The organism is Photobacterium gaetbulicola, from assembly GCF_003025515.1.
GTDB classification, from domain to species: Bacteria; Pseudomonadota; Gammaproteobacteria; order Enterobacterales; family Vibrionaceae; genus Photobacterium; species Photobacterium gaetbulicola.
This window is the reverse complement of record NZ_PYME01000038.1, coordinates 1-52,257: the sequence shown is the minus strand read 5'-3', so window position 1 is coordinate 52,257 and position 52,257 is coordinate 1. Positions and strand designations below refer to the sequence as shown.

Genomic DNA, 52,257 nt, shown 5'->3' with positions numbered 1-52,257 from the left:
AGAATTTTGCTTGGCGACCATAGCGCTGTGGACCCACCTGATCCCATGCCGAACTCAGTAGTGAAACGCAGTAGCGCCGATGGTAGTGTGGGGCCTCCCCATGTGAGAGTAGGACATCGCCAGGCTTGAATTTTTATTTATGTCACTGACATGAACAGTAACAGATTTACTTAGCGACCATAGCACAGCGGTCCCACCTGATCCCATGCCGAACTCAGAAGTGAAACGTTGTAGCGCCGATGGTAGTGTGGGGCCTCCCCATGTGAGAGTAGGACATTGCTAAGTGCCAAATTGCAAAATGCTGAATAGATACGCTGCGGAGCGGTAGTTCAGTTGGTTAGAATACCGGCCTGTCACGCCGGGGGTCGCGGGTTCGAGTCCCGTCCGCTCCGCCACTTATTTGAGAGTCGTCTCATTAAACACGAACAACAGGGGTATAGCTCCAATTGGCAGAGCAGCGGATTCCAAATCCGCGTGTTGGGAGTTCGAATCTCTCTACCCCTGCCACCTTCAAGGCTCTAGCAGAAATGTTGGAGCCTTTTTCATTTGTAGCTCCAATTGGCAGAGCAGCGGATTCCCCTAATACCAAAATAGCGCGTGTTGGGGCGAAGCTTTCGAATCTCCGGGATGCTGGCCCAGTCCCCTCTGCCACCTTCAAGGCTCTAGCAGAAATGCTGGGGCTTTTTTGCGTCTGTCGCTTATTTAAAAAAACACCCTCAGTTGAGGGCGTATTGTCTATCAGAAAGTCTTGCAGCGCACCGCATCAGGGCGGCAGAACATTTCATCGTGATCGCTGATGCACTGATTGACCACCTTGGTGATCGCCTTGCCGCGGCTGGATGAGCGCCCCTTGTATTGGCTGCCAAAGACACTCATTTGGCATTGGTACATTTGATCATGGCGTTCGTAATCGTGTTTTCGCTCCAGCTCCCTTTCCAGGCTATCCACTCTTTGGGTCAGCAAACGGATTTGGTATTCCAGCTCTCTGATACGCTGGTCATTACTGTTGCTTGCCGCATGGGCCTGCGTGGTTACGATAAGGCTGAGTGCCAGAAGGGGAAGTATTTTTTTGAGCATAGGTTTGCTGTCTTTAAGTAATTGAGCGATGTTTTATTTTGTGGGGATAATAGCAAAATATCACTCTATTTCAAATGTGCAACGATCTGAAATGAGGTGACCCTAAGTAGGGTTTGACTCGAAATTGACAAAAATTGCTGCGAAAAAGATGTGTTAGATGGTATCTTGTGGCTTTTTCAGGTTGAGCAAAATTGGAGTCATCATGCCGCATCTGCGTTTCCGAGCTGTTGAATTTGATCATGTGAAGGCGCTGTCGACCAAGCTGGTTGATGATTTGGAGCCGCTAATGGTTTGTCCCCGAGAGGATTTTACCCTCGAGCATATTTCAACGACTTTTATTTTTGATGGTGAAGTATCTGACGCCTACCCGTTTGTGGAGGTGCTGTGGTTTGACCGTGGTCAGGATGTGCAAGACAAAGTGGCGCAGATTATCACTGAGGCAATTCGCGCTGAACTTGAAGAGCCAGAGCAGGATGTTGCGGTGATATTCACTGCGCTGACACCGTCAGCATATTATGACAATGGCAGTCATTACTAGTACTCAAAGCGGCCAGTCGGCCGCTTTCCTTATTGCTGTACCAGGCAGTTAACAGAGTCTGTAAATTCATAGCGGTTGGTACATAGCTGCTTAGTAAGAGTCGTCGGTTAGGTAAGTTTGATGTCGCGTTATACCAAGGTTGTAGCAGGATTGGGGGTTGTCGCAGGAGCGTTGGGGATCAGCACAGGTGCACTGAACTGGTCGTTTGATGTGTCTGAAGTGCCTGAGGTCAGTGCCAATGTGTTGGCACCGCAGTTCTCGTTCAACTGTATTAAAAGCGATGTAGCCTTGCCGTTGGATCAGGACGGATCGTTTTCGGTATCGGTGTGGAATATCTACAAGCAGCAGAAAGAAAACTGGCGCTCCGAGCTTGAGAAAATTACTCATGACAGCGGGCTTGTTCTTCTGCAGGAAGCCAGCCTGACCGCCGAGCTGAAAGATTATTTGGATGATACTCGGTGGAAGGTAAGAATGGCCAATGCTTTCAAGTTCTTGAATACGCCTGCTGGGGTTATGAACTTGTCCTCGGTCAATGCCAAGACAACCTGTGCCTACCTGGCGATGGAACCCTGGTTGCGCTTGCCTAAATCTGCCCTGCTCTCCGAGTTCAACCTGTCAAATGGCCAGACGCTGGCAGTGGTTAACCTGCACGGGGTGAACTTTGCGTTGGGACTGGAAGAGTACAAAGAGCAGTTCCACACGTTGAAACGTGTGCTGGACAAGCATATCGGCCCGGTGATCTTGGCCGGTGATTTCAATACATGGCGCCAAGCGAGGTTGGATGTCGTGGATGAGTTTGCCCGCAGCTTGGGTTTGGAAGATGCGGTTTTGCGCCGTGACCAACGGGTGAAAATTTTCGGCAAGCCGCTCGATCACCTGTATTACCGAGGGCTAGAGTTGATAAGTGCGGAGGCACCGACTACCGATGCCTCCGATCATAATCCGATCATTGCCAACTTTATGCTGCAATAATCATTATCGGCCAGACGATCAAGGTCAGCAGCCACGGTAAGGCGGCGACAATGATACATTTGGCTCTGTCATAGTCTGTCCATGCCGCGACGGCGGCATAGCTCAGGGCGATATACCATGGCGCCAGCAGCGGTGCAGTGGTGGCAAATGCCGACCACGGGTGGTTCAGTGGCAGCTTCAGGAAGCCATTGAGGCTGTTGAGATCAGCAGCATTAGGCAAGAAGTTGCTGGTGTTGAAGACCGCATTGAGGTAGCTGGCGAAGTCACCGATGATAGCCGGTAGCATGATAAAACACGCGGCTGCCAGCCATTTGCCGAAACTGTGCTTGTAGCTGTTGCTCTTGGTGGCCAGGTTAAGCCAGAGCGCCAATACGAAAATCGCGGCTGTTCGGCCAAAGAAATCACTGAATACCTCACCGGCTAACAAGACCTCCTTGGTTAGCCAAGCTTCCTGCACTTGCTGTTCAACATTGGGCAGTTGCATCATCAGTGTCTGCTGTAACCAGTCCATATCGACGTGGTTGAAGTAACCGCCCCAAAAGAAGAACGGACCGATAATGATCAGCAGGTAGGGCACGAACGCCCACTTTGGGCGTTCGTGGACGGCTGCAAAACAGTCAATGGGGGAGCGGAAAGTATCGAGAACCGCAACAAACGGGTTTTTGGAAGGCGTCATACACTTACCTTGGTAACATCAACATAAAGTTTTAATTGCTGTCCTGGCTTGAGGTACTTTTGACCGCTGATCTGGTTCCATTTCACCACATCGGAGACTTTGACCTGGTAGCGCTGGGCAATAGTGCTTAGGTTGTCGCCAGAACGAACCTTGTAGTAAACCGTGCGGATCACGCCGCCCGTTTCACTGCTTTTCCATAGTGTCAGCTTTTGGCCAACACGAAGAGGGGCATTCTTGCTGATCCCGTTCCACCGAGTGATTTGGTCGATGGTGACTTTCTGCTGGCGGGCTATAGTCCAAAGGCTATCGCCGGACTGGACAGTATAGGAGGTGCGGTAGCCACTGCCGTGACTTTGCTGAGTGTTGTTGGCCATTCGAGCCGCAACCGTCTCACCGTCTTGCATTGCCACAGGGATCAGAATATGGCGACCGACGCGGATATTGGTGCCGCTCATATTGTTGGCACGTTGGATCTGCTTGGTCGTGGTCTTATGCTGGCGGGCTAGTACACTCAGGGTATCGCCTGGCTTGACCTCATAGCGGATCACTTTCATGCCACGGCGGCCATTTTCATCAAAGGCGGCATTGAATTTGTCGACCTTGTTGATCGGCAGCAGCAGATGGCTCGGGCCATCCGGTGCCGTTGCCCAGCGGTTGTAACCAGGGTTCAGGCGCTGAATTTCGTCGAGCGAAACATTGGCAAATTTGGCTGCCATTGCTAAATCCATCTGGGTTTTAGGCTTGACCAGTTTTACCGCAGGTTTGTTGTCGATCGCTGGGATACTGATACCGTACTTGTCGCGGTTCTGGATCACGTCCGAGACGGCAAGTAGCTTAGGGACATAGTCACTGGTTTCGCGCGGTAGATCGAGAGACCAGAAATCAGTTGGTTTGCCGGCGGCTTTGTTATTGCGGATCGCTCGGAACACCCGGCCTTCTCCGGTGTTGTAGGCGGCAAGGGCATGCAGCCAGTTACCGTCAAACTTGCGGTTGAGATATTCGAGTAGATCCAGTGCGGCACGGGTGGATTCCACCACATCCCGGCGGCCGTCATACCACCAGTTTTGCTCAAGGCCGAAGCTGCGGCCGGTTGGGGCGGTGATCTGCCAAAGCCCTGCCGCGCGGCCATGAGAATAGGCGAACTGGTCGAAAGAGCTTTCGACAATCGGCAGCAGCGCGAGCTCAAGGGGCAAATCGCGTTTTTCGATTTCCTCGGTGATCATATAGAGGAAAGGTTCGGCTCGCTGGGCAACGGTGTTGAGGTGGCTTGGGTGACGGAGATACCAGTCACGGTAGTGAATGACGCGCTGGTCATTGGGAATGTCCGCTCTCAGCTGCATGCTGATGCGTTGCCACACATCTTGTTGCTCCTGTGGGGTTGGAATTTTTTTAGGAACAACAACCTGCGGCTCAGGTGTTGGTGTTTTTGTTGTTGCCGTCGGAGCAACTTGGGCCGCAGGATCGTTATTGGTTGTGTTTGTTTTTTCTTCTACTGTATTTGTCGTATTTGTAATTTGGCAACCAGCCAGAAGTAGCGCACTCGCCAAAAAAAATCGGGTTTTCATGTGTCCAGCCTATAGCCAAAATAGTGGATGATAATACTTGTCCAACCACCTTGGTTACAAGTGACCTAGGTCAAAATTCGTCTTTCCAACGGCGCAGGGCTGCGAAAGTCTCGACGTCACTTTCGTTAACTGCTTTATTTGCAACCGATTTTTTTATGCTAGGCTGGTCACAGCGTAGGAATGGATTGATTAATTTTTCTTGTTTCAGAGTGCTTGGAATCGTGCTGATCCCCTGTGCCCTCATCCGGCTGACTTCTTCGCGGTAGCGCTGCAGGTGTGGGTTGTCTTGCTCGGCGACTAGGGCAAAGGCGAGATTACTGCTGGTGTATTCGTGGGCGCAGTACACCTCGGTTTCATCGGGGAGGGCACTGAGCTTTTGCAGCGAGGCATACATCTGTGCGGCGGTGCCTTCGAACAAACGGCCACAGCCAGCAGAAAACAGGGTGTCGCCGCAAAATAGCTTGCCGTCGCCGACGTAAGCGATATGGCCGGCAGTATGGCCCGGCACGCCTAGGACCATGAAGCGCTCACCGAAAATTTCGACCTGATCGCCATCATCGACCGATTGCGACACGCCCGGGATAGGCTCGGCAGAAGGAGCGACGATATGGATGTTGGGGTAGCGGCGCTTTAGCTCGCTGATCCCGCCTATATGGTCATGGTGGTGGTGGGTGATCAGGATGGCATCAAGCTCCAGCGCCTCTCTTTCCAAGAACTCAAGTACTGGAGTGGCATCACCGGGATCAACCACCACACAGTGGTTATCCGGACTGTGAATCAGCCAGATGTAATTGTCATTGAATGCAGGTATGCTTTTAATGGTCAGCATCGTTGTTTCTCCGGCTTTTTTTTGCTATTGAGCATCGACTTAGTATGGAATTGCTATGAAGCCAGCCCGCATATTAAAACATATCGAACCACCACACACCTGGTCACAAGTGGTCAATGGTGAATGGGCAGCAGAGCTACTGCAGGCCCAGCTTGATGAGTGGTGGCCCAAACTTTTCGGCTACCATATGCTAAAGCTGGGTGGGCTAAGCTGCGAATTGGCCAGTGGCCATTGTAACATCCAGCATCAGATTTGCATTGATAAGTTCAACCCTCTGCATAATGTGGTTGCTGACCCTTTCGCTTTGCCGTTTGTCGAGAAAGCCTTTGACGCCTGTGTCGTCGCCCATCAGCTGGATTACTGCAGCGATCCACACCGGCTGCTCAGGGAGGTTGACCGGGTGATTGTCGATGATGGCTATATCCTGATCAGCGGGAATAACCCGGTGAGTGCTTTGGGACTACGGGGAATTCTGCCTTGGAATCACAAGCGCTTTCCGTGGAAAGGCCGGATGTTCATGCCGATGCGGGTAAAAGACTGGCTAGGGGTGCTGAACTACGAGGTCGTGTTCCACGAGAACTTTGCGATCCTGCCCGCCACCCGTCATCAGGCCTGCTCTGCCTGGGTGGAAGGTATGGTATCGGATAGCTTATCGTCGGTCGGCAGTATGTATTTGATCGTGGCGAGAAAACGCACCGTGCCCCTGAAGCCGATCAAACCGACGTGGAAGCTAAGGCGACAGCTGGCTCCGCTGGGGATGAACTGCCGCACCAAGGCTTCCCGTAAGCAGAAATGCTAGCTTTAGCTCGCCTGGTAGCCGGTATCATCTTGGGTAGGTGATTCTGCTGCGCTACGAGCCAACTCATCACAGCGTTCATTTTCCGGGTGGCCGGCATGGCCTTTTACCCAGTGCCAGTTGACTTGGTGGCGTTGGGTTTCGTTATCGAGGCGCTGCCATAAATCTGCATTTTTGACCGGTTTCTTGTCGGCGGTTTTCCAGCCGCGCTTTTTCCAGTTGTGGATCCACTGGGTGATGCCTTGGCGGACATATTGGCTATCAGTTGTCAGCTCGACCTGGCACGGCTCTTTCAAACTGGCCAGGCCAACAATCGCGGCCAACAATTCCATGCGATTGTTGGTGGTCATGAAAAAGCCTTCGCTGAGCTCTTTTTCATGCTGTTTATAGCGCAATACGGTACCATAGCCCCCAGGTCCCGGGTTGCCGAGACAAGAACCGTCCGTGAAAATTTCTACCTGCTTCGTCATATTTGGTAGTATTCGTCTTAGTTAAAAACTTTAGTCTGACACAATCGCTACTATGAACGCCACTAATGAACGCATAATCGTATTCGATACTGAAACAACCGGTATGAATATGACCGGCCCTCACTATGAAGGACACTGCATTGTCGAGATCGGCGCGGTGGAAATTATCAACCGCAAGCTGACGGGCAACACCTTCCATGTGTATATCAAGCCGGACCGTGAAATCGATGCCGAGGCGATTGACGTCCACGGTATTACCGATGAGTTTCTGGTTGACAAGCCGACTTACGGCGACGTCCACCAGGAGTTTATGGATTTTATCCGCGGTGCAGAGCTGGTCGCTCACAACGCGCCCTTCGATATCGGCTTTATGGATTACGAGTTTCGCAAGCTCGATCCGTCGATAGGCAAGACGACAGATTTCTGCAAGGTGACCGATACCCTTGAGATGGCCAAGCGGCTGTTCCCGGGGAAAAGGAACAACCTTGACGTGCTCTGTTCCCGTTACGGGATTGATAACTCGCACCGTACCCTCCACGGGGCATTGCTCGATGCCGAGATCCTGGCCGATGTCTATCTGATGATGACCGGTGGCCAGACGTCTCTGGCCCTTAGCAGCGGCAGCGAAGAGAGTGATACCGGTGCAGAAAATGCGATCCGCCGTCTGGCATCAGGGCGAAAAGCGCTAAAGGTTATCCGGGCTTCTGCCGATGAAATACAAGCGCATGAAGCGCGCTTGGACATTATCGACAAGAAGGGTGACGTGATGTGGCGTCAATAAGGGTATGATGAAGCGATTAGGGTTGCTGCTGTTGTTATGGCCGCTGCTGTTGTTATGGCCACAATTATTGTGGGCCGATGACAGCACGGTAATGTCTTGGTTGGATAATCGCTTCCGGGTTGACCCGACGGTGCAGCAGGTCTCTTTTATGGTCAAGCGTGATCAGAAAAGTAACGCTGTGGTGTTAGTTCGCCCTGACGGCCAGAAATATTATGCCTGGCGTCATCCCGATAACGTTTCTTGGTACGAAGCCCCGGGGATGGACATTATTTCCATTGAGAACCCGATGGCAGGGCCATGGCAAGCGGTGGGCAAGGTCAGCCCGAAAAACCAAATTGTGGTCTTGTCTGATCTCAAGTTGGAGGTTGACAAGTTACCGGCCCGCCTTTACCAATCTGAAACCATCAAGTTTTCTGCCCGCCTGACCCAAAACGGCAAACCGCTTCAGCTTCGCGACTTCCTTGACCGTATCAATCTAACGGTGGTCTTCTACGAGTATATCGAAAATCTCGACGGGCTTCCCAAAGAGGCATTACCGATGCCGATCCCGATGGGCACCTTTGCCGATGACGGCCTGGGTTTCGATGAGGTGGCCGGTGATGGGGTCTTTACGGTCGCCCTGCCGGTGGAGCTTCAACCGGGTAAGTATACGGTCAAGGTCAGTTCCGGCAATGGTATTTTTCTCCGTACAGTCGAGCAGGAGGTACTGGTCTACCCGCCGCCGATTTCGGCAAGCTTTATTCAAGGCCGGGGACAGTCTGAGGCCCATCAGGTGGTGGTCGCTGGGGAGGAGGGCGCCTTGAAGGCGGGCTCCTTGGCCGCTCATATTGAGCAGGTGAGCTTCGAAGGGGAGACGACGATCAGTCAGCAAGCTGCCTTGCCGGATGAAGAAATGCTGACGGTGTGGCTGCCTAACGGTAAGCTGGCCGGACGTTACACCTGGTCGGGCTGGCTCTATGCTACCGACCGTTTCAGCAACCGTGAGCTGATTTTCCAGCTTCCCGACAGCCACTTTGCCATTCAGGCCGAGCTCCAGCTCGATCGCAACCTGGCTGCATTTCGCGAGCAGCAGGAAGCCAAGGAGCGGCAGGCAGAGTTAGAACGGTTGGCTGCCGAGCGGCAAGCTGCCCGTACCAAGGCCATGAAAATTATCGCGCTGGCCAATGTGTTGGTGATTGTGCTGGTGGTTGTCGGTGTCGTACTGTGGCGCAAGCGCAAAGTGAAAAAAACGATAGAAAGCGCCGAACTCAGTGTACCGGAAAGTTGATATGAGAACGTTCGTTACGAGATAGCAAAAAGGGAAGCCGAGGCTTCCCTTTGTCATCGTTGGGGTTGGTCGCTTAGGCCGCTATTTCCTTTGGTGTCGGTTGGTAGGGCTTGGCTGCCAGCTCTTGCGGGTCAAAGTCATCGACATTGATGGTACGCAGTCGGCCCTCTTCGGCACGGCGTAGCAGCTCGGCTTCTTCAGGGTTAATCACATTGAGCTCTAGCCCTTTTTCCGCCACTTTATCAAGTTGCATGAACGGCATCTTCTTGCCTGCGGCTTTGCAGATACGGTCGTAGATTGGCTCGGCGGCAAGGATATCAAGTAGTGTTTCTTCAATCATTCCCACGGCATTGTTGGCGGTTGCTTCAAGGTACTGGTTGCGGCCGATGCGGCTGCGGGTTTCGCTCGGGGTCTGGATGATCCGTGCAACTTTGTGATCTAGCCTATCCGACGGGCGTACTCGGCTCAGTCCCAGAGGGAATACCAAGGTACGGAGCAGTGCGGCAATTGGGCGGTTCGGGAAGTTGCGCAGGAACTCGTCCAGAGCTTCCTGAGTCTGGTAGAGGGCATCTTGTAATCCCCAGTGAACCAAAGGCAGATCTTCCGCCTTGGCGCCTTCGTCGGTAAAGCGCTTCAATGTGGCCGAGGCCAGGTATAGTTGGCTTAACACATCACCCAGGCGGGCCGACAGGCGTTCTTTGCGCTTGAGTGAGCCGCCCAGCACTGCCATCGAAATATCTGCCAGTAGGGCCAGGTTGGCGCTGTAGCGGTTGAGTTGCTGGTAGTAGCGCGTGGTTTGATCTTTCCTCGGTGCGGATGAAGCTCGGCCGTCGGTCAGGCCGAACCAGAACGAGCGAACCATATTGCTGATCACAAAGCCAACATGGCCGAACAGGGATTGGTCAAAGTCGCGCAGCGCTTTGTCGGCGTCTTCGTCGTAAGCGGCATTGATTTCGTTGAGCACATAGGGATGGCAGCGGATTGCTCCCTGGCCAAAGATGATCATCGAGCGAGTCAGGATATTGGCTCCCTCAACGGTGACCGCAATCGGTGCTCCCTGGTAACCACGGGCCAGGAAGTTGCTAGGCCCCATGCAGATCCCTTTACCACCAACAATGTCCATCGCATCAATGACACTGCGCTGGCCTCGGTGGGTGCAGTGATATTTTACAATCGCTGAGATCACCGATGGTTTTTCGCCAAGGTCGATACCAGTCACCGTCAGGTTACTGGCCGCATCCATGACATAGGCATTACCCGTGAGTCGGGCCAACGGCTCCTCGATCCCTTCCATCTTGCCGATAGGCAGTTTGAACTGGCGACGGATTCGGGCGTAGGCGCCGGTCGCCATGGCTGCGGACTTCAACCCTCCGGTTGAGTTGGATGGCAGTGTGATGCCGCGGCCGACCGACAGGCATTCCACCAGCATACGCCAGCCTTGGCCGGCCATCTCCTGGCCACCAATGATGAACTCGATAGGAACGAAGACTTTTTCCCCCTGGGTTGGACCGTTCTGGAACGGGACATTGAGCGGGAAGTGGCGGCGGCCGATTTCCACGCCGTCAACCTCGGTTGGGATCAGGGCACAGGTAATGCCCAGCTCTTCCTCGTCGCCGAGCAGGTGGTCGGGGTCAAACAGTTTAAAGGCCAAGCCGAGTACGGTTGCGACCGGTGCCAAGGTGATATAGCGCTTGTTCCAGGTCAGTTCCATCCCGAGGACTTCTTCTCCCTGCCAGATGCCTTTCTTGACGATACCGAAGTCCGGGATAGAGCCTGCGTCGGAGCCCGCTTCTGGGCTGGTCAGGGCAAAACAGGGAATTTCCTTGCCTTCGGCAAGGCGGGGGAGGTAATGATCTTTTTGTTCTTTGGTGCCGTAGTGCTGCAACAGCTCGCCCGGACCGAGTGAATTTGGGACGCCAACCGTAGAGGAAAGTACGCCAGAAACCCCGGTCAGCTTCTGCAGCACCAGTGACTGGGCGTAAGCCGAAAACTCAAGGCCGCCGTATTCTTTCTTAATGATCATCGCGAAGAACTTGTGGTCTTTCAGGTACTGCCAAACTTCAGGTGGCAGATCGGCCAGCTCGTGGGTGACCTGGAAATCATTGACCATGCGACAAACTTCATTGACCGGACCATCGAGAAAGGCTTTTTCCTCAGGGCTCAGTCGCGGGGCCGGGATATCGTGCAGCTTGTTCCAGTCTGGGGCTCCACGGAACAAGTCGGCTTCCCACCATACCGTACCGGCGTCGATGGCTTCTTTCTCGGTCCGTGACATTTCAGGCATCACTTTCTTGAAGGCGCCGAGCGCGCGGCGGCTCAGCAGCGAGCGGCGTAGGGAAGTGATGTTGAGCGGGATAGCAATGACAAGGAAAGCCAACCAGCTGAACTGGCCGGTAATATCAAGTAAGGTGCCCACGGCCAGTGCAGCGGCAATAGCCAGGGTGAAGGTGCGAAGGTTTGCCCGGTGGTAAGCCAGCACACCGGTTATACCAATCAGCCCGAGTAGGTACACAAGTGTAACCATGTTCAATCTCCTTATAGGGGCGTTGCTTTTTATAATTTAGGTACATTTTATGCAAGGTAAGAGGTCTAACCACTTGTGATAAGTGTAATGTTGTTTTTAAGGAAATGTAAAATAATTTTCCGTTCTGAAAGGGGGCAGTTACGTAAAGATGTCTTGTCACTGCTTGTAAAATAAGGGATTGATCGAGATCAGCGTGAAGGAAAAAACTACTTGCGTTAATTCCTCATACAATTAAGATCCCGTGACATAGTTCACGTATTATCAGGACTACGGCATCGAAGCCGCATTTTCATGATTTTTCAGGGAGTGAACGAGGCTGCGCAAAGTGGCCTTTCCAGATTGTTGCCTTTCCCGGACTCCGACTGACAGTTGCCCGCCGGATCCCATTCTCGGGATGACAGCTACCTTTTCTTTCTTTTCACCAAACGGTAACAAGCGTGTTTGGCTTTTGTCGTTGCTGTTTGGCTTGCAAGGGGTTTACCGTGTTGCTATTTGATGCGTTTAAACAGGCCTGGCGTGAAGGCTTTTCACTTTCGTCGCTGCGGTCCGATATTGTTTCCGGTGTTACCGTCGGTGTAGTCGCGATCCCTCTGGGGATGGCCTTGGCGATTGCTGTCGGGGTGCCGCCCCAGCATGGGTTGTACACGGTGATTGTGGCCGGTTTGCTGGCGGCGCTGCTGGGGGGCTCACGCTTTAATATTACCGGGCCGACAGCCGCGTTTGTGGTGATCCTGTTACCTATCACCCAGCAATATGGGCTGTCCGGCTTGATGCTGGCAACCATGATGTCCGGGGTGATCTTGCTGCTGATGGGGATATTACGTTTAGGCCAGTTGGTGGCCTATGTCCCGTATCCGGTGACAACCGGCTTTACTGCAGGTATCGGTTTGACGATCGCCTTCTTACAACTCAAAGATCTGCTGGGGCTGAGTGTTGCTAGCAACCCGATCCACTTTCCAGAAAAAGTGGTGGCCTATGCCAGCGCGATGCCGACCCTGAATATGGCCGATGCCCTGATCGGGGTCGTGACTATCGCGGCTTTTATTCTCTGGGCCAAGCTGAAAACCAAGGTCCCGGCCCATGTCGTGGCGCTATTGGCCGGTACTTTGTTGGCGCTGCTGGTCAATCACGGCAGCGGCGGGCATGTAGGCCTGCTGGGTGAGAAGTTCCACTACCAGATCGGTGACTTGGTTGGCCAGGGGATCCCGCAGGTGTTGCCGCAGCTCGTCATGCCGTGGCAGGACGGCCATTTCTCATGGGCACTGGTGGTAGAGCTGTTGCCAGCGGCGTTTACTATCGCCATGCTGGGTTGTATTGAGTCCCTGCTGTGTGCCGTTGTGGCCGATGGCATGACGGGCACTAAGCATAACCCCAATGCCGAGCTGGTCGGCCAGGGCTTGGCAAATATGGTGGTACCGTTCTTTGGCGGGATCCCGGCGACGGCTGCTATTGCCCGTACCGCAACCAATATCCGGGCCGGTGCCTTCTCCCCGTTGTCGGCGATTGTCCATTCCCTGTTTGTATTGGCTGCAATGATTGCCTTGGCACCGATGCTGTCCTATGTGCCGATGAGTGCACTGGCGGGCTTGCTGATCATGGTGGCCTGGAACATGTCCGAGGCACCACACTTTGTCCATACCCTGAAAGTCGCCCCGAGAAGGGATGTCGCGGTACTGCTGACCTGCTTTACCCTGACCGTCGTCTTCGACATGGTGGTGGCGGTCGTGGTGGGCTTACTACTGGCTGGGGTCTTGTTTATCCAGCGTATCGCCTCGCTGACCACGGTCGACAAAGTGGCCGGAGGGCACCCGCACCAGAATTTCGGTGATGATGTGGTGGTCTATGACATCAACGGCCCGCTGTTTTTTGCCGCCAGTGAAAAAGCCCTGTCGGTGATTGACTACACCGCGCCCGAGACTCAGGCGGTGGTGTTGGATTTCAGTGATGTCACCACCATTGATATAACCGCTATTCATGCGCTGGAAAACGCCATTGACCGGATCCGTGACTACCCGGTTTACCTGCTTGGCGTGGCTGCGCATATCGAGAAGAAGCTGGCAGCTGCCGGTCTTTTAACCGTGGATAATGTTGCTTGCTGTGGCTCTGCCGAGTCATTACGTGAACATTTGGCGATAAAGACTCACAATGTTCAATCTAAGGAGTCGACACTTCCAAGCGTTTCTTTGTACACTGCTAGTTGATAATAATTTTTGATAAGACAGAGAAGGTCCTATGTATCAAGACACCATCCGCGCCGAGTTGACGGAAGCGGCAGAAGTCCTCAACCGTTTTTTAAGCGATGACAAGAATATTGCTGATATCGAAGCAGCTGCCAAAATTCTGGCCGAGTCGTTTAAGCAAGGTGGCAAGGTGTTGTCTTGTGGTAACGGTGGATCGCACTGTGATGCGATGCATTTTGCCGAAGAGCTAACAGGGCGTTACCGCGAAAACCGCCCGGGTTACCCTGGGATTGCGATTTCCGATCCGAGCCATTTGTCTTGTGTCAGCAATGACTTCGGCTACGAGTCGGTATTCTCCCGCTATCTAGAAGCGGTCGGCGCAAAAGGTGATGTCCTGTTCGGCCTATCGACATCGGGTAATTCCGGTAATATCCTGAAGGCTATTGAGGCAGCCAAGGCCAAGGGGATGAAAGTGATCGCCCTGACAGGTAAAGACGGCGGCAAGATGGCGGGCCTGGCCGATGTTGAAATTCGCGTGCCGCACTTCGGCTATGCTGATCGTATCCAGGAAGTCCATATCAAGATCATTCACATCTTGATTATGCTTATCGAAAAAGAGATGGCGGAATAATCCAGTCTCGATGACTGGTGCAACAGAGGAAGGGCATAAAGGACTATGTGTGAATTACTTGGCATGAGTGCTAATGTGCCGACAGATATATGCTTTAGTTTCACCGGCTTGATGCAGCGTGGCGGTAATACCGGCCCGCACCGCGACGGCTGGGGCATAACCTTTTACGAGGGCAAAGGGTTTAGGACCTTCAAGGATCCGAACCCGAGCTGCAAATCACGTATTGCAGAGTTGGTGCAGGAATACCCGATAAAGAGCTGTGCGGTGGTCAGCCACATCCGGCAGGCAAACCGGGGGGGGGTGAGTCTGGAAAATACCCACCCGTTTACCCGGGAGCTCTGGTGTCAATACTGGACCTTTGCCCACAATGGCCAATTGACCGGTTATGAACAGCTCGATACCGGCCGGTTCAAGGCGGTGGGCGATACCGACAGCGAAATCGCTTTCTGCTGGCTGCTCAAACAGCTGGATGACAAGTTCCCGGATACGCCGGATGATTGGGAGGCGGTATATTGCCTGCTGGCGGAAAGTTGTGACACGCTTCGTGAGCTGGGGGTCTACAACATGCTGCTGAGCAACGGTGAGTATGTACTAACCTACTGTACTAATAATCTCCATTGGATCACCCGTCGGGCACCGTTTGGCAAGGCGTCTTTGATCGATGAGGATGTGACGATTGATTTTCATGAAGAGACGACACCTAACGATGTGGTGACGGTTATCGCCACCCAGCCGCTGACCAATGACGAGAGTTGGCACAAGATGGCGGTCGGGGAGTTTAATGTGTTCCATTTTGGCGAGCAGGTTTTCAATCGAACCTTGTAATATCCCGCAGGATAAATAAAAAACGCGACCATCGGTCGCGTTTTTTTATGCCGGCTAGAAGCCCGGCAGGCTTATTCGTCGGCCGCATAGCCCGATAGCGGTAACAGGGTGCCATCGAGTACTGCCTTGCCTTCAGCCATCGCCACCCGGCCCTGCAGGCACCAGTTGGCAACCATTGGGTAGATGCGGTGTTCTTGCTCCTGCACGCGCGCCATGACTTCGTCGGCGGTGTCACCGGCAAAGATAGGCACCTTGGCCTGGAGGATCACCGGACCGCCATCGAGCTCCTCGGTGACGAAATGGACACTGGTACCGTGCTCGTCATCGCCGGCGTCGATAGCCCGCTGGTGGGTATTGAGGCCGGTGTATTTCGGTAGCAAGGAGGGGTGGACATTGAGCATCCGGCCCTGGTAGTGGCGGACAAAGTCACCACTGAGGATGCGCATGAAGCCGGCCAGGATCACCAGATCCGGCTGGTAGCTGTCGATGCGCTCGGCCATGGCCTGGTCAAATGCGTCACGGTCGGCATAGTCGGCTGCCGACAGGTGGAGGGCATCAATGCCAGCTTGGCGGGCACGCTCTAGTCCGTAAGCGTCGGCCTTGTTGGACAATACCGCACTGATACGGCCGTCCTTGATGATGCCTGACTCGCAGGCATCAATCATCGCTTGAAGGTTAGAGCCGTTGCCCGAGAGCAGAACAACGATATTCTTCATTGCTTACAGGATCTCCACCTGCTCTTCGCCTTCGTTGGCATTAGCAATGTGGCCCAACAGCCAAGCTTGCTCGCCTTCGGCATTGAGAATGCTGATCGCTTGTTCTGCCTGGGCTTTTGGCAGGGCAATCACTAGACCAACACCACAGTTGAAGGTACGGTACATCTCGTACGTGTCCACGTTACCGGCTTCTTGCAGCCAGTTGAACACGGCTGGCCACTGCCAGCTGCTACCGTCAACCACTGCCTTAGTGCCTGTTGGCAGTACGCGTGGGATGTTTTCCCAGAAGCCGCCGCCTGTGATGTGGGAAATCGCGTGAACGTCGCAGCTCTCCATCATTTTCAGGGTCGACTTAACATAGATTTTGGTTGGTTCTAGCAGGTGCTCGCAAAGCGGTTTGCCTTCCAGATCAAGGTTCAGATCGGCCTTTGACACTTCAAGGATCTTGCGGATCAGCGAGAAACCATTCGAGTGCGGGCCGCTTGACGCAACAGCGATCAGGGCATCGCCTTCTTCAACCTTGCTGCCGTCAATGATGTCTGCCTTCTCGACCACACCGACACAGAAGCCAGCAACGTCGTAGTCTTCGCCGTGGTACATGCCAGGCATTTCCGCCGTTTCACCACCGATCAGTGCACAGCCAGATTGGATACAGCCTTCGCCGATCCCTGCTACCACGTCTGCTGCTGTGTCTACGTCCAGCTTGCCCGTTGCGTAGTAATCAAGGAAGAACAGCGGCTCGGCCCCTTGTACAATCAAATCGTTTACACACATGGCAACCAGATCGATACCGATAGTGTCGTGCTTGTTCAGATCCATTGCCAGGCGCAGTTTTGTTCCCACACCGTCGGTGCCAGATACCAGTACTGGCTCCTTGTACTTGGTCGGCAGGCTGCACAAAGCGCCGAAACCGCCAATACCGCCCATTACCTCAGGACGGTGGGTGCGTTTTACCACCCCTTTAATACGATCAACTAATGCATTACCTGCATCGATATCAACACCAGCATCTTTGTAGCTAAGAGAAGAGTTATTGCCGCTCACAGGAGTTTCCTCAACGTATTAAAGTAAAAAAGCGGGGGTATGATAACAGCAGTCAGGGCGGAAAGGAAAACGTTTGCGTCAATATTTGTCACTGAGTGTTTCCTGAGCAAACAACCGCTGCACCCCTACCAGAGCGTAAATGGTCTAGTGTATAATAGTGCGATTTTTTGAAATTTATTTGCCAGGAGTCAGAGATGAAAGTCGTTGAGGTTAAACACCCACTAGTAAAACATAAGATTGGTCTTATGCGCGAAGGTGACATCAGCACTAAGCGTTTCCGTGAGCTTGCAACGGAAGTAGGCAGCTTGCTGACGTATGAAGCGACTTCAGACTTCGAAACAGAAAAAGTTACCATTGAAGGCTGGAATGGTCCAGTTGAAATTGATCAGATCAAAGGTAAGAAAGTAACGGTTGTGCCAATCCTGCGTGCTGGTCTTGGTATGATGGACGGCGTACTTGAGCACATGCCAAGCGCCCGTATCAGTGTGGTGGGTATCTACCGTGACGAAGAAACCTTGGAGCCTGTGCCTTACTTCAACAAGCTAGCCTCAAACATCGACGAGCGTATTGCCCTGGTTGTTGACCCGATGCTGGCAACTGGCGGCTCGATGATTGCCACGCTGGATTTGCTGAAAGAGCAAGGCTGTAAGCAGTTCAAGGTACTGGTATTGGTTGCGGCACCTGAGGGTATCGCGGCGCTTGAGAAAGCCCATCCGGATGTCGAGCTATACACCGCGGCTATCGACGAGAAGCTGAACGACAAAGGTTACATCGTACCGGGTCTTGGTGATGCTGGTGACAAGATCTTCGGTACCAAATAATTTCGAAGATACCGTCGAAAGACAAAAAAGCCGGATTGTTATCCGGCTTTTTTATTGGCTCGATATAATCAATAACCGGGTTTAGATACTTGCCCTGAGGCCCGGTTACTTGGCTTATCGATTATTTGTCAGCAGCTTCTTCCATCTGGGCATTATCGACCACGTGGTTCTCACCGAGGTCATCCGGCAAGATCAGGTTCAGCAGAATTGCCACGATACCGCACAGGCTCACACCCTGCAGGCTGAATTCGCCGATACCGAAAGCCATCCCGCCGATACCGAATACCAGGGTTACCGCGACAATCACTAGGTTACGCGCCTTGTGCAGATCGACCTGGTTTTTGATCAGGGTGTTAAGACCGACCGTGGCAATCGAGCCGAACAGCAGGATCATGATACCGCCCATCACCGGAACCGGGATCGTCTGCAGTATCGCGCCCAGCTTTCCGACGAAGGCCAGTACCAGAGCGGTGACGGCAGCCCATGTCATGATCACCGGGTTGAAGGCCTTGGTCAGCATCACCGCACCGGTTACTTCAGAGTAGGTCGTGTTTGGCGGCGCGCCGAACATTGAAGCGGCTATTGTCGCTACCCCGTCACCGGCCATGGTGCGATGCAGGCCCGGTTTCTTCAGGTAGTCCTTACCCGTTACGTTGGAAATCGCCAGCATATCACCGACATGCTCAACCGCTGGGGCAATGGCCACCGGGATCATAAATAGCACGGCGTTGATGTTGAACTCTGGGAAAGTGAAGTTCGGCAGTGCCAACCAAGCTGCCTGTTGGACCGGTGTGAAATCGACAACGCCGAAACCAAGGCTGACCGAGTAGCCAGCCACAATACCTGCCATAATTGGGATCAGCTTGAAAAAGCCCTTGGCAAAAACACTGAAGCCGATGGTGACTAGCAGGGAAATGGCTGAAATCCACAGAGCAGCATCGCCGTTGACCAACTGCACCGCACCGTCGCCGGTTTTACCCAGTGCCATGTTGACAGCTGCTGGGGCCAGACCAAGACCGATCACCATGATCACCGGGCCGACAACGACCGGTGGTAGCAGCTTATGAATAATGGCTACGCCGCGCACCTTGATGATTGCGCCCATACAAACGTAGATCACACCGGCCATCATCAGGCCACCCATGGTCGCAGGGATCCCCCAGGTTTGTACGCCATACATAATAGGGGCAATAAAAGCAAAAGAGGAAGCGAGGAAGATAGGGACGGAGCGTTTGGTGATGACTTGGAAGAGGAGAGTACCGATACCGGCACCGAAGAGGGCAACGTTGGGATCCAGTCCGGTAAGAAGCGGTACCAGAACCAATGCGCCAAATGCAACGAAAAGCATCTGGGCACCCTGTAATATCTGCATCATGGTTGATTTCCACCCTGTCTGTAAAAAAAATCGCGGAATATTAGCACAGAGGCAACCGTTTACCTAAGGCTAATCGGCAAAAATTGCCAAAAAGGGATCCCAGCATAATTTTGTGATGTACATAATGAAAACTGACAGAACATTGACGATGATTATTGTCATATAGCAAAAACTTATAAAAAGTTAGGAACAGAAAAATACAATTGAATGATTTTTTTGTGTGGGAAGCAGTTGCTCCGTAAGATATGTTCAATTTATGATCGGGCATTAACTTTAGTGATAACGAGTACTTTATGTTGCGTATTGCATTACTTTTCTTGGCACTGCTGGCCCTGCCGTTGAAGGCCGCCACGGTGACCAACCTTTATCAGGCGCAGGTTGCCTTGCCTGATACGGATCGCCAATCCGAGCAAGCGGCCAGACGACAGGCTCTGGAGCAGGTACTGATCAAGGTCTCGGGGCAGAGCAACATCGTGGAGAACGAGGTCGTTGCCAAGGCACTAGGGAGCAGTAACCAATACGTCAGCCAGTTCAGCTATGCGAACCTCGATGGCCAACGTACCCTGCAGCTGACTTTTGACCGCAGCCGGATCCGTACATTGTTGACCCAGGCTAATTCGACGTTCTGGAGCGAAAAGCGTCCGAATGTCTTGGTCTGGCTGGTGGAAGATGCCAACCGAAGCCGCAATATTGTCTGGGATCAGGCAAACAACGACTTGGCCAATCGTATTAAGGACGATGCTGAGCGCCGCGGGGTGCCGGTGATGATGCCGATTGGTGATTTCGAAGATGTGACGGCGATCAGCACGCCGGATATCTGGGGCGGTTTTGTTCAGCCTATTGCGACAGCCAGCCAGCGTTACCAGCCGCAGGCAGTACTGATCGTACGTGCCCGTCAGCAAGGTGGCGAGCAGTTAGCCATTAATTGGCAACTGTATACTGGCAACGTGGAGCAACTTGGCCGTAACCAGGTAGCACCGTCTGAAGGCCGCAGCAGCGGTGAAGCAGTGACCTCTGTGGCCCAGATGGTTGACAGCGTGGCGGATATTCTGGGGGCCAAATATGCGGTACCACTGGGCGGTGATACCAGTGGCCAACTGGCGGTGGTGGTTGAGAATATCCACTCCTCGAAAGATTTCTTTACCCTGGAGCGCCTGCTTACCAACCTGACATCGGTGGCGGCTGTCAATGCCTACCGTATTCAGGGCGACCGGGTGGAATTTTCGGTGCAGCTGCTTAGCACGGAAGAAGCGTTCCAGCGTGAGCTGAGCCAGGATCGCCGCTTGTCAGCCGTTGCTGCCCCTCAGGAGGAACAACTTGAGCCGGCGCCGCAGCTTGAAGGAGTGATAGGTACAACGACCGTGCCAGCCCAACCGGCTTCTCTTGAGCAGCTCGGCGACGAGCAGCCGAGTGATGCCGAGCCGGTGGTGATTACGCCGGCCAAGCAGGCGGCAGTCTTTAGCTGGTCAAGTTCAGCACCGGTTTCAACGTCGGTTGCGTTGTAAGGGGCTTTCCCCTTGTTAGTGAGAGAAAAAAACGGTGGCTTGGGCCACCGTTTTTGTTTCTATCGTCACAGGGCGCTACCGGCCCTCATGGCGAGCTTTCTCTTCTTTTTCGACTTGGGATAGTTTCTTCAGCTTAAGCCCAAGTTCTCTGCCGCGATGGCGGGCAAACAGGATATTGGCCATGAAGGCACCGGTCGTCAGGAGCAGCTCGACCAGTGCCAGCCAGCGCTCTCCGCCGTCGACCCACAATATGGTCAGGGCATGGAGAAAGTAAAACATCAGAATGAAGTTGGCCCAGGCATGGGTGTAGGGCCTGCCTGCCAGTATCCCCCTGAGTGGCAGTAGCAGTGGGGCGATCCAGACCACTGCCATGATCATGCTGTTGAGGTGCGGGTGCGGTGAGAGGGCGGCCTGCCAGAGTGCCACCCAGGCCAACAGACCAATATTGGTGGTCATGGCGCTGTAGCGGAGCATACGCGTTTTTTTCTGCATGACGGTCATGGCTCTATCCTTGTAATTTGCAGGCGACTTCAGCCAGGCGTTTGCCACAGGCCTGCGCCAACTCGCATTCTTCGCGGCTTAGCTGACGAGACTGTGGGTGATTGAGGTGGGAGGGGCCATAGGGGGTCCCTCCGGTCACCGTGGTATGCAGGGCGGGCTCCGAGTAGGGCAGGCCGACAATTAGCATGCCGTGGTGTAGTAGTGGCAGCATCATCGATTGCAAGGTCGTCTCCTGGCCTCCGTGCATCGATGACGAGGCGGTAAAGACACAGGCCGGCTTGCCGATCAGGCTACCGCCTAGCCATTCGGCACTGGTCGAGTCGATGAAGTGCTTGAGTGGGGCGGCCATATTGCCAAACCGCACCGGACTGCCGAGTGCCAGCCCGGTACAGTGCTGGAGATCACCCTTGGTCACCAGCGGATCGCCAGAGGCTTCCGGCTGTAGCTGGCCGTCGGTGCCGAGATCGGCAACGGTACGCAAGACGGCCTCACAGCCGGCAACCTGCTCGATCCCGCGGGCAATTTGGCGGGCGAGCTGCCTGGTCGAGCCGTGGCGGCTGTAATAGAGGACTAGGATACAGTGCATCAGCAGCTGGCCGAATTACAGGATGTCCAGTACTTGCTCGGGTGGGCGGCCCATTGCCGCGCGTTCACCGTTGACCACGATAGGGCGCTCGATCAATTTCGGGTTGGCCGCCATGGCATCAATCAGCTGCTGCTCGGTCACATCTGCGCCGCCCAGCTCTAGCTCTTTGTATAACGCTTCTTTGGTTCGCATCATATCGCGGGCCGAGGCGTAGCCCAGCTGGCTCAGCAGGGTTTGGATTTGTTCTGCAGAAGGGGTGTCATCAAGATATTTGACAATTGTCGGGCTGATCCCTTTCTCCTCCAGTAGTGCTAGGGTCTGGCGGCTTTTCGAGCAACGTGGGTTGTGGTAAATGGTGACTGACATGGTGCTTCCTTCTGGCTGGTAACCGGCGCGGTGCCCACGCCGGTTACAAATTGTTTTGATGATGTTGCCCCATTGTAGAACACCTGTCATCAAGAAGGAATGCTATGGCTGCGGTTCTTTGAGAGCGCGCTCAGAGATTGGCAACCCGTTGTCTGGCAAGACGAAGCTGATCAATCCGGGCATCATAGCGGGCCTGGTCGAGTGAGTTGACCTCGACAATCTGACTCGCCTGGATATAGAGCTGGATAGCCTTTTCCCATGCTCCCCGCAGGGCCAGCAGCTCAGCGCGAGCAGCCAGTTCGGCATCCCGGCGGCCATTGGCGGCCTGGGCCTGTGCCAGCAGGTGCCAACCGTTTGGATCATTCGGGTTGTCATAGGTATAGCGGGTGAGGATCGGAATACTCTCATTGCTGCGATCAGCCTCTTGCAACGCATTGGCCAGGTTCAGGCGCAACACCTTGTTGTTAGGGTTGGCTTTCAGTGCCGCTTCAAGACGGGCAATGGCCCGCTCATAGTGCTTTTGGTGCAGATCGAGATCGGTGGCTGAGTCGATGTAGAAACGGTTGTTAGGCTCCTTGGCCAGCAGTGGATCTAGCAGGGCATGGGCTTTTTCGTACTGCTCGGAGTCGATATAGACCAGTGCCTTGCCATAGTTGACGGCGTCCTGCATTACCGCGTTACCTCTGCGAGCCTGACGCTCTAGCCAGTCAAGCGCTGCGTTGTTATCAATCCCGGCATAGCGGGCGACAATGCGCGCCCGAGCGAGCTGGTAGCGCTGCGAGGTCTGGACCTGGCGGGCTGGAAATTGGTTGGCCCGGCTACGGCTGTCGGTGATCCGTGATTCTGGCAGTGGGTGGGTCAGCAGCATAGGTGGAGGCGTGCTGACATAGCGGTATTGGTCGGCGAGGCGGCCGAAGAAGCGCGGCATCGCCTGCACATCGAAACCGGACTTGGATAAGGTGGCAATCCCGATCCGGTCGGCTTCTTTTTCGTTGCTGCGGGTATAGTTGATCTGCCCCTGTGCCGATGCTGCCGTGGTGGCATGAATGGCGGCGATCCCTGCTTCAGGCGAGGCAATGGCTAGCATCATAGAGCCAATCAGGGCTGCCAGAGTTGCCGGGGATTTTCGGGCCTGATCTTCCATGCTTCGGGCGAGGTGGCGCTGGGTGACGTGGGCGATCTCGTGCGCGACAACCGAGGCTAACTCACTTTCGGTGTTGGCATGGAGAAATAAACCGGAGTGGATCGCCACATGGCCGCCGAAGAAAGCGAAGGCGTTGATATCCCGGTTCTGGATCATGAAGAAGTTGAACGGGGTCCGGACATCGTTGGCGTTGGCAACCAGCCGGTGGCCGAGATCTTGGATGTATTCAGACAGCAGAGGATCACTGATCACCGGCATGCTGGCCCGGATCATTCGCATGTAGGCATCGCCATACTCCATTTCCTTTTCGATGCTGAGCGTTGCTGCCGCTGCCGTCCCGATATCGGGCAGGCTGCTGAGATCATTGGCCGGGGCAGCCACGCTGGTACCGAGTAATGCACTGATAAGAAGATAGGCTGGTGCCTTAGCAAATCGAAACATAGTAATAATTTATACCGCCTTCTGTTGCGTGTTCCTGCATTCGCACTACTGCGAGGCTAAACCTTTCCTGAATAACGCTGTTTTTCACCAAGGTCTGACAGCGAAACCTTTGACAGGTTTCTTTTTTGTCGTTTGAATGTCCTTTACAATAACCCGATGGATGATAATTGTCAGTATACCGGAATGGAACGTGCATTGCTTAATTTGACGACAGAGCGCTGCCCGATGGCTCTCTTGATGGCCAAAAGGGCGGTACATGCGCTTGATGTTGGCGATACGCTTGAAATTCATGTCACTGACACAGGGGCAAGGCAGGATATCCCCCGCTACCTCTCGAACCATGGCTTTTTTATTGATGTACGGTTGGACAACCAACAGGTGCTTGAAATTATTGTGACTAAAAGGCAGTAAACATTTTATGCTGGATATGCTGACTCGCTGGTATCAGCGACGATTTTCCGATCCCCATGCCGTGAGCTTGGTAGCTATTCTCTTGGGTGGCTTCCTGACGATTTATTTCTTCGGTAACCTGATAGCCCCTTTGCTGGTGGCGATTGTCCTCGCATACCTGCTGGAGTGGCCGGTGATGCAACTGACCCGGCTGGGGCTGCCAAGAACCCTGTCCGTGATGGGGGTGCTGCTGATCTTTGCCGGTTTGATGGTCATGGCGATATTTGGCCTGGTACCGACGATTTGGCATCAGGTCGGCAACTTGATTGCCGATGTACCCAATATGTTCAATGGGTTGCAGAACTACGTCTCTAGCCTGCCGGAGCGCTATCCCGATTTTGTCCAGCCGCACCAGGTCTCCACCTTCATGATCACCCTGCGCGAGAAGGTGCTGGGGATGGGGGAGAGCGTGGTCAAAGGCTCACTGGCGTCACTGGTCAGCTTGGCGACGTTGGCCGTTTACCTGATCTTGGTGCCATTGCTGGTTTTCTTCCTGCTCAAAGACAAGGAAGAGATGCTTGAGATGCTCAGTGGCCTGCTGCCGAAGAACCGTCGCCTGACCAGCAAGGTAGGGGCGGAAATGAACCAGCAGATCTCCAACTATATCCGCGGCAAGGTCACGGAAATCTTTATTGTCGGTATTGTCAGCTATATCACTTTTGCCGTGATGGATCTGCGTTATGCGGTCTTGCTCGGGGTGTTGGTCGGTTTCTCGGTCTTGATCCCGTATATTGGCGCGGCGGCCGTTACGCTGCCAGTGGCGATGGTGGGGTTGTTCCAGTGGGGGATCAGCCCGGAGTTCTGGTGGCTGCTGGTCGCCTACGGCATTATCCAGGCCCTTGACGGCAATGTCCTGGTACCAATTCTGTTCTCGGAGGCGGTCAACCTCCACCCGGTGGCCATCATTGTCGCGGTACTGGTATTTGGTGGTATGTGGGGATTTTGGGGGGTGTTCTTTGCTATCCCGCTAGCGACCTTGGTGAAGGCGGTATGGAATGCCCTGCCTGCGACAGAGCCCCCGCCTGAAGAGCAAGTGGAAGAGTAGCAGGCTCTATTACGTTTGATACAGGAAAGGCCGCATTTGCGGCCTTTTTGCTATCTCTGGCCAGTTGAGCTTGTTCGCTGAAGCAGTGGCTCAGTGGCTAGCAGTGTTCTTTGAGGTAGGCCAGCACCACCTCGTGATGGTCTTTGGTCTTGAATTTATTGAACACATGCTCGATCACGCCGTTTTCATCGATCAGGAAGCTGATGCGGTGCAGGCCATCATATTCCTTACCCATAAACTTCTTCAGTCCCCAGACGCCAAACTGATCGGCAACCGCGTGATCTTCGTCAGACAGTAGGGTGAAGTTGAGGTTGTCGCGTTCGATAAATTTCGGCAGGCGCTTGACCGCGTCGATGCTGATACCCAGTACTTCGACATTGAACTGGTCGAGCTCGGCTTTGCTGTCACGCAGGCCACAGGCCTGAACGGTGCAGCCTGGTGTCATAGCCTTCGGGTAAAAGTACGCAAGGACCTTCTTGCCTTTGAAATCAGCCAGGCTGACTGGCTCGTCATGTTGGTTTGGTAGCTTGAAGGCTGGCGCAGGCGTACCGGCGGTCAAAGTCTTCATAGTGGATTCCTTATTGATTATGGCCGACAAAAGTCACGTTGCCGTTGACGGTTAAGTCTTGGCACAGTGCTTCAAATTCTTCTTGTAAGGTCATTAGGTTACAGCCTTCGGGCAAGTTTGTCCCTATTTGCAGCTGGAATCTATTGGGTGAGCCGTTTTGCTCACTTTCCACGGTATGGGCGCTCAACGAGGCAATGTCTATCGCTCTTGAGGCGAAGAAGCGGGTAAATTGTTCTATCAGGCCGGGGCTGTCATTGGCCTCGATGTGAAAGTCGGCAGTATAGGGGTAATGGCGGCATTCGTGTTTGCTGGTGCGCTTCATCACCGTCAGCAAGTCATGTTCACTGGCCTTGAGCGGCAAGGTCGACTCAACCCGGGTGATGGCATTGGCCGAGCCGGAAAGCAGCATGATAAGGGTAAATTCTTTTCCAAACAGGGCTAGTCGGCTGTCAACAATGTTGCAGTCGCATAGGGTTATGAGCCGGGTCACTTCATCCGATATACCCGGGCGGTCGGTGCCAACCGCCGTAACGACAAGATAATGTTCCATATTTTTACACCACATTTTGAATACCTTCTGCATGTTAGCACAGACCGGTTGGCTGCAAAGGAATATCTCTGGCGATAACTGGGTGAATGGTTGCATAAAAGGTGGTTTTTTTTTCACCTCTGGTTGGGAGCGAAAAAGTAGATGTAAAAGTGAGCTGTTAGCAAAGAGTTAGCCTTCACTGATTTACATACTTCTGTCTTGAGTTTACTGTAACTGAAAAGTAGTATGGTTTGACTTGGCCGCTTGATTATTCGCTCAACCAGCATAAATTCATGACGAGGCCAGGGATATATTTTTTCAGGGGAGATGGACATGTTTTCAGGAAGCATGGTAGCGCTAATAACACCGCTCGATGAAGCCGGTGAAGTCGATTACGCCAGTTTGGCGTCACTTGTTGAATACCACATTGCCGCCGGCACCGACGCGATTGTCTCGGTGGGAACGACCGGCGAGTCAGCCACATTGACCGTGGAAGAGCACGTGAAGGTGGTATTGAAGACCTTGGAATATGCACAGGGCCGAATTCCGGTCATTGCAGGCACCGGGGCAAACGCGACTCATGAAGCCATCACCTTTAGTAAACTCTTTACTGGTACCGGTGTTGCCGGCTGCTTGACCGTAACGCCTTACTACAACAAGCCGACTCAGGAAGGCCTGTACCAGCACTTCAAAGCGATTGCCGAAGCCACAGATCTACCGCAAATCCTTTACAATGTACCGGGACGTACCGCCGTTGATTTGCTGCCCGAGACGGTGGCTCGACTGGCGAAAATTGATAACATCGTCGGGATCAAGGATGCGACTGCGGATCTTTCCCGCGTACAGAAAACCCGGGAACTTTGTGGCGATGATTTTATCCAATTAAGCGGTGATGATGCCACGGGGTTGGATTTTATTGCCGAAGGTGGCCACGGTGTGATCTCCGTTACCGCCAATGTTGCGGCAGCGGACATGGCGCAAATGTTCAAGCTGGCGCTGTCCGGCCAAATGGATGCGGCAATTGATATTAATCAGCGCCTGATGCCGCTTCATAAGCAATTGTTTGTTGAATCCAACCCTATCCCGGTAAAATGGGCGGCACATCAGCTTGGCCTGATCTCGCATGGCACTCTTCGCCTGCCGTTGACTGAGCTGAGCGAATCTGCCCAACCAGTAGTAGCTGAAGCACTCAAGGATGCTAACGTACTGCTGTAATTTGCTAGAGCGTAGGAGCGCAGAAGCGTAATGAATTATAAGTATAAGCTGGTGGCGGCTGCTGTTGCAGTAGTTACACTGGCCGGTTGTTCTGGCGGTGCTGAACGCCGCCGTCAGGCTAACCAGGATTTTAACTACCTCAATACCCAACCGTTGGAGAGCTGGACACTGCCTAGCGATGCCCAGTCTGCGCAGGTCAACGACTATGCGATCCCTGCCGGAGACTATCAGGGCGAGATTGGTCCTGGGGTTGATATCCGCCCGCCACAGCAGGTACTGGCCTTGATCCCGGGGGCGCGAGCTCTGCGAGATGCTGAGGGCATCACCTTGGTGATGGTCAAACAGCAAGATCTCGACGATGTCTGGGCGGTAACCCAGACGCTGATTGCCGAGCAGAATATCGGGCTGAGAAGCCAGACTGCCAATGCTATCGAAACCGACTGGATCAGCTGGAACAACGAAGATGAAGATACCGAGCTCGGTAGCCGCTACCGGATTGAAAAATCGGTGGATGGCAGCCGTTACCGCTACCGGATCAAGTTGGTGGACTGGCGTGAAGGCGGTGCGGAGCAACCGGTGAGCGTTGAAAACAAAGAGCGCTACAGTATTCTGATGACCAACCTGGTGACGTCTCGCTACGACGAGCAAGAGCGCGAGCAAGCCCGTTTGCGTGCCCAGCAGCTGGTCAAGCAGATCCCGATTTCGATGGGGCAGGACCGCAGCGGCCTACCGGTAATCATTGCCCGCGCACCGTATAACGTGTTCTGGGAGCGGTTGCCTGAGGTCTTGGGCCAACTCGGCTTTACCATTGAAGGTCGTAACCGCTCGCAAGGCGTGGTCGAGGTACAGTTTAAGTCGCCGGATGATGCTTTCTGGGCTGAACTGGGGACCCAGCCGATCGATCTGGAAAACCGTGCTTATAATCTACAGCTAGGTGATCTGGGTAACCGTACGTCTATTAATATTACTGATACCGACGGCAAGCCAGTGACTGAACAAGCGCTCAACAGCCTAGCGCCTGTGATGGCCGCAGCCATCGATCGAGCCAACCAAGGCTAGGCGATAAAATAGATGGCAATAAAAAACGCAGCTGATCGCTCAGCTGCGTTTTTTTATGTTCTTGATAAGCGACCGTTTTGCCAAGCGCCCTTAGAGAAGACGCTTGGCTGGCAAAATTGGCTTATTTCACTTCTTCGCCTTTGGCCTGCATATCGGCATGGTAAGAAGAGCGAACGAACGGGCCGCATGCTGCGTGGGTAAAGCCAAGCTCAAGGGCAATTTCCTTCAGCTCGTCGAACTCAGCAGGCGGTACGTAGCGCTCAACCGGCAGGTGGTGGCGGCTTGGGGCCAGGTACTGGCCCAGTGTCAGCATCGTCACACCGTGGGCGCGTAGATCTTTGAGTACCTCAATGATCTCTTCTTTGGTTTCGCCCAGCCCCATCATCAGGCCAGACTTTGTCGGTACCTCAGGGTGCATCTCTTTGAATTTCTTCAGTAGATCAAGCGACCACTGGTAGTTGGCACCCGGACGCGCCTTGCGGTATAGGCGAGGGGCAGTTTCCAGGTTGTGGTTGAAGACATCTGGCGGGTTGTCGCGCAGGATATCCAACGCACGGTCCATACGGCCGCGGAAATCGGGAACCAGGGTTTCGATCTTGATCTCTGGGTTCAGGGCACGGATTTCACGGGTACAATCGGCGAAATGCTGGGCACCACCATCACGCAGATCATCACGGTCTACCGAGGTCACCACCACATAGCGGAGCTTCATGTCGGCAATCGTCTTGGCCAGCTGCTGCGGCTCTTCGGCGTTTGGCGGCAGCGGACGGCCGTGGGCAACGTCACAGAATGGGCAGCGGCGGGTACAGATGGCACCCAGGATCATAAAGGTGGCCGTACCGTGGTTGAAGCACTCGGCCAGGTTAGGGCACGACGCTTCTTCACAAACCGAATGCAGCTTGTTTTTGCGCATTGCTGACTTGATGTCCTGGATACGCTGGCTGTCTGAAGGCAGTTTGATCTTCATCCATTCAGGCTTACGCAGGACTTCTTTCGGCGCTTCCTCAACCTCTACACTGCGGGTAGGAATGAGGGCCATTTTGTCGGCATCACGGTATTTGACACCTTTTTCAATTTTGATTGGTTTACTCATGAATTGCTTTCCGTTTTCCACTCAATGCTCTGGTAATCGAGCAGGTTGACCAGCTCTTCTACAAGTACAGGCTGAATTTCCGCTAGTTCAGAAGGCCCATTCAACAACGCGGTTTGCGTCATTTCCATCCCGGCATAGCCACATGGGTTAATGCGCAGGAAAGGAGCCAGATCCATATTGATATTGAGTGCCAGACCGTGAAAAGAGCAACCGCGTCTGATCCGTAATCCAAGTGAACATATCTTCTGACCGGAGACATAGACACCTGGCGCATCAGGGCGGGCATTGGACTCAATCCCGAAATGGGAAAGGGTCTTGATGATCGTGTTTTCGATATGCGTGACAAGATCGCGCACACCCATCTTTTTTCGACGTAGGTCGATAAGGATATAGGCAACCAGTTGACCAGGTCCGTGATAGGTAACCTGACCACCGCGGTCGCTTTGCACCACGGGGATATCCCCGGTGTTGAGCAGGTGCTCGGCTTTTCCTGCCTGGCCTTGGGTAAACACAGGATTGTGCTCAACCAGCCAGACTTCGTCCGTGGTTTCCGGGCTGCGTGCGTCGGTGAATTGATGCATAGCCTGCCAGATGGGTTGGTAATCTTGGCGGCCTAGGTTGCGAATTATAATTTTATCTTGCAATGTCACACCCATTTAGTCGTTTGTCGAAGCCTGAAAAACTGACACCCCGCATGGGTGTTCAATACCGAAGGGTACCATATACCCAAGTGACTTCAAATTGCTGGGTGTAGAGCAGAACCAAGCGGTTTGAAGTGACCGGGTAGAAAACTTGGCGGCCGAATTTACCGCCGCCAATTTATAGGGGGATGGGGGCAGTGCTTACAACACAACGCGGACGATGTCGATTTCGCCCAGCTCTTTGTACAGGGTCTCTACCTGTTCGATCGATGTTGCGGTGATAGAAACAGATACGGCACTGTAGGTCCCTTTGCCACTAGGCTTAACGTTTGGGGTGTAGTCGCCCGGTGCGTGACGCTGGATTACCTCAACAACCAGATCCGCGAGTTCAGGTTTGTTGTAACCCATCACCTTGTAAGTGAACTTACAAGGGAACTCTAGAAGATCTTTTAGTTTTGGCTGCTCTTGCTGCTGCATGCTGAACTCCGAGTAGTTGCATTCATTTTGCGATGTTAGCCGTGCATATTAATGGGTATACGGCCTTTTCACAAGCGATCCGGTGCCTTTGCCGTCGGCTGGAAAAGGAAGAGGCAACCCAAGGTTGCCTCTTTTCTTTATTTATCGGTGAGTTACCCTGCAGGGTATTAGCTCAACCAGCCTTTGAACAGCAGCATGATGTAATCAATCAGGCGGCTGAACATGCTGCCTTCTTTGATGTCGTCCAATGCCAGCAGCGGGTATTCGGCGATATCTTCCTCGCCGACACGGTAGTACAGCTTACCGACGACATCACCTTTCTGGATTGGGGCTTTCAGCTCTTTCTCCAGCACAAAGCTGGCAGTCAGATCTTTGGTCAGGCCGCGAGGCAGGGTTACAAAGGTATCTTCACTGACACCAAGGGATACCTCATCTTTGTCACCCATCCACACTTTCTCGGTGACAAAGGTTTCGTTCGCCTTGTGAGGAGACACCGTTTCGAAGAAACGGAAACCGTAGTTCAGCAGCTTCTTGCTCTCTGCCTTACGGGCGTTCGGGTTGCTGGTACCCATCACGACGGCAATCAGGCGCATCTGGCCTTCGGTTGCCGTACTCACTAGGCTATAGCCGGCATTGTTAGTGTGGCCGGTTTTCAGGCCGTCAACGTTTAGGCTCTTGTCCCACAGCAGGCTGTTGCGGTTGTACTGGGTGATACCGTTATAGGTGAACGATTTCTCTTTGTAGATTGCGAACTCATCAGGGACATCGCGGATCAGGCCCTGTGCCAGGAGTGCCATATCATATGGCGTGGTGTAGAGGTCGGGGTTATCGAGACCGTGGACATTGGCAAAGTGGGTCGAGTCCATCCCCAGGGTTCTGGCCCAGGCGTTCATCAGGTCAACAAAAGAGTCTTCAGAGCCGGCAACATGCTCCGCCATTGCCACACAGGCGTCGTTACCCGACTGGATGATGATACCACGGTTGAGATCGGAGACTTTTACCTCGCTGCCGACCTCGATGAACATCTTCGAAGAGCCCGGGAAGTTTTTGGCCCAGGCATTCTTGCTGATCACGACCGTATCATCCATGGAGATATTGCCGCGGTTAACTTCCTGGCCGATAACGTAGCTGGTCATCATCTTGGTCAAGCTTGCAGGCGGGATTTGGTCGTATTCTTTCTTGCCTGCCAGGATCTTGCCTGAATGATAGTCCATCAAGACGTAACCCTTGGCAGCAATCTGAGGGGCTTCAGGTACTACAGCAGGGGCAGCCGCTGCTGTTGCTGAAGCCAGCAAGGTTGCTGAAATAGCAACAGAGCGAAAAAGTGCAGCAGATTTTTTCATGTTGGTTGTAACTTAATTTGTCGAATGTAAAAAACTTCACACACTATATCAGATTGACAATATGAGGCCAGCTTTGGGCTCGGATATGTTGTGTGGCAAGGCGACTCAAAGCAAATTTTGACATTACTTTAAATCAAAAAAATACCAGAGCAGGCGATTGCTCTGGTATTGGTGTTAGAACGCCGATTAGGATTTTGGTTCCAGCTCGCGCTTGGATGTAATGATGAAGGCTTGCGGGTAGCGGCCAGCTTTGGCTTTGTCCCGGTGGGCAATGGCTTCATCGCGGTCGATATACGGCCCAAGGCGCAGGCGGTAGATCTCGGCCGAGTCTGCTTTCTTCAAGTCGATCGCGGTGCCGAACTCTTTCTCCAGCTGCTGGGCGATCTGCTCGGCCTTGCCGGCGTCGGTGACGGCTGCCAGCTGGACGAAGTAGAAGTTGGGGTTGGCACTTTGCCACTCGTTCGGGTTATCGGGCTTGGCCACCTGGATCAGCTCGATTTTGACCGGTGCCGTACCGTGCTTGATGACATCCAGCCGCGCGGCCGCCGCCATGCTGAGGTCGATGATCCGGCCGTCGTGGAAGGGACCACGATCGTTGACCCGCACCACGGCAGTTTTGCCATTGTTGGTATTGGTGACCTTGACATAGCTCGGTAGCGGCAGCGTTTTGTGGGCCGCGGTCATCGAGTACATGTCGTAGATCTCGCCATTGGAGGTCTTGTGGCCGTGGAATTTCTGGCCATACCATGAGGCGTCACCTTGTTCGACAAATGGCTGATCAGCCTGCTCAATCTGGTAGTGCTTGCCGCGCAGGGTGTAGTCCTTGTTGCCCGCAAGGCTCAAAGGCTCATAGCGTGGCTGGGCATCTTCAATATGATCCAGAGTCGGGGATGACTTCGGCGCGACATCGTCGGCCAGATCGTAGCGCTCGTTGCTCGGTGTCGAGCTACATCCCGCAAGGATAAGAACAAGGAATAAGGGAGATATGCGCATTTAGGTCGCCTTGGACAACATTTTTCTATGGGTATGAATCGACATCAGGATCCCGAAACCGGCCATCAGGGTGACCATCGAGGTGCCCCCGTAGCTGACCAGCGGCAGCGGGACCCCCACAACAGGCAGCAACCCACTGACCATGCCGATGTTAACGAAAATATAAACAAAAAAGCTCAGTACGATACTGCCTGCCATCATCCGGCCAAAAGCGGTTTGGGCGCGGCTGGCCAGCAGCAGCCCCCGGCCGATAATGAATAGGTAGATAGCCAGCAGGCAAAGGACGCCAATCAGGCCCCACTCCTCGGCAATCACCGCGAAGATGAAGTCGGTGTGGCGTTCGGGCAGGAACTCTAGTTGCGACTGGGTGCCTTGCAGCCAGCCTTTGCCGGACAGGCCACCAGAGCCGATGGCAATTTTCGACTGGATAATGTGGTAACCAGCACCAAGCGGATCGGATTCGGGGTTGAACAGGGTCATTACCCGGGTTCGCTGGTAATCCCGCATCAGGAATAGCCATAGTACCGGGATGAATGCGCCCACCAGTACCGCCGCCGCGCCGATGATCCTCCAGCTCATGCCTGAGAGGAACAGTACGAACACCCCGGAAGCCGCGATCAGGATAGAGGTCCCGAGGTCGGGCTGCTTGGCAATCAAGATGGTCGGGACAAAGATCATCACCAGGGCGATGACAATGTTTTTCAGGCTGGGCGGTAGCGGGTTGTTACCGATAAAGCGGGCGACCATCAACGGTACAGCCAGCTTGATCAGCTCCGAGGGCTGGAAGCGAACAAAGCCCAAATTCAGCCAGCGCTGGGCGCCTTTTGACGCCTCGCCGAAAAACAAAACGCCGAGTAGCAGTATCAGCCCGATCCCAAACAGGTAGGGAGCCCAGGTCTCATAGTGGCGCGGGGAGATCTGGGCCAGGATGAACATGATCCCCAGCGACAGCACCATGCGAACCGCCTGGCGCTCCATCATGGCGATTTCCTGGCCGCTGGCACTGTACATCACCATCAGGGCAAAGCCCATCAAGGTCAGGATCCCCATCAATAACGGGAAGTCCAGGTGCAAGCGGTCACTTAGGGTGCGTTTATTGCCTGTGGCGGCCATGATACTCATTGCGATACCTCGGCTATTTTCTTGTCGACGATCTCTACCAGCGGATCGGGCTTTTCGGGCTTGAGCAGCATGTGATCGAATATCCTTCGAGCAACTGGACCACCGTTGGAGGAGCCGCCCCCGGCGTTTTCCAGTACCATGGAGACCACAATTTCCGGCTTTTCAAATGGCGCGAAGGCGGTAAACAGGGCGTGGTCGCGCAAGTGCTCTTCCAGCTCTTCGGCGTTGTACTCCTGATCTTCGGCCAGGCCGAAGACCTGGGCTGAGCCGGACTTGCCGCCGGCTTTGTATTCGGTGCCATAGAACGGACGGCGGGCGGTACCGCGCGGGCCGTAAAGTACCTGGTACATCCCCTGCTTGGCGACCTCCCAGTATTTAGGGTCGACATTGTCGATTGGCGGGAAGTCATCGTACACCGCGGGCCGTTCAACATCGTCATCGATGATGTCCTTGAGCAGGTGTGGCGCCTGAACCCGGCCCTGGTTGACCAGTACCGTGGTGGCTTTGGCGATCTGCAGCGGGGTTGCCGTCCAGTAGCCCTGCCCGATCCCGACGGGGATGGTATCCCCCTGGTACCAAGGCTGGCGGAAGCGGGCTTGTTTCCACTCGCGGGTTGGCATGTTGGCTTTGCTCTCTTCATGGATGTCGATGCCGGTGTACTCACCGAAGCCGAAACGGCTCATCCAGTCAGAGAGGCGATCGATGCCCATGTCGTAGGCGATCTGGTAGAAGAAGGTATCGACCGACTCTTCAATCGCCTTGTAGATATTGACCTTGCCGTGGCCCCAGCGCAGCCAGTCGCGGAATGGGCGGCTGTTGGAGTTCGGGATACGCCAGTAGCCCGGATCATTGCGGGTGGTGCGGGTGGTGATCACCCCTTCGCTCAGCGCGGCGACTGCAATCATCGGCTTTATCGTCGAGGCTGGTGGGTAAATACCCAGTGTGACCCGGTTAACCAGTGGGCGGTTCTTGTCGTTGAGCAGTTCGCGGTATTTGGCACCGGAAATACCGTGGACGAACAGGTTCGGATCGTAGCTAGGGCTTGAGACCATCGCCAGTACAGACGAGTCACGCGGATCCATGACGATGACCGAGCCACGCCTGCGTTTGATTAGCTCCTCGCCGGTATCCGGGTCGAGCTTGCGCTCGGTCAGGAGTTCCTGGACATAGAGCTGGAGCTCAATGTCGATGTTCAGTTTGATGTCGTTGCCCGGGATCGGCGGGACATATTTCAGGGTACGGATGATCCGCCCGCGGCTGTTGACCTCGACTTCCTGGTAGCCCGAGGTGCCGTGCAGCATATCTTCGTAGTAACGCTCAACCCCCAGCTTGCCGATATCTCGGGTCGCCTTGTAGTTATTGATCTTCTCTTCGCGTTCAAGGCGCTGGATGTCGCGGTCGTTGATTTTGGCCACATAGCCCAGCACATGGGTCAGGGCTTCGCCGTACGGGTAGTGGCGCTTGAGGTAGGCTTTGACTTCGACGCCTGGGAAGCGGTGCTGGTTGACGGAAAACAGGGCCACCTGCTCTTCGGTCATCTGGTTGAGGATCGGTACCGACTTGAAACGGCGGGTACGACGGCGCTCGCGCTCGAAGCGCTCGATCTGCTCGTCGGTGACGCCCATCAAGTCCTTGAGGCGATCGAAGGTATCTTGCCTGTCCGGTACTTTTTCCGAGGTGATCTCGAGCGAGTATACCGGGCGGTTCTCCGCCAGGAGAATGCCGTTACGGTCGTAGATCAGGCCGCGGTTCGGGGCGACAGGGACTATCTTGATCCGGTTATCGTTCGATCGTGTTTGGTAGTCTTCGTGCTCCTTGATCTGGATGTGATACAGGTTAGTGAGCAGAATACCGACCAGCACGACGATGCCGATAAATGAGACAAGAGCCCGGCGAAAGAATAACGCCGACTCAGCCCGGTGGTCGCGGATCTGCGTTCGCTTTTGTCTCATTGCCCATTATTCCCTATGGTACGGATGGTTGGCTGTGATGCTCCACGCACGGTACAGGCTTTCGGCCATGACAATACGCACCAGTGGATGGGGTAGGGTCAGTGGGGACAGCGACCAGCTCTGGTCGGCAGCCGCCTTGCAGGCAGGAGCCAAGCCTTCCGGGCCGCCGATCAGGATAGAGACATCCCGGCCGTCGAGCTTCCAGCTTTCCAGTTGTTCGGCCAATTGCTCGGTATCCCAGCGCTTGCCTGGGATATCCAAGGTGACAATACGGTTGCCTTTTGGCACGGCAGCCAGCATTGCCTCGCCTTCCTTTTGCAGAATACGGGCGATATCGGCATTCTTACCGCGCTTGCCTGCCTGGATTTCAACCAGCTCAAGCGGCATATCTTTCGGGAAGCGGCGGCTGTATTCTTTGTAGCCTTCCTCGACCCATTTCGGCATCTTGGTGCCGACAGCAATCAGTTGAAGCTTCATTGTCGGTTAGCCCCAGAGCTTCTCCAGTTGGTACAGGTTACGCGCATCTTCCTGCATGATGTGCAGCATCACGCTACCCATATCAACGATTACCCACTCACCGTCTTCTTCGCCGCTGATCCCAAATGGCGGGTAGTCAATTAGCTTCGATTCCTTGTTAACGTGATCGGCAATCGAGGCGACATGGCGGTTTGACGTACCGGTGCACAGTACCATGAAATCAGTGATGCTTGATTTACCGCGAACATCAAGGGTAACGATGTCCTGTGCTTTGATGTCATCTACTTTATCAACAATAAAATCGTGTAGTTCTTGAACCTGCAAAAGGGGGTCCTCTTTTGTGTGTTTGGTGTCATTACTGTAGACCCAGATAGTGCTGGGTCCCAATGTAGCGGCGCAGTATACCATGCTCAAGCTCGTTCAATACAAGTTGGCAGTAACTTTACATAGGCCTGCGCCCCTAACTCGCGTGTGGTGGCTAAAGCTTGCTCGGGATTGCGGTATGGACACCGCACATCTCGGCGCACAGGGCCGACAGGGCATCCCATGGCTGGTAGTCAAAGTCGGTCTTGACCCGCAGCTCCAGCTCGGCCAATTGCTGGAGCAGCTTGATGATCACTGCCAGTGGCAGACGGTGGAGGGCGCCAATGTAGACTTCCCGGCGGCTTTGCCAGATCCGGAAGTTCTCGAAAATGTTGTTGAGCGACGTGCCCTTGTTACCCATCTCCTGCATTTTATACAACTGGGTCAACTCGCGCTGTAAGGTGCGTAGCAGGATCACCGCTTCAACCCCTTCGCCTTGCAGTTGGCGCAATACACGCTGACTGCGCTTGGCTTGGCCGGCCAGTACCGCATCGAGCAGCTGGAAAGGCGTATAGTGGTTGTGGCGGCTGAGGGCATCTTCGAGGCGCACGACAGTCAGCTCGCCGTCGGGGTAGAGCAGCACCAGTTTTTGTAGGCTCTGGGCCAATGCGAGCAGGTTGCCTTCATGCCATTGGGCCAATAGTTGGACCGACTCATGATCCGGCTTGAGCCCGAGCTGCTGGCAGCGGCCCTGGATAAAGCGCGGTAAGTGGCGTGCTTCCGGCGTGTTGCAAGGGATATACAACCCCTGGGCGTCCAGTGCCTTGAACCACTTGGTGCTTTCTTGCTTTTTGTTGAGACGGGGGCCCTGAACAAGTAGCAAGATATCGTCATGGGCACTGTCGATCACTTCTTGCAGCGACTTGGCTTGCTGAGCATTGAGGCCGTTCTCCGGTAGCTCCAGCTCAATGATCTGGCGCGCTGAAAACAGGCTCATGGCCTGGCAGCAATCGAGGACGCTGTTCCAGTCGAGTTGAGCATCAACGGCAAAGCTGTGGCGCTCATCGAAGCCGGCCTGCTGGGCGGCCAGTTTGATCTGATCGCTGGCTTCGAGCTTTAGCAGTGGCTCGTTGCCACATAGCAGATAGGCACGGCGCAGCCCTTTGCTCAGCTGCTGTGCCAGGTGTTCAGGGTAAATCCTCATTGTGCGGACTCGGCCTGGTTATCTTGTCTGGCGGCTGGGTCGGCCGCGGCACTGTCGGCTTTGACGTCCAAGCCGAGCTCGGTCGAAACACGCTCGTCATTGTCGGTATTCTGCTCCAGCAAGGCTTCCAGCTCTTGTTCTTCCATCTGGTTGAAAATGGCTGTCAGGCGGGCAAGCTGGCGCATGATCTGCTTGGCGGCCTGCTCGCGCATCTCTTGCTCAATCATGTCGCGCTCGACAGATTTTGCCAATGCGGTCAGTGGGTTATCGAGGAAGGTCCGGTTGACACGGGTAGTGTACGTTTGGCTGCCTTTTTCCGGTACCACAATCCGGTAGCGTACGGTATAGGTTAGCTCGTATTCGGCAGCACGGGCGTTCTGGTAGAGCGACAGGGTACGCTCACCGGTCGATTCGCTGATCAGGTGCAGGTTAGGGACTCTGCTTGAAGGCGCAACTGGCTCGATGCCGTGTAGCTGGAATTGGGATTTTACCTGACGGTGCAGTTGGCCGTATTGGTCAAAACTGGTCAGGGAAAGTTTGGCAATGTCGTCGGGCAACATGTAGTTACCACGGAGGTGAAAACCGCAGGATGCAGTCGCCAGCGCCATAAGGACAACAAAGAAGGTTCGGATAATGCTTTTTGGAGAAATGAAAGCTCTCACCGAGTCTGCTCCATGAAAAAAAGTGAAAACTGACCGGCTGACGCGGATGGTTCTGTTCGAAGTGTGTGAGCCGGATTAAAACTGTGGCTCCAAAACAGGAGCCACAGGTTAGGCACTGGGAAATTGCTTTAGTTCGCTGCGGGATTAGTTCGCAACGATATTCAGCAGTTTGCCCGGTACGTAAATCACTTTGCGAATGGTTTTGTCGCTTGTGAATTTGGTTACGCCTTCTTCGGCCATTGCCAGGGCTTCGACTTGCTCTTTGGTGGCATCAGCCGCTACTGTCAGCTTAGCACGCAGCTTGCCGTTGACCTGAACAACAATCAGCTTCTCGTCTTCAACCAATGCTTTTTCGTCAGCCTCCGGCCAATCGGCGTGGTCAACGTCGCTCTGGCCCAGCGCTTCCCACATTTCGAAACAGATGTGCGGTGTCATTGGGTACAGCATACGAACGATAGCCTTCAGTGCTTCGTCAAGTAGGGCACGGTCTTGTGCACTGTCCTGAGAGGCTTTGGTCAGCTTGTTCATCAGCTCCATGATGGCAGCGATAGCGGTGTTGAACGTCTGGCGGCGGCCGATGTCGTCACTCACTTTGGCGATAGTCTTGTGAACGTCGCGGCGCAGGGCTTTTTGATCTGAAGTCAGAGCTGCAATATCAAGCGCTTCAGCTTCGCCTTTGGCTGTGTGGTCGTGTACCAGCTTCCAAACACGCTTCAGGAAGCGGTTAGCACCCTCCACACCAGACTCTTGCCATTCCAGCGTCATATCAGCCGGAGAGGCAAACATCATGAACAGGCGAACGGTATCCGCACCGTATTTGTCTACCATCTCCTGCGGGTCGATACCGTTGTTCTTCGACTTGGACATCTTGGTCATGCCCGAGTGAACCACTTCGTTGCCTTCGTTATCAACGGCCTTGGTGATACGGCCCTTTTCGTCACGCTCAACAGTCACATCTGTTGGGGCAACCCAGATTTTCGCGCCTTTGTCGTTGGTGTAGTAGTAAGCGTCAGCCAGTACCATACCCTGACAAAGCAGCTGCTTGAATGGTTCGTCGCTGGTTACCATACCGCAGTCGCGCAGCAGCTTGTGGAAGAAGCGAGAGTACAGCAGGTGCATACACGCGTGCTCGATACCACCGATGTACTGGTCAACCGGCAGCCAGTAGTTTGCTGCGTCAGAATCTAGCATCTCGTCGGCTTGTGGCGAACAGTAGCGAGCGTAGTACCAAGACGATTCCATGAAGGTATCGAAGGTATCCGTTTCCAGCAGTGCTGGCTGGCCGTTGAACGTGGTCTTCGCCCACTCTTTGTCGGCTTTGATTGGGCTGGTTACGCCGTCCATCACCACATCTTCAGGCAGGATCACTGGTAGCTGATCAGCCGGTACCGGGTGAACTTCGCCATCTTCAGTGGTGACCATCGGGATTGGGGCGCCCCAGTAACGCTGGCGGGATACACCCCAGTCGCGTAGACGGAAGTTAACCGTCTTCTGGCCTTTGCCTTCTGCTTCCAGCTTAGCGGCGATCGCATCGAACGCAGCTTGGAAATCCAGGCCGTCGAATTCACCTGAATCGAACAGTACACCTTTCTCGGTGTATGCCGCTTCAGAAATGTCTAGCTCGCTGCCGTCTTCTGGCTTGATCGCTGGGATAATGTCCAGGCCGTACTTGGTGGCGAACTCGTAGTCACGCTGGTCGTGGGCTGGAACTGCCATTACCGCGCCTGTGCCGTAATCCATCAGAACGAAGTTAGCAACGAAGACTGGGACTTCACGACCGTTTAGCGGGTGAATGGCAGTCAGGCCGGTTGCCATGCCTTTCTTCTCCATGGTCGCCAGCTCAGCTTCGGCTACCTTGGTGTTACGGCACTCTTCGATGAACGCAGCAAGCTCAGGGTTGTTCGCCGCAGCTGCTGCCGCCAGAGGGTGGCCCGCAGCGATACCGACGTAAGTCACGCCCATTAGGGTATCCGGACGGGTGGTGTACACTTCCAGATCGTCGTGGCCTTTCACTTCGAACGTCAGTTCAACACCTTCAGAGCGGCCGATCCAGTTGCGCTGCATGGTCTTAACCATGTCAGGCCAGCCTTCTAGGGTGTCCAGATCGTCCAGTAGCTCCTGGGCGTATTCAGTGATCTTAATGAACCACTGAGGGATTTCTTTCTGCTCTACCGGTGTGTCACAACGCCAGCAGCAACCGTCTTCTACCTGCTCGTTGGCCAGTACGGTCTGGTCGTTCGGACACCAGTTTACTGAAGAGGTCTTCTTGTAAACCAAGCCTTTCTCGTACAGCTTGGTGAAGAATTCCTGCTCCCAGCGGTAGTATTCAGGGGTACAGGTTGCAAATTCACGGTTCCAGTCGTAGCCGAAGCCCAGCAGTTTGAGCTGGTTCTTCATATATTCGATGTTCTCGTAAGTCCAAGGGGCTGGAGCAGTCTTGTTCTTAACCGCGGCGTTTTCAGCAGGCAGGCCGAACGCATCCCAGCCAATTGGCTGCATTACATTCTTGCCCTGCAGGCGCTGGTAACGAGAGATCACATCACCGATGGTGTAGTTACGCACGTGACCCATGTGCAGTCGACCACTTGGGTACGGGAACATGGAGAGACAGTAGAATTTTTCTTTATTAGGGTCTTCACTTACAACAAAGGTCTTTTTGTTGTCCCAATGTTCTTGAACTTTCTGTTCAATGTCCTGTGGACGATATTGTTCTTGCATCGATGACATCCGGGATTTTGTGAGTTGAGTACAAACACATTCAATATAATCGACATAGAATAACTAAAGGTAAAGGTGTCAACAATAGCTGAAACCACTTCGGGGGCGAATTGTTGGCTGATTATGGTGCCAATTACCCAGATGGCAGCCGGATGCCGGTGAATTAGCGGATAGGAGGTGACCTATGGCAACAAAGAAAAAGGATTATGAGGCGCTACTCGAGCAAGTCACGGAAACTCTCAAGCATAGCCCTGATGAGCTAAAACACTGGGCGGAAGTGACGGAAAAGTACCGCCAGGCAGCCAGCGATATGACCAAAGACGAGCTGGCGTTGATCTCTGCTTACCTCAAGCGTGACGTGCAGGAATTCGGCCAGAATGCCGATGACAGCCCGGCCCCATTTAGTGACAGTCCTTTTTACCGGGTGGTGAAAGAGACAATCTGGGAAGGTCTGGCCGAGGCGACAGACAAGACTCAGATTGAATGGCACGAGGTGATGGACGATCTTAAGCACCAGGGGGTGTACGAAGCCGGTGAAATTGTTGGCCTTGGCCATCTGGTTTGTGAGAAGTGCGGTCATGACGAAGTGATCACGCATGTTAAGGAAATCTCACCGTGTCTAAACTGTGGGCATACCCGCTTTACCCGCAAGCCGCTGTCTCCCTAGTTTCGTTATTTAACAGATAGACAAACGGGCCGTACGGCCCGTTTTTTAAGGCGACAGAAGTGTCTAGTTTCACTCCATTGGTTCAATGGTGTCCACCATCACGGCTGTCGGAGCCGGCTCGGGCAGTTGAACGGGTACCGCTGCCGATGGCTGAGTGGTGCTCTGAACCGGCGTGACACTGAACTTCTGGCCGGCGATCGCCGCTTCCACCATCATTCCGCCTTTGGCTACGGTAAAGACGGCGACCCCGTTGGTGTAATCGGCATCGACGAATTTTCCACCGGCGCTGGCACGCAAGCCCGACGTTCCGGCATTGGCCTGAGCACCCTCGGTCAAGGCCACCGCAGAAGCAGAGGCATCGAGTTCGAAGTTGCCGCTCATGAAGCGTTCATAGGCGCGTTTGTCCTGGAAGAACACGATCTCGCTGTAGGACTGGCCGCCGAACTGCAGGCCGAAAGAGACTTGGTACAGCTTGGCATGACCGGTGATCTGGCCATTTTTGAAGACCGTACCGCTGCCGTAGGCACCGCCGACCCAGAAGCCGCCCTTACCGACCGAAGGGAAGACTGCATAGCCGTAGGCTGTGTGGAAAAATGGCTGGGTTTGCGAGGCCGCTTGGAACTGGGTCAGGGCCGCCTGGGTCTCAAGATCTTCTTTTGCGACCGAGCCGGTAGCGACGCAGAGCATGGCCACGCTGCATAGCATGGCGAATAATTTGTTGATCGATTTCATTAGCATTCCCCAAATAAACGTTGTGCTGTTGTTATCCCAAGCTGGCGAGCGGTGCGGCGTGCCGATCTAGCGGGCACATTTCGATACACATCGCTTGGTTATATAACCGACATATTAACAAGGTGAATGAAAAGGCGAAGGGGTTACCTTCGCCTTTTGGGAGGATTGTCAGCGTTGATTCAGTGTTGGGCAGCCAAACCGGTCAGTCGTGATAATTGATTTGCGGCTGCTCGTCCCGAAAGCGACCGGCCTGGCGGCGGATCAGCAGCCATGACAGGGCAACGGACCACAACAGGTAGATATACAGCGGCCAGCTGCCGAGGGTGGTATACGGTGTCATGCCGATGGTCGGAATCACCTTGGCCCTCAGTACCCCGGTTTCGAACTGCGGGATCTGCTCGATGATTTTGCCTTGGTGATCGACAATCCCGGTCAGACCGCTGTTGGTCGCGCGCAGCAGGGGTTTACCGAGCTCAAGCGAGCGCATCTGGGCAATTTCCATGTGCTGGAACGGGCCGATGGACTTACCGAACCAGGTATCGTTGGACAGGGTCAGCAGGAACTCGGTATCGACATTGACGTTGCGGCGAACCTGTTCGCTGAACGCGACTTCGTAGCACAGTGCCGGTGCCAGCGAGTAGCCATTGGCTTCGAGGTTCGGCTGGATGTAATCACCACGGCTGAACGACGACATCGGCAGATTGAAGAAAGGGGCCAGCGGACGCAGGATATCTTCAAACGGCACAAACTCACCAAACGGCAGCAGGTGGTGCTTGCTGTAGCGCTCTGCCTGCTCGTACTGGTACGGACCGACCGCATTGACGCCAAGGGTCAGGATGTTGTTGTAAAACTCGCCGTCCTCGTTCTGATCCAGAACGCCGGTAATGACGGTGCTGTTGTTATTGCGCGCCGCGGCATCGAGGTTCTGCAGGAAGGTGGTGACCTGGGTTTCCAGGGCCGGGATCGCCGCCTCCGGCCAGATGATCAAATCTGCGCCCCAGTTCTCGCGGGTCAGATCGGTGTACTTCATCAGGGTCGGCCAGCGCTGGCTTGGCAGCCACTTGATCTCTTGCGGGACGTTACCCTGGATCATCGCCACATCCACCGCATTGTCGCTATCGGGTTTGACCCATTGCTTCTGGCCGGCTAGCAGGCCAAGGGCCAGGATGAAGGCCGGAACCAGGAGCGGGCGCCAGTTGCGGTAACAGGCTGCTGCGACCAGGGCGCCGGTGCTCAATACGATGGCGAGGGTGATCCCCTCGACCCCCAGGATCGGGGCGAAGCCGGCATAAGGGCTGTCAATCTGGCTGTAGCCCAGCCACAGCCACGGGAAGCCGGTCATCAGCCAGCCGCGGATCCAGTCGAGGATGAGCCAGATCACCGGACCACTCAGCATCAGCTGGTGGAATGGGCGGCCGCGGTTGAATTTGTTGAATAGGGCACCGAATACGGCTGGGTAAAGGGCAAGATAGCCGATGAGCAGAGCCATCAATCCCCAGCCTGCAATCCATGGCATGCCGCCGAAATTGGCAATACTGACATGGACCCAGCTGATCCCGGTCCCGAATAGCCCCAGCCCCCAGAGCAAACCGATCAGGGCGGAGCGCTTGACGGACTGATTCTGAAGCAGGAACAGGAATACAAAGAGGGAAAGGGGAGCAAGGTACCAATGGTGGTACGGGGCGAAAGATAAGGTGGCTAAGGCACCTGCTGGGACAGCCAGTAATGGCTGTCCCAACTTCTTAAGGGTATTTGTCGTCATTCGTTATGATGTTGTCGTCGGTTGAGGTGCTTCGTGAGGCACGGTCACTTGCAACTGAATAACCCGGCGGTTGTCGGCAGACGTCACCTTGAATGAGTAGCCCGCCAATTCAACGATTTCACCGCGAGTCGGCAGGTGGCCGAAGCTGGTCATGACCAGGCCGCCGACGGTATCGACTTCTTCGTCGCTGAATTGGGTGTGGAACATTTCATTGAACTCTTCAATGGTTGTCAGTGCTTTTACCGCAAAAGTATGCTTGCTTAACTGACGAATATCTTGTTCTTCCTCGTCGTCGAATTCGTCTTCGATTTCGCCAACGATTTGCTCAAGAATATCTTCAATGGTGATAACACCGGATACCCCACCAAACTCATCGACCACAATCGCCATGTGGTAGCGTTCTTCGCGGAACTCCTTGAGCAGGCGGTCAACGCGCTTGCTTTCAGGGACAACGACCGCGGGTCGCAGAACTTCTTCCATGTCGAATGGTTCGCTGTTCGGCTGCAGGTAACGCAAAAGATCTTTGGCCAGAAGGATCCCTTCGACGTGATCTTTGTCGTCACTGATCACCGGGTAGCGTGAGTGCTGGGCATCAACAATTAAATCAATCAGATCTTCTAGCTTCTGAGAACGCTCGATTGTGACCATCTGAGAGCGCGGGATCATGATGTCACGGACACGCATCTCGGAGATTTCCATGACCCCTTCGAGCATGTCGCGGGTGTCGTGGTCGATCAAATCGTTTTCTTCTGAATCACGGAAAACTTCAACTAGCTCTTCGCGGTTCTGCGGCTCGCCTTGAAATAGCTGGCCAATTCGTTCAAAGAAGGACTTTCTACTCGGACCTTCAGAATTTTGTGAGTTATCTTCGTTCATTGTTTGTAAGAAATACTTCTCTCAGTTAAGTGGCTGTGCCACGGGAATAATACGGCATCAAGTATACCGTACCAGTTTGACAACAATATCAAGAAAAGGTTAGTGCTTTTCTTCGGCATACGGATCGGCAAAGCCCATCAGCTGCATGATTTCCGTTTCCAAGCCTTCCATCTCTTCCGCTTCGTCGTCGTCGATATGGTCATAACCTAGCAGATGGAGACTGCCATGTACAACCATGTGTGCCCAGTGGGCATGAAGAGGTTTATCCTGCTCCTGGGCCTCATTTTCGACAACCTGTCGGCAAATGATCAAATCACCCAGCAGCTCCAGCTCAACCCCCGGCGGCGCCTCGAACGGGAAAGACAGCACGTTGGTCGGTTTGTCCTTGCCGCGGTACTCGTGGTTCAGGCCATGGCTCTCTTCTTCGTCGACTAGGCGGATTGTCACCTCGGCATCGGCCTGGAATGGGGTGATAGCTGCCTCCAGCCACTGCTGGAATTGCGCTTCGCTCGGCATACCGTCGGCGCTTTCGGTAGCCACTTGGAGATCAAGATAAATCGCCATTAGTTTGTTTTTTCCGTTTTGTCTTGGTTGGCAACTGGTGCCTGCTTGGCGGCTTGCTCTTCACGTCGGCGCTGCTCGGCCAGTTTGCGCTGTTTCTGATCTTCGCTTTCCCAGACCTCGTAGGCCTGGACGATACGGGCGACGACCGGGTGGCGAACAACGTCGTCGGCCTGGAAGAAGTTGAAGCTGATTTCATCGACCTCGGACAAGACTTCAATCGCGTGGCGCAGGCCCGAGCGGGCACCGCGAGGCAGGTCAATCTGAGTGACGTCACCGGTGATCACCGCGCGCGAGTTGAATCCGATACGGGTCAGGAACATCTTCATCTGTTCGACGGTGGTGTTCTGGCTCTCGTCGAGGATGATGAAGGCGTCATTGAGAGTACGGCCACGCATGTAGGCAAGCGGCGCCACTTCAATCACATTGCGTTCAATCAGCTTCTCGACACGCTCGAAGCCCAGCATTTCGAACAGGGCGTCATACAGTGGGCGCAGATACGGGTCGACTTTCTGGCTCAGGTCTCCCGGTAGGAAGCCTAGCTTTTCACCGGCTTCGACCGCAGGGCGGGTCAGCAGGATGCGGCGGATTTCCTGACGCTCGAGGGCGTCGACGGCGGCAGCAACCGCCAGGTAGGTTTTACCGGTACCTGCCGGGCCAATCCCGAAGGTAATGTCATGGCGGACCATGTTGGCAATGTACTGGGCCTGGTTAGGCGTGCGTGGCTTGATCACCCCTTTCTTGGTTTTGATCACCACTTCCTTGCCGTAAGGAATGCTCGACTCGGTCGATTGCTCCAGGACTCCGGACTCTTTGATGGCCAGGTGAACCTGATCAGGCTCGATATCAGGAATGGTGTTGCGAACCGGGGCGGTATCGACGTACAGGGTTTTGATGATATGGGCGGCGGCTTCGGCGGTGTGGGGCTGGCCGACGACGCTGAAACTGCTGCTGCGGTGGTTTATTTCTACACCCAAACGGCGTTCAAGTTGTTTGATGTTATCGTCGAAAGGGCCACAAAGGCTGGAAAGGCGCTGGTTATTGGCGGGTTCCAGATTGAATTCAATAGTAATAACTTTGCTCAAGATTTGCCTCTCAATAGGGCCACCCTTGCGGGTGGCCTAGGGTTCAGGGCGCGTCCTACTTTTGTTCAGACGGGCGTCTTACTATGGAGTATATACGCCAACACCCAATTCATCTTCTTTGCGTGTCTTTTCCATCACTTCGGCAGGAGACATGGCCACGCGCAGGTCCATTTCCGCTTCAGTACGAACCAGCTCACCACGTAGCGAGTTGGTGAAGACATCGGTGATTTTCACGTCGACAAACTGGCCGATCAGCTCTGGCGAACCTTCGAAGTTCACCACGCGGTTGTTCTCGGTGCGGCCACGCAGCTCCATCACGTTCTTCTTCGATGGGCCTTCAACCAGGATACGCTGTTCGGTACCCAACATCTGGCGTGAGTAGCGCATAGCCTGAGTATTGATCTGTTGCTGCAGTTCGTACAAGCGCTGTTTCTTCACTTCTTCAGACAGATCACACGGGTAATCGGCTGCCGGGGTACCCGGACGGGCCGAGAAGATAAAGCTGAAGCTGATGTCGAAGTCGACATCGCGGATCAGTTTCATCGTATCTTGGAAGTCTTGGTCGGACTCGCCCGGGAAACCAACGATAAAGTCAGAGCTGATGGTGATATCCGGACGCGCCTTACGCAGCTTGCGGATTTTCGACTTGTACTCGATCGCCGTGTGCGGACGCTTCATGTTGGCCAGGATACGGTCTGAACCACTTTGTACCGGCAGGTGCAGGAAGCTCACCACCTCTGGGGTGTCTTGGTACACTTCGATGATGTCATCGGTGAACTCGATCGGGTGGCTAGTGGTGTAGCGGATACGGTCGATACCGTCGATGGCAGCCACCAGGCGCAGCAGTTCGGCGAACGTCGCGATTTCATCGTCATGGGTAGCGCCACGGTAGGCATTCACGTTCTGGCCAAGCAGGTTGACCTCACGGACGCCTTGCTCTGCCAGTTGGGCGATTTCGAACAGGACGTCATCCAATGGACGGCTAACCTCTTCACCACGGGTGTAAGGAACCACACAGTAGGTGCAGTACTTCGAGCAGCCTTCCATGATAGAAACGAACGCTGTTGGACCTTCTGCACGTGGCTCTGGCAGGCGGTCGAACTTCTCGATTTCCGGGAAAGAAATATCCATGACAGGCGCATGGTCGCTCTGCGATTGCTTGATCATCTCAGGCAGGCGGTGCAGTGTCTGTGGGCCGAAGATCACATCGACATATGGTGCACGCTGGCGGATTGAGTCGCCTTCCTGGGTTGCTACACAACCACCGACGCCGATCACTAGCTCAGGTTTCTTGTCTTTTAGGGTTTTCCAGCGACCAAGCTGGTGGAACACTTTTTCCTGGGCTTTTTCACGGATGGAGCAGGTGTTAAGCAGCAGAACGTCTGCTTCTTCTGGTTCTTCCGTTAACTCGAAGCCATTGGCTGCATTAAGAAGATCGGCCATTTTCGATGAATCGTACTCGTTCATCTGGCAACCCCAGGTTTTGATAAGCAGTTTCTTAGCCATGTCTAACTCTTCACTCGTAGTGTTTATTCATTGCATTTCACATTGCTTCATTCCGCTCTGGCGGTCAAAACAAGCCCGCCTGCGGTAGCAAGCCGCGTATTGTACTGCTTTAAGGCGTGCCTGACTAGATCATCACTACCCCGAATATTTTGTGGTTTTTCACTCTGCCGATACCGGCTTGAGTTTATTGACGGTTTGCAAACCAAGCTGGCGCATCTGCTGGCGGATCCAGCGGCTGCGCTGTTGGACATAGCGGGTCATGGGTGCCGGCTCCATCCGGTAGGGGTTGGGCAATACCGCCGCCAGTTGGGCCGCTTGCTGGGCACTCAGCCGGCTGGCAGGGATCCCGAAGAAGGTCTGGCTGGCGGCCTCGACCCCAAACAGGCCGGGGCCAAATTCGACGATGTTCAGGTAGACCTCCAAGATCCGCGACTTGTCCCAGAGTAACTCCATCCACAGGGCAAAATAGAGCTCCGCCCCTTTGCGCAGGAAGGTACGGGACGGGAACAGGAAAAGGTTCTTGGCGGTTTGCTGGGTGATGGTACTGCCGCCCCGGCTGGGGCCGTCGCTGCCGGTTTGTTTGAGGATGGTCAGAATTGCATTGATATCCACGCCGTAGTGATCGGGAAAGTGCTGATCCTCGGCGGCAATGACCGCCAGCTGGACATTGGGCGATATGGCTGCCATTGGCACCCATTGGTGGGCGGCCCGCGGCGGATAGCCTTGCGGCGGGAACCACTCACGGTGAAGCTGCCAGCCCCAGATAGGCGGGTCAATATACTTTCCGGCCGATACCAGTAGGATGGGGAGCATAAGAGCGAGCAATAATAGCCGAAATAACCAGCGTTTAATCAATTCAAACATCCCTCATCCTGTGCGGGTAGTGACGCATCCCATCGGGACTTGGGGGGATATTAATCACTGATGCGCTGGTGAATTTTGATAGAATAATGGCAGCAATGCGCCATTGTGCGCGGAACTCTTTTCTTGAGCATAACAAATGGGAACCGAAATGGAACAGTTTGATGTGGTTGTGGCGGGCGGCGGTATGGTCGGGGCGGCAACAGCAATAGGTTTGGCCCAGCAGGGGTTATCCGTTGCTGTATTGGAAGGGGTGACCCCAGCCCCGTTTGACTCATCGCAACCGATGGATCTGCGGGTCTCGGCCATTTCCCCACACTCGGTTTCATTACTCGAGCGCCTGGGCGCCTGGGAGGCGGTCATGGCAATGCGCCTATGCCCCTACAAGCGCTTGGAGACCTGGGAGCATCCAGAATGTCGGACTCGCTTCAGTGCCGAGCAGATGCACCTTGAGCGCCTGGGCTACATCGTTGAAAACCGGGTGATCCAGCTGGCGCTGTGGCAGCAATTTGAGCTGTATCCTAACCTGCTGTTGAAATGCCCGGCCAAAATGGTTTCCGCTACCGCAACAGGTAATGGTTACGAGATTTCGCTTGAAGACGGCAGCCAGCTGCATGCCACCTTGCTGGTTGGGGCTGACGGTGCTCAGTCTCGTGTCCGCCAGCAGGCCGGTATTGGTATTACTGCGTGGGACTACCGCCAGCACTGCATGTTGATCAATGTGGAAACCGCCTTGCCGCAGCAGGATATTACCTGGCAGATGTTCACCCCGCACGGCCCGCGCTCGTTCCTGCCGCTGCCGGGCCATCAGGCCTCATTGGTGTGGTATGACAGCCCGGCACGGATCCAGCTGCTTTCCGCCATGAGCCCGGAGCAGCTGGAGGCTCAGATCGTTGCCCATTTCCCGGCAGAAATTGGAGAGATCAAAGTACTTGGCCACGGAAGCTTTCCGTTAACCCGCCGTCATGCCCAGCACTATTGCAAACCTGGGATCGTACTGCTGGGCGATGCGGCGCATACCATCAACCCACTGGCTGGGCAGGGGGTTAACCTTGGCTTTAAGGATGTCGATGTCTTGCTGCATGAAATCGAAAAATCGGGGCAGGACTGGTCGAAGGTACGAGTACTCAAAGCCTACGAGCGCCGTCGTCGGCCGGATAACCTATTGATGCAGAGCGGGATGGACTTTTTCTATACCACGTTCAGTAATAATTTGCTGCCGCTGAAGCTTGTGCGTAATGCTGGATTGAAGTTGGCCGAGCAGGCCGGTCCTATCAAGCAGAAAGTGCTGAAATACGCGATGGGTATGTAACCGGGCTCGCAGAGAGGCAAGCAGAAAGAAAAAAGCCGAATGTTTATTGAAACATTCGGCTGAACAACCAGAGAGATACGATCATTGAGTTGGTTGTAAAATCTGTTGTCTGGCTTGATGATGGTGTGCATATTGTTAACCATATGCCAGACATAAGAAAACCCACCAAAAGGTGGGTTTCTGAAGATGGTGCGGAAGGAGAGACTTGAACTCTCACACCTTGCGGCGCCAGAACCTAAATCTGGTGCGTCTACCAATTTCGCCACTTCCGCGTACTTACCGTCTATCTTCATTTTAGCAATGAACAATCAATGACGTTAAGCAAAATATGGCAGGGCTACCTGGATTCGAACCAGGGAATGACGGGATCAAAACCCGTTGCCTTACCGCTTGGCGATAGCCCTGCAGTGTGCCCATTCGAGCGTGTTAGAGAGAATGGTGCGGAAGGAGAGACTTGAACTCTCACACCTTGCGGCGCCAGAACCTAAATCTGGTGCGTCTACCAATTTCGCCACTTCCGCATATATTTTAGCTGATCACTCAGCGTTTTCTCTAACATCGAACTGAACATCTGAGATGGTCAATTCAAATAATGGTGCGGAAGGAGAGACTTGAACTCTCACACCTTGCGGCGCCAGAACCTAAATCTGGTGCGTCTACCAATTTCGCCACTTCCGCATACTTACCGGAATACCGTGAGGCAACCGTTAAGTTAAATGATGGCAGGTCTACCTGGATTCGAACCAGGGAATGACGGGATCAAAACCCGTTGCCTTACCGCTTGGCGATAGACCTGCAGGTGCTCATTACTGAGACTTGAATAATGGTGCGGAAGGAGAGACTTGAACTCTCACACCTTGCGGCGCCAGAACCTAAATCTGGTGCGTCTACCAATTTCGCCACTTCCGCATACTTACCGGATACCGTGAGGCAACCGTTAAGTTAAATGATGGCAGGTCTACCTGGATTCGAACCAGGGAATGACGGGATCAAAACCCGTTGCCTTACCGCTTGGCGATAGACCTGCAGATGCTCTTTGCAGAGACTTGAGACCAGAGAGAATGGTGCGGAAGGAGAGACTTGAACTCTCACACCTTGCGGCGCCAGAACCTAAATCTGGTGCGTCTACCAATTTCGCCACTTCCGCATTTTGTGCTGTTGCCAGCTGCTTCTCTGGTTTTCTCAATCAAGCTAATGCTTAATTGAAGAATGATGGTGCGGAAGGAGAGACTTGAACTCTCACACCTTGCGGCGCCAGAACCTAAATCTGGTGCGTCTACCAATTTCGCCACTTCCGCATACTTACCGGATACCGTGAGGCAACCGTTAAGTTAAATGATGGCAGGTCTACCTGGATTCGAACCAGGGAATGACGGGATCAAAACCCGTTGCCTTACCGCTTGGCGATAGACCT

The 52,257-nt window shown here is 54.1% G+C and carries 50 protein-coding genes, 12 tRNA genes and 2 rRNA genes; 20 read left to right on the top strand and 44 right to left on the bottom strand.

Translation table 11 applies throughout. The annotated features are described in order from the left end of the window. Positions 1-9 precede the first annotated feature (9 nt). From rrf (C9J03_RS23830) to C9J03_RS23815, 4 genes are all read left to right on the top strand, one after another. A 5S ribosomal RNA gene (gene rrf, locus C9J03_RS23830) occupies positions 10-125 on the top strand. 44 nt (positions 126-169) lie between these two features. Further along, a 5S ribosomal RNA gene (gene rrf, locus C9J03_RS23825) occupies positions 170-285 on the top strand. 33 nt (positions 286-318) lie between these two features. Continuing rightward, positions 319-395: transfer RNA gene (locus C9J03_RS23820), tRNA-Asp, on the top strand. Between the two features lie 35 nt (positions 396-430). Then, positions 431-507: transfer RNA gene (locus tag C9J03_RS23815), tRNA-Trp, on the top strand. 231 nt (positions 508-738) lie between these two features. Here the strand turns inward: C9J03_RS23815 and C9J03_RS23810 are convergent. Further along, a complete protein-coding gene (locus C9J03_RS23810; protein WP_044622609.1) occupies positions 739-1,077 on the bottom strand; it encodes a hypothetical protein in 339 nt (112 codons plus the stop codon). Positions 1,078-1,279: 202 nt separating this feature from the next. On the opposite strand from C9J03_RS23810, the gene C9J03_RS23805 reads away from it, so the two are divergent. Both C9J03_RS23805 and C9J03_RS23800 read left to right on the top strand, forming a co-directional pair. Beyond that, positions 1,280-1,615, top strand: coding sequence for a DUF1904 domain-containing protein (locus C9J03_RS23805; RefSeq protein ID WP_044624382.1), 336 nt, complete (start codon positions 1,280-1,282; stop codon positions 1,613-1,615). 120 nt (positions 1,616-1,735) lie between these two features. Beyond that, complete coding sequence (locus C9J03_RS23800) at positions 1,736-2,587, top strand: endonuclease/exonuclease/phosphatase family protein (RefSeq protein ID WP_044622610.1); 852 nt, start codon at positions 1,736-1,738, stop codon at positions 2,585-2,587. Here the strand turns inward: C9J03_RS23800 and C9J03_RS23795 are convergent. The 3 genes from C9J03_RS23795 to gloB all read right to left on the bottom strand — a co-directional run bounded on the left by C9J03_RS23795 (position 2,574) and on the right by gloB (position 5,657). Then, a complete protein-coding gene (locus tag C9J03_RS23795; protein WP_044622611.1) occupies positions 2,574-3,263 on the bottom strand; it encodes a Yip1 family protein in 690 nt (229 codons plus the stop codon). The two genes, C9J03_RS23800 and C9J03_RS23795, sit on opposite strands and share 14 nt — an antisense overlap. Beyond that, positions 3,260-4,828, bottom strand: a complete 1,569-nt coding sequence (locus C9J03_RS23790; RefSeq protein ID WP_044622612.1) for a lytic transglycosylase — start codon at positions 4,826-4,828, stop codon at positions 3,260-3,262. The genes C9J03_RS23795 and C9J03_RS23790 overlap by 4 nt, the downstream gene beginning before the upstream one ends. Positions 4,829-4,898: 70 nt before the next feature. Then, positions 4,899-5,657: a hydroxyacylglutathione hydrolase gene (gene gloB, locus C9J03_RS23785; RefSeq protein WP_044622613.1), complete on the bottom strand. Its 759-nt coding sequence runs from the start codon at positions 5,655-5,657 to the stop codon at positions 4,899-4,901. Between the two features lie 55 nt (positions 5,658-5,712). Here gloB and C9J03_RS23780 point away from each other — a divergent pair, with 55 nt between their 5' ends. Further along, the gene (locus C9J03_RS23780) at positions 5,713-6,456 is read left to right on the top strand and encodes a methyltransferase domain-containing protein (protein WP_044622614.1); all 744 of its coding nucleotides are present in this window, start codon (positions 5,713-5,715) and stop codon (positions 6,454-6,456) included. A gap of 2 nt (positions 6,457-6,458) precedes the next feature. Here the strand turns inward: C9J03_RS23780 and rnhA are convergent, their stop codons facing one another. Then, entirely contained in the window at positions 6,459-6,923 is a 465-nt protein-coding gene (gene rnhA / locus C9J03_RS23775) for a ribonuclease HI (RefSeq protein ID WP_044622615.1), read from the bottom strand. A 52-nt stretch (positions 6,924-6,975) separates the two neighbouring features. Between rnhA and dnaQ the strand changes: the two genes are divergently transcribed. Continuing rightward, entirely contained in the window at positions 6,976-7,704 is a 729-nt protein-coding gene (dnaQ, locus tag C9J03_RS23770) for a DNA polymerase III subunit epsilon (RefSeq protein WP_039461409.1), read from the top strand. 7 nt (positions 7,705-7,711) lie between these two features. Continuing rightward, positions 7,712-8,971: a TIGR03503 family protein gene (locus tag C9J03_RS23765; protein WP_044624383.1), complete on the top strand. Its 1,260-nt coding sequence runs from the start codon at positions 7,712-7,714 to the stop codon at positions 8,969-8,971. A 73-nt stretch (positions 8,972-9,044) separates the two neighbouring features. On the opposite strand, the gene fadE is transcribed toward C9J03_RS23765, so the two are convergent. Further along, positions 9,045-11,495 carry an acyl-CoA dehydrogenase FadE gene (fadE, locus tag C9J03_RS23760; RefSeq protein WP_044622616.1) on the bottom strand — a complete coding sequence of 817 codons (2,451 nt, stop codon included), beginning with the start codon at positions 11,493-11,495 and terminating at the stop codon, positions 9,045-9,047. A gap of 482 nt (positions 11,496-11,977) precedes the next feature. On the opposite strand from fadE, the gene dauA reads away from it, so the two are divergent. Genes dauA through C9J03_RS23745 form a run of 3 tightly spaced genes read left to right on the top strand, consistent with a single transcriptional unit; the run spans position 11,978 to position 15,131 of the window. After that, a complete protein-coding gene (gene dauA, locus C9J03_RS23755) occupies positions 11,978-13,696 on the top strand; it encodes a C4-dicarboxylic acid transporter DauA (RefSeq protein WP_044622617.1) in 1,719 nt (572 codons plus the stop codon). 31 nt (positions 13,697-13,727) lie between these two features. Further along, positions 13,728-14,306, top strand: coding sequence for a D-sedoheptulose 7-phosphate isomerase (lpcA, locus tag C9J03_RS23750; protein WP_039461415.1), 579 nt, complete (start codon positions 13,728-13,730; stop codon positions 14,304-14,306). A 45-nt stretch (positions 14,307-14,351) separates the two neighbouring features. Further along, positions 14,352-15,131, top strand: a complete 780-nt coding sequence (locus C9J03_RS23745) for a class II glutamine amidotransferase (protein WP_044622618.1) — start codon at positions 14,352-14,354, stop codon at positions 15,129-15,131. Between the two features lie 71 nt (positions 15,132-15,202). Here C9J03_RS23745 and purN read toward each other — a convergent pair whose 3' ends face one another. Continuing rightward, a complete protein-coding gene (gene purN, locus C9J03_RS23740) occupies positions 15,203-15,847 on the bottom strand; it encodes a phosphoribosylglycinamide formyltransferase (RefSeq protein WP_044622619.1) in 645 nt (214 codons plus the stop codon). Positions 15,848-15,850: 3 nt separating this feature from the next. Continuing rightward, positions 15,851-16,891, bottom strand: coding sequence for a phosphoribosylformylglycinamidine cyclo-ligase (gene purM / locus C9J03_RS23735; RefSeq protein WP_039461418.1), 1,041 nt, complete (start codon positions 16,889-16,891; stop codon positions 15,851-15,853). A 194-nt stretch (positions 16,892-17,085) separates the two neighbouring features. On the opposite strand from purM, the gene upp reads away from it, so the two are divergent. After that, positions 17,086-17,712 (top strand): uracil phosphoribosyltransferase, encoded by a 627-nt coding sequence (gene upp / locus C9J03_RS23730; protein ID WP_044622620.1) that lies wholly within the window; start codon positions 17,086-17,088, stop codon positions 17,710-17,712. A gap of 121 nt (positions 17,713-17,833) precedes the next feature. Here the strand turns inward: upp and C9J03_RS23725 are convergent, their stop codons facing one another. Further along, on the bottom strand, positions 17,834-19,087 hold the full coding sequence (locus C9J03_RS23725) for a uracil-xanthine permease family protein (protein WP_044622621.1): 1,254 nt from the start codon (positions 19,085-19,087) through the stop codon (positions 17,834-17,836). Between the two features lie 293 nt (positions 19,088-19,380). On the opposite strand from C9J03_RS23725, the gene C9J03_RS23720 reads away from it, so the two are divergent. Then, on the top strand, positions 19,381-20,592 hold the full coding sequence (locus tag C9J03_RS23720; protein ID WP_052829717.1) for a DUF2066 domain-containing protein: 1,212 nt from the start codon (positions 19,381-19,383) through the stop codon (positions 20,590-20,592). A 75-nt stretch (positions 20,593-20,667) separates the two neighbouring features. Here the strand turns inward: C9J03_RS23720 and C9J03_RS23715 are convergent, their stop codons facing one another. The 4 genes from C9J03_RS23715 to bepA all read right to left on the bottom strand — a co-directional run bounded on the left by C9J03_RS23715 (position 20,668) and on the right by bepA (position 23,630). Next, positions 20,668-21,093, bottom strand: coding sequence for a DUF2069 domain-containing protein (locus tag C9J03_RS23715; RefSeq protein WP_044622622.1), 426 nt, complete (start codon positions 21,091-21,093; stop codon positions 20,668-20,670). A gap of 4 nt (positions 21,094-21,097) precedes the next feature. Further along, positions 21,098-21,679, bottom strand: coding sequence for an NAD(P)H:quinone oxidoreductase (gene wrbA, locus C9J03_RS23710; RefSeq protein WP_044622623.1), 582 nt, complete (start codon positions 21,677-21,679; stop codon positions 21,098-21,100). Positions 21,680-21,694: 15 nt separating this feature from the next. Beyond that, on the bottom strand, positions 21,695-22,045 hold the full coding sequence (arsC, locus tag C9J03_RS23705; RefSeq protein ID WP_044624385.1) for an arsenate reductase (glutaredoxin): 351 nt from the start codon (positions 22,043-22,045) through the stop codon (positions 21,695-21,697). Positions 22,046-22,175: 130 nt separating this feature from the next. Beyond that, complete coding sequence (gene bepA, locus C9J03_RS23700; protein ID WP_044622624.1) at positions 22,176-23,630, bottom strand: beta-barrel assembly-enhancing protease; 1,455 nt, start codon at positions 23,628-23,630, stop codon at positions 22,176-22,178. A 183-nt stretch (positions 23,631-23,813) separates the two neighbouring features. Between bepA and C9J03_RS23695 the strand changes: the two genes are divergently transcribed. Together C9J03_RS23695 and C9J03_RS23690 are read left to right on the top strand one after the other, a co-directional pair. After that, positions 23,814-24,041 carry a sulfurtransferase TusA family protein gene (locus tag C9J03_RS23695; RefSeq protein ID WP_039461426.1) on the top strand — a complete coding sequence of 76 codons (228 nt, stop codon included), beginning with the start codon at positions 23,814-23,816 and terminating at the stop codon, positions 24,039-24,041. Between the two features lie 7 nt (positions 24,042-24,048). Further along, positions 24,049-25,125, top strand: coding sequence for an AI-2E family transporter (locus tag C9J03_RS23690; protein ID WP_039461428.1), 1,077 nt, complete (start codon positions 24,049-24,051; stop codon positions 25,123-25,125). Between the two features lie 97 nt (positions 25,126-25,222). Here the strand turns inward: C9J03_RS23690 and bcp are convergent, their stop codons facing one another. Together bcp and C9J03_RS23680 are read right to left on the bottom strand one after the other, a co-directional pair. After that, a complete protein-coding gene (bcp, locus tag C9J03_RS23685; RefSeq protein WP_044622625.1) occupies positions 25,223-25,693 on the bottom strand; it encodes a thioredoxin-dependent thiol peroxidase in 471 nt (156 codons plus the stop codon). 10 nt (positions 25,694-25,703) lie between these two features. Beyond that, positions 25,704-26,243, bottom strand: coding sequence for a glycine cleavage system transcriptional repressor (locus C9J03_RS23680; protein ID WP_044624386.1), 540 nt, complete (start codon positions 26,241-26,243; stop codon positions 25,704-25,706). Positions 26,244-26,555: 312 nt separating this feature from the next. Here C9J03_RS23680 and dapA point away from each other — a divergent pair, with 312 nt between their 5' ends. Further along, a complete protein-coding gene (gene dapA, locus C9J03_RS23675) occupies positions 26,556-27,437 on the top strand; it encodes a 4-hydroxy-tetrahydrodipicolinate synthase (RefSeq protein ID WP_044622626.1) in 882 nt (293 codons plus the stop codon). 30 nt (positions 27,438-27,467) lie between these two features. Then, positions 27,468-28,496 carry an outer membrane protein assembly factor BamC gene (gene bamC, locus C9J03_RS23670; protein ID WP_044622627.1) on the top strand — a complete coding sequence of 343 codons (1,029 nt, stop codon included), beginning with the start codon at positions 27,468-27,470 and terminating at the stop codon, positions 28,494-28,496. Positions 28,497-28,617: 121 nt separating this feature from the next. On the opposite strand, the gene lipA is transcribed toward bamC, so the two are convergent. From lipA to leuS, 12 genes are all read right to left on the bottom strand, one after another. Further along, positions 28,618-29,589 carry a lipoyl synthase gene (gene lipA, locus C9J03_RS23665; protein ID WP_039461438.1) on the bottom strand — a complete coding sequence of 324 codons (972 nt, stop codon included), beginning with the start codon at positions 29,587-29,589 and terminating at the stop codon, positions 28,618-28,620. Beyond that, on the bottom strand, positions 29,586-30,233 hold the full coding sequence (gene lipB / locus C9J03_RS23660) for a lipoyl(octanoyl) transferase LipB (RefSeq protein WP_039461481.1): 648 nt from the start codon (positions 30,231-30,233) through the stop codon (positions 29,586-29,588). The genes lipA and lipB overlap by 4 nt, the downstream gene beginning before the upstream one ends. Before the next feature lie 198 nt (positions 30,234-30,431). Then, positions 30,432-30,707 (bottom strand): DUF493 family protein YbeD, encoded by a 276-nt coding sequence (gene ybeD, locus C9J03_RS23655; RefSeq protein ID WP_039461441.1) that lies wholly within the window; start codon positions 30,705-30,707, stop codon positions 30,432-30,434. Positions 30,708-30,874: 167 nt separating this feature from the next. Continuing rightward, positions 30,875-32,050: a serine hydrolase gene (locus tag C9J03_RS23650; protein ID WP_039461442.1), complete on the bottom strand. Its 1,176-nt coding sequence runs from the start codon at positions 32,048-32,050 to the stop codon at positions 30,875-30,877. Positions 32,051-32,236: 186 nt separating this feature from the next. Next, positions 32,237-33,043 (bottom strand): septal ring lytic transglycosylase RlpA family protein, encoded by an 807-nt coding sequence (locus C9J03_RS23645; protein WP_044622628.1) that lies wholly within the window; start codon positions 33,041-33,043, stop codon positions 32,237-32,239. Continuing rightward, the gene (gene mrdB / locus C9J03_RS23640) at positions 33,044-34,165 is read right to left on the bottom strand and encodes a peptidoglycan glycosyltransferase MrdB (protein WP_044622629.1); all 1,122 of its coding nucleotides are present in this window, start codon (positions 34,163-34,165) and stop codon (positions 33,044-33,046) included. After that, the gene (gene mrdA, locus C9J03_RS23635) at positions 34,162-36,117 is read right to left on the bottom strand and encodes a penicillin-binding protein 2 (RefSeq protein WP_044622630.1); all 1,956 of its coding nucleotides are present in this window, start codon (positions 36,115-36,117) and stop codon (positions 34,162-34,164) included. The genes mrdB and mrdA overlap by 4 nt, the downstream gene beginning before the upstream one ends. 6 nt (positions 36,118-36,123) lie before the next feature. Then, entirely contained in the window at positions 36,124-36,594 is a 471-nt protein-coding gene (gene rlmH, locus C9J03_RS23630; RefSeq protein WP_044622631.1) for a 23S rRNA (pseudouridine(1915)-N(3))-methyltransferase RlmH, read from the bottom strand. Positions 36,595-36,600: 6 nt separating this feature from the next. Next, a complete protein-coding gene (gene rsfS / locus C9J03_RS23625; protein ID WP_039461484.1) occupies positions 36,601-36,918 on the bottom strand; it encodes a ribosome silencing factor in 318 nt (105 codons plus the stop codon). Positions 36,919-37,072: 154 nt separating this feature from the next. Further along, positions 37,073-38,101 carry a DNA polymerase III subunit delta gene (gene holA / locus C9J03_RS23620; protein WP_044622632.1) on the bottom strand — a complete coding sequence of 343 codons (1,029 nt, stop codon included), beginning with the start codon at positions 38,099-38,101 and terminating at the stop codon, positions 37,073-37,075. Then, positions 38,098-38,709 carry an LPS-assembly lipoprotein LptE gene (locus C9J03_RS23615; RefSeq protein ID WP_197068533.1) on the bottom strand — a complete coding sequence of 204 codons (612 nt, stop codon included), beginning with the start codon at positions 38,707-38,709 and terminating at the stop codon, positions 38,098-38,100. The genes holA and C9J03_RS23615 overlap by 4 nt, the downstream gene beginning before the upstream one ends. A 198-nt stretch (positions 38,710-38,907) precedes the next feature. Then, the gene (gene leuS / locus C9J03_RS23610; protein ID WP_044622634.1) at positions 38,908-41,481 is read right to left on the bottom strand and encodes a leucine--tRNA ligase; all 2,574 of its coding nucleotides are present in this window, start codon (positions 41,479-41,481) and stop codon (positions 38,908-38,910) included. Positions 41,482-41,665: 184 nt separating this feature from the next. Between leuS and C9J03_RS23605 the strand changes: the two genes are divergently transcribed. Continuing rightward, positions 41,666-42,148 (top strand): zinc ribbon-containing protein, encoded by a 483-nt coding sequence (locus C9J03_RS23605; RefSeq protein WP_044622635.1) that lies wholly within the window; start codon positions 41,666-41,668, stop codon positions 42,146-42,148. 69 nt (positions 42,149-42,217) lie between these two features. On the opposite strand, the gene C9J03_RS23600 is transcribed toward C9J03_RS23605, so the two are convergent. From C9J03_RS23600 to mtgA, 7 genes are all read right to left on the bottom strand, one after another. Then, positions 42,218-42,886: a lipid-binding SYLF domain-containing protein gene (locus C9J03_RS23600; protein WP_231580706.1), complete on the bottom strand. Its 669-nt coding sequence runs from the start codon at positions 42,884-42,886 to the stop codon at positions 42,218-42,220. Positions 42,887-43,082: 196 nt separating this feature from the next. After that, positions 43,083-44,642 carry an apolipoprotein N-acyltransferase gene (gene lnt, locus C9J03_RS23595; protein WP_044622637.1) on the bottom strand — a complete coding sequence of 520 codons (1,560 nt, stop codon included), beginning with the start codon at positions 44,640-44,642 and terminating at the stop codon, positions 43,083-43,085. Positions 44,643-44,645: 3 nt separating this feature from the next. Further along, the gene (corC, locus tag C9J03_RS23590) at positions 44,646-45,518 is read right to left on the bottom strand and encodes a CNNM family magnesium/cobalt transport protein CorC (protein WP_039461463.1); all 873 of its coding nucleotides are present in this window, start codon (positions 45,516-45,518) and stop codon (positions 44,646-44,648) included. Positions 45,519-45,617: 99 nt separating this feature from the next. Beyond that, positions 45,618-46,082, bottom strand: coding sequence for an rRNA maturation RNase YbeY (gene ybeY / locus C9J03_RS23585; RefSeq protein ID WP_044622638.1), 465 nt, complete (start codon positions 46,080-46,082; stop codon positions 45,618-45,620). Then, a complete protein-coding gene (locus C9J03_RS23580) occupies positions 46,082-47,164 on the bottom strand; it encodes a PhoH family protein (protein ID WP_044622639.1) in 1,083 nt (360 codons plus the stop codon). The genes ybeY and C9J03_RS23580 overlap by 1 nt, the downstream gene beginning before the upstream one ends. An 81-nt stretch (positions 47,165-47,245) precedes the next feature. After that, positions 47,246-48,670 carry a tRNA (N6-isopentenyl adenosine(37)-C2)-methylthiotransferase MiaB gene (gene miaB / locus C9J03_RS23575; RefSeq protein WP_039461469.1) on the bottom strand — a complete coding sequence of 475 codons (1,425 nt, stop codon included), beginning with the start codon at positions 48,668-48,670 and terminating at the stop codon, positions 47,246-47,248. Between the two features lie 159 nt (positions 48,671-48,829). Beyond that, positions 48,830-49,534: a monofunctional biosynthetic peptidoglycan transglycosylase gene (gene mtgA, locus C9J03_RS23570; protein ID WP_044622640.1), complete on the bottom strand. Its 705-nt coding sequence runs from the start codon at positions 49,532-49,534 to the stop codon at positions 48,830-48,832. A gap of 148 nt (positions 49,535-49,682) precedes the next feature. Here mtgA and C9J03_RS23565 point away from each other — a divergent pair, with 148 nt between their 5' ends. Continuing rightward, positions 49,683-50,843 carry a 2-octaprenyl-3-methyl-6-methoxy-1,4-benzoquinol hydroxylase gene (locus C9J03_RS23565; RefSeq protein WP_044622641.1) on the top strand — a complete coding sequence of 387 codons (1,161 nt, stop codon included), beginning with the start codon at positions 49,683-49,685 and terminating at the stop codon, positions 50,841-50,843. Between the two features lie 187 nt (positions 50,844-51,030). Here the strand turns inward: C9J03_RS23565 and C9J03_RS23560 are convergent. The 10 genes from C9J03_RS23560 to C9J03_RS23515 form a co-directional block, all read right to left on the bottom strand. After that, positions 51,031-51,115 (bottom strand) — tRNA-Leu (locus C9J03_RS23560). 57 nt (positions 51,116-51,172) lie between these two features. Beyond that, positions 51,173-51,247 (bottom strand) — tRNA-Gln (locus tag C9J03_RS23555). 32 nt (positions 51,248-51,279) lie between these two features. Further along, positions 51,280-51,364: transfer RNA gene (locus C9J03_RS23550), tRNA-Leu, on the bottom strand. Between the two features lie 72 nt (positions 51,365-51,436). Then, positions 51,437-51,521, bottom strand: a tRNA-Leu gene (locus tag C9J03_RS23545). Positions 51,522-51,563: 42 nt separating this feature from the next. After that, a tRNA-Gln gene (locus C9J03_RS23540) sits at positions 51,564-51,638 on the bottom strand. Positions 51,639-51,667: 29 nt separating this feature from the next. After that, positions 51,668-51,752, bottom strand: a tRNA-Leu gene (locus C9J03_RS23535). Between the two features lie 41 nt (positions 51,753-51,793). Continuing rightward, positions 51,794-51,868: transfer RNA gene (locus tag C9J03_RS23530), tRNA-Gln, on the bottom strand. Between the two features lie 37 nt (positions 51,869-51,905). Beyond that, positions 51,906-51,990 (bottom strand) — tRNA-Leu (locus C9J03_RS23525). A gap of 66 nt (positions 51,991-52,056) precedes the next feature. Then, positions 52,057-52,141: transfer RNA gene (locus C9J03_RS23520), tRNA-Leu, on the bottom strand. A 41-nt stretch (positions 52,142-52,182) separates the two neighbouring features. Then, positions 52,183-52,257 (bottom strand) — tRNA-Gln (locus C9J03_RS23515).

Bases quoted from the DNA above. Each gene is read 5' to 3' on its own strand.
- lpcA (WP_039461415.1), top strand. From the start codon at position 13,728: ATGTATCAAGACACCATCCGCGCCGAGTTGACGGAAGCGGCAGAAGTC.
- arsC (WP_044624385.1), bottom strand. From the start codon at position 22,045: ATGTCAGTCACCATTTACCACAACCCACGTTGCTCGAAAAGCCGCCAG.
- rnhA (WP_044622615.1), bottom strand. From the start codon at position 6,923: ATGACGAAGCAGGTAGAAATTTTCACGGACGGTTCTTGTCTCGGCAAC.
- bepA (WP_044622624.1), bottom strand. From the start codon at position 23,630: ATGTTTCGATTTGCTAAGGCACCAGCCTATCTTCTTATCAGTGCATTA.
- ybeD (WP_039461441.1), bottom strand. From the start codon at position 30,707: ATGCAGCAGCAAGAGCAGCCAAAACTAAAAGATCTTCTAGAGTTCCCT.
- ybeY (WP_044622638.1), bottom strand. From the start codon at position 46,082: ATGGCGATTTATCTTGATCTCCAAGTGGCTACCGAAAGCGCCGACGGT.
- miaB (WP_039461469.1), bottom strand. From the start codon at position 48,670: ATGGCTAAGAAACTGCTTATCAAAACCTGGGGTTGCCAGATGAACGAG.
- C9J03_RS23790 (WP_044622612.1), bottom strand. From the start codon at position 4,828: ATGAAAACCCGATTTTTTTTGGCGAGTGCGCTACTTCTGGCTGGTTGC.
- C9J03_RS23745 (WP_044622618.1), top strand. From the start codon at position 14,352: ATGTGTGAATTACTTGGCATGAGTGCTAATGTGCCGACAGATATATGC.
- C9J03_RS23810 (WP_044622609.1), bottom strand. From the start codon at position 1,077: ATGCTCAAAAAAATACTTCCCCTTCTGGCACTCAGCCTTATCGTAACC.
- dapA (WP_044622626.1), top strand. From the start codon at position 26,556: ATGTTTTCAGGAAGCATGGTAGCGCTAATAACACCGCTCGATGAAGCC.
- mtgA (WP_044622640.1), bottom strand. From the start codon at position 49,534: ATGTTTGAATTGATTAAACGCTGGTTATTTCGGCTATTATTGCTCGCT.
- C9J03_RS23600 (WP_231580706.1), bottom strand. From the start codon at position 42,886: ATGCTAATGAAATCGATCAACAAATTATTCGCCATGCTATGCAGCGTG.
- C9J03_RS23800 (WP_044622610.1), top strand. From the start codon at position 1,736: ATGTCGCGTTATACCAAGGTTGTAGCAGGATTGGGGGTTGTCGCAGGA.
- wrbA (WP_044622623.1), bottom strand. From the start codon at position 21,679: ATGCACTGTATCCTAGTCCTCTATTACAGCCGCCACGGCTCGACCAGG.
- C9J03_RS23715 (WP_044622622.1), bottom strand. From the start codon at position 21,093: ATGACCGTCATGCAGAAAAAAACGCGTATGCTCCGCTACAGCGCCATG.
- C9J03_RS23720 (WP_052829717.1), top strand. From the start codon at position 19,381: ATGTTGCGTATTGCATTACTTTTCTTGGCACTGCTGGCCCTGCCGTTG.
- C9J03_RS23805 (WP_044624382.1), top strand. From the start codon at position 1,280: ATGCCGCATCTGCGTTTCCGAGCTGTTGAATTTGATCATGTGAAGGCG.
- fadE (WP_044622616.1), bottom strand. From the start codon at position 11,495: ATGGTTACACTTGTGTACCTACTCGGGCTGATTGGTATAACCGGTGTG.
- C9J03_RS23645 (WP_044622628.1), bottom strand. From the start codon at position 33,043: ATGCGCATATCTCCCTTATTCCTTGTTCTTATCCTTGCGGGATGTAGC.
- bcp (WP_044622625.1), bottom strand. From the start codon at position 25,693: ATGAAGACTTTGACCGCCGGTACGCCTGCGCCAGCCTTCAAGCTACCA.
- C9J03_RS23725 (WP_044622621.1), bottom strand. From the start codon at position 19,087: ATGATGCAGATATTACAGGGTGCCCAGATGCTTTTCGTTGCATTTGGC.
- dnaQ (WP_039461409.1), top strand. From the start codon at position 6,976: ATGAACGCCACTAATGAACGCATAATCGTATTCGATACTGAAACAACC.
- mrdB (WP_044622629.1), bottom strand. From the start codon at position 34,165: ATGAGTATCATGGCCGCCACAGGCAATAAACGCACCCTAAGTGACCGC.
- C9J03_RS23690 (WP_039461428.1), top strand. From the start codon at position 24,049: ATGCTGGATATGCTGACTCGCTGGTATCAGCGACGATTTTCCGATCCC.
- rlmH (WP_044622631.1), bottom strand. From the start codon at position 36,594: ATGAAGCTTCAACTGATTGCTGTCGGCACCAAGATGCCGAAATGGGTC.
- C9J03_RS23680 (WP_044624386.1), bottom strand. From the start codon at position 26,243: ATGGAACATTATCTTGTCGTTACGGCGGTTGGCACCGACCGCCCGGGT.
- C9J03_RS23695 (WP_039461426.1), top strand. From the start codon at position 23,814: ATGGAACGTGCATTGCTTAATTTGACGACAGAGCGCTGCCCGATGGCT.
- C9J03_RS23780 (WP_044622614.1), top strand. From the start codon at position 5,713: ATGAAGCCAGCCCGCATATTAAAACATATCGAACCACCACACACCTGG.
- mrdA (WP_044622630.1), bottom strand. From the start codon at position 36,117: ATGAGACAAAAGCGAACGCAGATCCGCGACCACCGGGCTGAGTCGGCG.
- upp (WP_044622620.1), top strand. From the start codon at position 17,086: ATGAAAGTCGTTGAGGTTAAACACCCACTAGTAAAACATAAGATTGGT.
- leuS (WP_044622634.1), bottom strand. From the start codon at position 41,481: ATGCAAGAACAATATCGTCCACAGGACATTGAACAGAAAGTTCAAGAA.
- C9J03_RS23795 (WP_044622611.1), bottom strand. From the start codon at position 3,263: ATGACGCCTTCCAAAAACCCGTTTGTTGCGGTTCTCGATACTTTCCGC.
- C9J03_RS23565 (WP_044622641.1), top strand. From the start codon at position 49,683: ATGGAACAGTTTGATGTGGTTGTGGCGGGCGGCGGTATGGTCGGGGCG.
- purN (WP_044622619.1), bottom strand. From the start codon at position 15,847: ATGAAGAATATCGTTGTTCTGCTCTCGGGCAACGGCTCTAACCTTCAA.
- corC (WP_039461463.1), bottom strand. From the start codon at position 45,518: ATGAACGAAGATAACTCACAAAATTCTGAAGGTCCGAGTAGAAAGTCC.
- lipA (WP_039461438.1), bottom strand. From the start codon at position 29,589: ATGAGTAAACCAATCAAAATTGAAAAAGGTGTCAAATACCGTGATGCC.
- C9J03_RS23650 (WP_039461442.1), bottom strand. From the start codon at position 32,050: ATGAAAAAATCTGCTGCACTTTTTCGCTCTGTTGCTATTTCAGCAACC.
- holA (WP_044622632.1), bottom strand. From the start codon at position 38,101: ATGAGGATTTACCCTGAACACCTGGCACAGCAGCTGAGCAAAGGGCTG.
- lnt (WP_044622637.1), bottom strand. From the start codon at position 44,642: ATGACGACAAATACCCTTAAGAAGTTGGGACAGCCATTACTGGCTGTC.
- C9J03_RS23615 (WP_197068533.1), bottom strand. From the start codon at position 38,709: ATGGCGCTGGCGACTGCATCCTGCGGTTTTCACCTCCGTGGTAACTAC.
- C9J03_RS23605 (WP_044622635.1), top strand. From the start codon at position 41,666: ATGGCAACAAAGAAAAAGGATTATGAGGCGCTACTCGAGCAAGTCACG.
- C9J03_RS23765 (WP_044624383.1), top strand. From the start codon at position 7,712: ATGAAGCGATTAGGGTTGCTGCTGTTGTTATGGCCGCTGCTGTTGTTA.
- bamC (WP_044622627.1), top strand. From the start codon at position 27,468: ATGAATTATAAGTATAAGCTGGTGGCGGCTGCTGTTGCAGTAGTTACA.
- gloB (WP_044622613.1), bottom strand. From the start codon at position 5,657: ATGCTGACCATTAAAAGCATACCTGCATTCAATGACAATTACATCTGG.